At 58.6% G+C, this 55,118-nt stretch carries 55 protein-coding genes (2 of these 55 only partly in view); 30 read left to right on the forward strand and 25 right to left on the reverse strand.

The annotated features are described in order from the left end of the window. The 3 genes in view from sitB to ACOTXC_RS09640 are tightly spaced (each overlapping or abutting the next) and all read left to right on the forward strand, a layout consistent with a single transcriptional unit that may run on beyond the window. Window positions 1-569: the 3' portion of an iron/manganese ABC transporter ATP-binding protein SitB gene (sitB, locus tag ACOTXC_RS09630; protein WP_063150380.1), read on the forward strand. The gene continues 238 nt to the left of window position 1, outside the view; 569 of the gene's 807 nt are visible here — the last part of the coding sequence; its start codon lies off the left edge, out of view; the stop codon is at window positions 567-569. Beyond that, entirely contained in the window at window positions 566-1,414 is an 849-nt protein-coding gene (gene sitC, locus ACOTXC_RS09635) for an iron/manganese ABC transporter permease subunit SitC (RefSeq protein WP_032624704.1), read from the forward strand. The genes sitB and sitC overlap by 4 nt, the downstream gene beginning before the upstream one ends. Next, complete coding sequence (locus ACOTXC_RS09640) at window positions 1,411-2,250, forward strand: metal ABC transporter permease (RefSeq protein WP_058646737.1); 840 nt, start codon at window positions 1,411-1,413, stop codon at window positions 2,248-2,250. The genes sitC and ACOTXC_RS09640 overlap by 4 nt, the downstream gene beginning before the upstream one ends. Here the strand turns inward: ACOTXC_RS09640 and entD are convergent. Then, the gene (gene entD / locus ACOTXC_RS09645; RefSeq protein WP_317578860.1) at window positions 2,186-2,875 is read right to left on the reverse strand and encodes an enterobactin synthase subunit EntD; all 690 of its coding nucleotides are present in this window, start codon (window positions 2,873-2,875) and stop codon (window positions 2,186-2,188) included. The genes ACOTXC_RS09640 and entD overlap by 65 nt on opposite strands. A 519-nt stretch (window positions 2,876-3,394) precedes the next feature. Then, window positions 3,395-5,635, reverse strand: coding sequence for a TonB-dependent siderophore receptor (locus tag ACOTXC_RS09650; RefSeq protein ID WP_046618946.1), 2,241 nt, complete (start codon window positions 5,633-5,635; stop codon window positions 3,395-3,397). Between the two features lie 146 nt (window positions 5,636-5,781). Here ACOTXC_RS09650 and fes point away from each other — a divergent pair, with 146 nt between their 5' ends. The 3 genes from fes to entF are packed head-to-tail and all read left to right on the forward strand — an operon-like array spanning window position 5,782 to window position 11,058. Continuing rightward, on the forward strand, window positions 5,782-6,981 hold the full coding sequence (gene fes / locus ACOTXC_RS09655) for an enterochelin esterase (protein WP_038415624.1): 1,200 nt from the start codon (window positions 5,782-5,784) through the stop codon (window positions 6,979-6,981). A gap of 10 nt (window positions 6,982-6,991) precedes the next feature. Continuing rightward, window positions 6,992-7,204: an MbtH family protein gene (locus ACOTXC_RS09660; RefSeq protein WP_032624700.1), complete on the forward strand. Its 213-nt coding sequence runs from the start codon at window positions 6,992-6,994 to the stop codon at window positions 7,202-7,204. Next, on the forward strand, window positions 7,201-11,058 hold the full coding sequence (entF, locus tag ACOTXC_RS09665) for an enterobactin non-ribosomal peptide synthetase EntF (protein WP_421767595.1): 3,858 nt from the start codon (window positions 7,201-7,203) through the stop codon (window positions 11,056-11,058). Before ACOTXC_RS09660 ends, entF begins: the two co-directional genes overlap by 4 nt. An 82-nt stretch (window positions 11,059-11,140) precedes the next feature. Here the strand turns inward: entF and fepC are convergent, their stop codons facing one another. From fepC to fepD, 3 genes are read right to left on the reverse strand one after another with little or no spacing between them, the layout of a single operon-like run. Further along, window positions 11,141-11,935, reverse strand: a complete 795-nt coding sequence (fepC, locus tag ACOTXC_RS09670; protein WP_421767596.1) for an iron-enterobactin ABC transporter ATP-binding protein — start codon at window positions 11,933-11,935, stop codon at window positions 11,141-11,143. Beyond that, window positions 11,932-12,921 carry an iron-enterobactin ABC transporter permease gene (fepG, locus tag ACOTXC_RS09675; protein WP_199159990.1) on the reverse strand — a complete coding sequence of 330 codons (990 nt, stop codon included), beginning with the start codon at window positions 12,919-12,921 and terminating at the stop codon, window positions 11,932-11,934. Before fepG ends, fepC begins: the two co-directional genes overlap by 4 nt. Next, window positions 12,921-13,925 carry a Fe(3+)-siderophore ABC transporter permease gene (gene fepD, locus ACOTXC_RS09680; protein ID WP_058677449.1) on the reverse strand — a complete coding sequence of 335 codons (1,005 nt, stop codon included), beginning with the start codon at window positions 13,923-13,925 and terminating at the stop codon, window positions 12,921-12,923. The genes fepG and fepD overlap by 1 nt, the downstream gene beginning before the upstream one ends. Window positions 13,926-14,033: 108 nt before the next feature. On the opposite strand from fepD, the gene entS reads away from it, so the two are divergent. Further along, window positions 14,034-15,260: an enterobactin transporter EntS gene (gene entS / locus ACOTXC_RS09685; RefSeq protein WP_421767597.1), complete on the forward strand. Its 1,227-nt coding sequence runs from the start codon at window positions 14,034-14,036 to the stop codon at window positions 15,258-15,260. 77 nt (window positions 15,261-15,337) lie between these two features. Here the strand turns inward: entS and fepB are convergent, their stop codons facing one another. Next, complete coding sequence (gene fepB / locus ACOTXC_RS09690; RefSeq protein WP_421767598.1) at window positions 15,338-16,297, reverse strand: Fe2+-enterobactin ABC transporter substrate-binding protein; 960 nt, start codon at window positions 16,295-16,297, stop codon at window positions 15,338-15,340. Between the two features lie 188 nt (window positions 16,298-16,485). Between fepB and entC the strand changes: the two genes are divergently transcribed. From entC to entH, 5 genes are read left to right on the forward strand one after another with little or no spacing between them, the layout of a single operon-like run. Then, window positions 16,486-17,661: an isochorismate synthase EntC gene (gene entC / locus ACOTXC_RS09695; RefSeq protein ID WP_023299559.1), complete on the forward strand. Its 1,176-nt coding sequence runs from the start codon at window positions 16,486-16,488 to the stop codon at window positions 17,659-17,661. A gap of 9 nt (window positions 17,662-17,670) precedes the next feature. Continuing rightward, the gene (gene entE, locus ACOTXC_RS09700) at window positions 17,671-19,281 is read left to right on the forward strand and encodes a (2,3-dihydroxybenzoyl)adenylate synthase EntE (RefSeq protein WP_421767599.1); all 1,611 of its coding nucleotides are present in this window, start codon (window positions 17,671-17,673) and stop codon (window positions 19,279-19,281) included. A 10-nt stretch (window positions 19,282-19,291) separates the two neighbouring features. Continuing rightward, the gene (locus ACOTXC_RS09705; protein WP_022647383.1) at window positions 19,292-20,146 is read left to right on the forward strand and encodes an isochorismatase; all 855 of its coding nucleotides are present in this window, start codon (window positions 19,292-19,294) and stop codon (window positions 20,144-20,146) included. After that, the gene (gene entA / locus ACOTXC_RS09710; protein ID WP_126490602.1) at window positions 20,146-20,898 is read left to right on the forward strand and encodes a 2,3-dihydro-2,3-dihydroxybenzoate dehydrogenase EntA; all 753 of its coding nucleotides are present in this window, start codon (window positions 20,146-20,148) and stop codon (window positions 20,896-20,898) included. Before ACOTXC_RS09705 ends, entA begins: the two co-directional genes overlap by 1 nt. Next, window positions 20,898-21,311, forward strand: coding sequence for a proofreading thioesterase EntH (gene entH / locus ACOTXC_RS09715; RefSeq protein ID WP_022647384.1), 414 nt, complete (start codon window positions 20,898-20,900; stop codon window positions 21,309-21,311). The genes entA and entH overlap by 1 nt, the downstream gene beginning before the upstream one ends. Window positions 21,312-21,401: 90 nt before the next feature. Here entH and ACOTXC_RS09720 read toward each other — a convergent pair whose 3' ends face one another. Genes ACOTXC_RS09720 through ACOTXC_RS09730 form a run of 3 tightly spaced genes read right to left on the reverse strand, consistent with a single transcriptional unit; the run spans window position 21,402 to window position 23,684 of the window. Beyond that, a complete protein-coding gene (locus ACOTXC_RS09720; RefSeq protein ID WP_058677444.1) occupies window positions 21,402-22,514 on the reverse strand; it encodes a M20 family metallopeptidase in 1,113 nt (370 codons plus the stop codon). Window positions 22,515-22,527: 13 nt separating this feature from the next. After that, window positions 22,528-22,992 carry a YjiG family protein gene (locus tag ACOTXC_RS09725; RefSeq protein WP_023305665.1) on the reverse strand — a complete coding sequence of 155 codons (465 nt, stop codon included), beginning with the start codon at window positions 22,990-22,992 and terminating at the stop codon, window positions 22,528-22,530. After that, the gene (locus ACOTXC_RS09730) at window positions 22,989-23,684 is read right to left on the reverse strand and encodes a nucleoside recognition domain-containing protein (protein ID WP_421767600.1); all 696 of its coding nucleotides are present in this window, start codon (window positions 23,682-23,684) and stop codon (window positions 22,989-22,991) included. The genes ACOTXC_RS09725 and ACOTXC_RS09730 overlap by 4 nt, the downstream gene beginning before the upstream one ends. A gap of 268 nt (window positions 23,685-23,952) precedes the next feature. Between ACOTXC_RS09730 and cstA the strand changes: the two genes are divergently transcribed. Beyond that, window positions 23,953-26,058: a pyruvate/proton symporter CstA gene (gene cstA, locus ACOTXC_RS09735; RefSeq protein ID WP_038415638.1), complete on the forward strand. Its 2,106-nt coding sequence runs from the start codon at window positions 23,953-23,955 to the stop codon at window positions 26,056-26,058. Between the two features lie 104 nt (window positions 26,059-26,162). Continuing rightward, window positions 26,163-26,360 carry a YbdD/YjiX family protein gene (locus ACOTXC_RS09740; protein ID WP_006809671.1) on the forward strand — a complete coding sequence of 66 codons (198 nt, stop codon included), beginning with the start codon at window positions 26,163-26,165 and terminating at the stop codon, window positions 26,358-26,360. Here ACOTXC_RS09740 and ACOTXC_RS09745 read toward each other — a convergent pair. The 4 genes from ACOTXC_RS09745 to ACOTXC_RS09760 all read right to left on the reverse strand — a co-directional run bounded on the left by ACOTXC_RS09745 (window position 26,357) and on the right by ACOTXC_RS09760 (window position 29,111). Continuing rightward, entirely contained in the window at window positions 26,357-26,761 is a 405-nt protein-coding gene (locus ACOTXC_RS09745) for a helix-turn-helix domain-containing protein (protein ID WP_022647392.1), read from the reverse strand. The two genes, ACOTXC_RS09740 and ACOTXC_RS09745, sit on opposite strands and share 4 nt — an antisense overlap. After that, the gene (locus ACOTXC_RS09750) at window positions 26,736-27,038 is read right to left on the reverse strand and encodes a type II toxin-antitoxin system RelE family toxin (protein ID WP_023299564.1); all 303 of its coding nucleotides are present in this window, start codon (window positions 27,036-27,038) and stop codon (window positions 26,736-26,738) included. The genes ACOTXC_RS09745 and ACOTXC_RS09750 overlap by 26 nt, the downstream gene beginning before the upstream one ends. Window positions 27,039-27,221: 183 nt before the next feature. Next, on the reverse strand, window positions 27,222-27,965 hold the full coding sequence (locus ACOTXC_RS09755) for an SDR family NAD(P)-dependent oxidoreductase (protein ID WP_038415642.1): 744 nt from the start codon (window positions 27,963-27,965) through the stop codon (window positions 27,222-27,224). A gap of 57 nt (window positions 27,966-28,022) precedes the next feature. Continuing rightward, window positions 28,023-29,111, reverse strand: a complete 1,089-nt coding sequence (locus ACOTXC_RS09760) for an oxidoreductase (RefSeq protein WP_063849567.1) — start codon at window positions 29,109-29,111, stop codon at window positions 28,023-28,025. A gap of 159 nt (window positions 29,112-29,270) precedes the next feature. Here ACOTXC_RS09760 and ACOTXC_RS09765 point away from each other — a divergent pair, with 159 nt between their 5' ends. From ACOTXC_RS09765 to ACOTXC_RS09780, 4 genes are all read left to right on the forward strand, one after another. After that, a complete protein-coding gene (locus tag ACOTXC_RS09765; RefSeq protein ID WP_046618927.1) occupies window positions 29,271-30,773 on the forward strand; it encodes a sugar ABC transporter ATP-binding protein in 1,503 nt (500 codons plus the stop codon). After that, window positions 30,770-31,765 carry an ABC transporter permease gene (locus ACOTXC_RS09770; protein ID WP_022647397.1) on the forward strand — a complete coding sequence of 332 codons (996 nt, stop codon included), beginning with the start codon at window positions 30,770-30,772 and terminating at the stop codon, window positions 31,763-31,765. The genes ACOTXC_RS09765 and ACOTXC_RS09770 overlap by 4 nt, the downstream gene beginning before the upstream one ends. Window positions 31,766-31,784: 19 nt before the next feature. Next, on the forward strand, window positions 31,785-32,849 hold the full coding sequence (locus ACOTXC_RS09775; RefSeq protein WP_180243547.1) for a sugar ABC transporter substrate-binding protein: 1,065 nt from the start codon (window positions 31,785-31,787) through the stop codon (window positions 32,847-32,849). A gap of 92 nt (window positions 32,850-32,941) precedes the next feature. Next, entirely contained in the window at window positions 32,942-34,183 is a 1,242-nt protein-coding gene (locus tag ACOTXC_RS09780; protein WP_022647399.1) for an LVIVD repeat-containing protein, read from the forward strand. An 87-nt stretch (window positions 34,184-34,270) separates the two neighbouring features. Here ACOTXC_RS09780 and mtnK read toward each other — a convergent pair whose 3' ends face one another. Beyond that, the gene (mtnK, locus tag ACOTXC_RS09785; RefSeq protein WP_421767601.1) at window positions 34,271-35,470 is read right to left on the reverse strand and encodes an S-methyl-5-thioribose kinase; all 1,200 of its coding nucleotides are present in this window, start codon (window positions 35,468-35,470) and stop codon (window positions 34,271-34,273) included. A 102-nt stretch (window positions 35,471-35,572) separates the two neighbouring features. On the opposite strand from mtnK, the gene mtnA reads away from it, so the two are divergent. Together mtnA and ACOTXC_RS09795 are read left to right on the forward strand one after the other, a co-directional pair. After that, window positions 35,573-36,589 carry an S-methyl-5-thioribose-1-phosphate isomerase gene (mtnA, locus tag ACOTXC_RS09790; protein WP_038415650.1) on the forward strand — a complete coding sequence of 339 codons (1,017 nt, stop codon included), beginning with the start codon at window positions 35,573-35,575 and terminating at the stop codon, window positions 36,587-36,589. 43 nt (window positions 36,590-36,632) lie between these two features. Beyond that, window positions 36,633-37,103 (forward strand): SRPBCC family protein, encoded by a 471-nt coding sequence (locus ACOTXC_RS09795; protein WP_045622238.1) that lies wholly within the window; start codon window positions 36,633-36,635, stop codon window positions 37,101-37,103. 61 nt (window positions 37,104-37,164) lie between these two features. Here ACOTXC_RS09795 and ACOTXC_RS09800 read toward each other — a convergent pair whose 3' ends face one another. Then, entirely contained in the window at window positions 37,165-37,437 is a 273-nt protein-coding gene (locus ACOTXC_RS09800) for a helix-turn-helix domain-containing protein (protein WP_126490608.1), read from the reverse strand. A gap of 106 nt (window positions 37,438-37,543) precedes the next feature. On the opposite strand from ACOTXC_RS09800, the gene ACOTXC_RS09805 reads away from it, so the two are divergent. After that, complete coding sequence (locus ACOTXC_RS09805) at window positions 37,544-37,768, forward strand: helix-turn-helix transcriptional regulator (RefSeq protein WP_069596343.1); 225 nt, start codon at window positions 37,544-37,546, stop codon at window positions 37,766-37,768. A 121-nt stretch (window positions 37,769-37,889) separates the two neighbouring features. Here ACOTXC_RS09805 and ACOTXC_RS09810 read toward each other — a convergent pair whose 3' ends face one another. From ACOTXC_RS09810 to ACOTXC_RS09820, 3 genes are read right to left on the reverse strand one after another with little or no spacing between them, the layout of a single operon-like run. Next, a complete protein-coding gene (locus ACOTXC_RS09810) occupies window positions 37,890-38,432 on the reverse strand; it encodes a 1,2-dihydroxy-3-keto-5-methylthiopentene dioxygenase (protein ID WP_126490609.1) in 543 nt (180 codons plus the stop codon). Then, window positions 38,429-39,118 (reverse strand): acireductone synthase, encoded by a 690-nt coding sequence (gene mtnC / locus ACOTXC_RS09815; RefSeq protein WP_023305674.1) that lies wholly within the window; start codon window positions 39,116-39,118, stop codon window positions 38,429-38,431. Before mtnC ends, ACOTXC_RS09810 begins: the two co-directional genes overlap by 4 nt. Further along, on the reverse strand, window positions 39,115-39,729 hold the full coding sequence (locus tag ACOTXC_RS09820; RefSeq protein WP_126490610.1) for a methylthioribulose 1-phosphate dehydratase: 615 nt from the start codon (window positions 39,727-39,729) through the stop codon (window positions 39,115-39,117). The genes mtnC and ACOTXC_RS09820 overlap by 4 nt, the downstream gene beginning before the upstream one ends. 122 nt (window positions 39,730-39,851) lie before the next feature. Here ACOTXC_RS09820 and ACOTXC_RS09825 point away from each other — a divergent pair, with 122 nt between their 5' ends. Next, window positions 39,852-41,012 carry a pyridoxal phosphate-dependent aminotransferase gene (locus ACOTXC_RS09825; RefSeq protein WP_421767602.1) on the forward strand — a complete coding sequence of 387 codons (1,161 nt, stop codon included), beginning with the start codon at window positions 39,852-39,854 and terminating at the stop codon, window positions 41,010-41,012. Here the strand turns inward: ACOTXC_RS09825 and ACOTXC_RS09830 are convergent, their stop codons facing one another. From ACOTXC_RS09830 to citR, 3 genes are all read right to left on the reverse strand, one after another. Then, entirely contained in the window at window positions 41,013-41,639 is a 627-nt protein-coding gene (locus ACOTXC_RS09830) for an IbrB-like domain-containing protein (protein WP_126490611.1), read from the reverse strand. Further along, window positions 41,624-42,847: a phosphoadenosine phosphosulfate reductase gene (locus tag ACOTXC_RS09835; RefSeq protein WP_063152773.1), complete on the reverse strand. Its 1,224-nt coding sequence runs from the start codon at window positions 42,845-42,847 to the stop codon at window positions 41,624-41,626. The genes ACOTXC_RS09830 and ACOTXC_RS09835 overlap by 16 nt, the downstream gene beginning before the upstream one ends. Window positions 42,848-42,975: 128 nt before the next feature. Continuing rightward, window positions 42,976-43,896 carry a DNA-binding transcriptional repressor CitR gene (gene citR, locus ACOTXC_RS09840; protein ID WP_022647411.1) on the reverse strand — a complete coding sequence of 307 codons (921 nt, stop codon included), beginning with the start codon at window positions 43,894-43,896 and terminating at the stop codon, window positions 42,976-42,978. Window positions 43,897-44,517: 621 nt separating this feature from the next. Between citR and ahpC the strand changes: the two genes are divergently transcribed. Beyond that, window positions 44,518-45,081 carry an alkyl hydroperoxide reductase subunit C gene (gene ahpC, locus ACOTXC_RS09845; RefSeq protein ID WP_014882974.1) on the forward strand — a complete coding sequence of 188 codons (564 nt, stop codon included), beginning with the start codon at window positions 44,518-44,520 and terminating at the stop codon, window positions 45,079-45,081. A gap of 241 nt (window positions 45,082-45,322) precedes the next feature. Continuing rightward, window positions 45,323-46,888, forward strand: a complete 1,566-nt coding sequence (gene ahpF / locus ACOTXC_RS09850) for an alkyl hydroperoxide reductase subunit F (RefSeq protein WP_063148022.1) — start codon at window positions 45,323-45,325, stop codon at window positions 46,886-46,888. Window positions 46,889-46,948: 60 nt separating this feature from the next. Here the strand turns inward: ahpF and uspG are convergent, their stop codons facing one another. Beyond that, window positions 46,949-47,377: a universal stress protein UspG gene (gene uspG, locus ACOTXC_RS09855; RefSeq protein WP_046618911.1), complete on the reverse strand. Its 429-nt coding sequence runs from the start codon at window positions 47,375-47,377 to the stop codon at window positions 46,949-46,951. A 179-nt stretch (window positions 47,378-47,556) separates the two neighbouring features. On the opposite strand from uspG, the gene ACOTXC_RS09860 reads away from it, so the two are divergent. Further along, a complete protein-coding gene (locus tag ACOTXC_RS09860) occupies window positions 47,557-48,795 on the forward strand; it encodes a zinc-dependent alcohol dehydrogenase (RefSeq protein ID WP_015571156.1) in 1,239 nt (412 codons plus the stop codon). Window positions 48,796-48,934: 139 nt separating this feature from the next. On the opposite strand, the gene rnk is transcribed toward ACOTXC_RS09860, so the two are convergent. Beyond that, window positions 48,935-49,345 (reverse strand): nucleoside diphosphate kinase regulator, encoded by a 411-nt coding sequence (rnk, locus tag ACOTXC_RS09865; protein WP_022647414.1) that lies wholly within the window; start codon window positions 49,343-49,345, stop codon window positions 48,935-48,937. Window positions 49,346-49,607: 262 nt separating this feature from the next. Between rnk and ACOTXC_RS09870 the strand changes: the two genes are divergently transcribed. Beyond that, window positions 49,608-50,234 carry a flavin reductase family protein gene (locus ACOTXC_RS09870; protein WP_023299579.1) on the forward strand — a complete coding sequence of 209 codons (627 nt, stop codon included), beginning with the start codon at window positions 49,608-49,610 and terminating at the stop codon, window positions 50,232-50,234. Here the strand turns inward: ACOTXC_RS09870 and rna are convergent. Both rna and dcuC read right to left on the reverse strand, forming a co-directional pair. Further along, on the reverse strand, window positions 50,228-51,037 hold the full coding sequence (gene rna, locus ACOTXC_RS09875) for a ribonuclease I (RefSeq protein WP_032624674.1): 810 nt from the start codon (window positions 51,035-51,037) through the stop codon (window positions 50,228-50,230). The two genes, ACOTXC_RS09870 and rna, sit on opposite strands and share 7 nt — an antisense overlap. A gap of 94 nt (window positions 51,038-51,131) precedes the next feature. Then, the gene (gene dcuC, locus ACOTXC_RS09880; RefSeq protein ID WP_017382481.1) at window positions 51,132-52,499 is read right to left on the reverse strand and encodes an anaerobic C4-dicarboxylate transporter DcuC; all 1,368 of its coding nucleotides are present in this window, start codon (window positions 52,497-52,499) and stop codon (window positions 51,132-51,134) included. Window positions 52,500-52,841: 342 nt separating this feature from the next. Here dcuC and ACOTXC_RS09885 point away from each other — a divergent pair, with 342 nt between their 5' ends. The 4 genes in view from ACOTXC_RS09885 to ACOTXC_RS09900 are tightly spaced (at most 53 nt apart) and all read left to right on the forward strand, a layout consistent with a single transcriptional unit that may run on beyond the window. Further along, window positions 52,842-53,243 carry a hypothetical protein gene (locus ACOTXC_RS09885; protein ID WP_063148018.1) on the forward strand — a complete coding sequence of 134 codons (402 nt, stop codon included), beginning with the start codon at window positions 52,842-52,844 and terminating at the stop codon, window positions 53,241-53,243. A gap of 53 nt (window positions 53,244-53,296) precedes the next feature. Next, window positions 53,297-53,590, forward strand: a complete 294-nt coding sequence (locus tag ACOTXC_RS09890) for a copper-binding protein (protein ID WP_046618907.1) — start codon at window positions 53,297-53,299, stop codon at window positions 53,588-53,590. A gap of 11 nt (window positions 53,591-53,601) precedes the next feature. Next, on the forward strand, window positions 53,602-54,858 hold the full coding sequence (locus ACOTXC_RS09895; protein WP_126292016.1) for a TolC family protein: 1,257 nt from the start codon (window positions 53,602-53,604) through the stop codon (window positions 54,856-54,858). Then, window positions 54,855-55,118, forward strand: partial view of an efflux RND transporter periplasmic adaptor subunit gene (locus ACOTXC_RS09900; protein WP_421767603.1) — the beginning only. 936 nt of this gene lie beyond the right edge of the window; 264 of the gene's 1,200 nt are visible here — the first part of the coding sequence; its start codon is at window positions 54,855-54,857; the stop codon falls past the right edge of the window. The genes ACOTXC_RS09895 and ACOTXC_RS09900 overlap by 4 nt, the downstream gene beginning before the upstream one ends.

Genomic DNA, 55,118 nt, shown 5'->3' on the forward strand with positions numbered 1-55,118 from the left:
ACGTGCCGCAGTCGGAAGAGGTCGACTGGTCATTTCCGGTGCTGGTCGAGGACGTGGTGATGATGGGCCGCTACGGGCATATGGGGTTTCTGCGTCGGCCTAAAGAGCGCGACAGGCAGATTGTAACCGACGCCCTGAAGCGCGTGGACATGCTTGAGCTGCGCCATCGGCAGATTGGCGAGCTCTCCGGCGGCCAAAAGAAGCGCGTGTTTCTGGCGCGGGCGATTGCCCAGCAGGGCGAGGTGATCCTGCTCGACGAGCCGTTTACCGGCGTGGACGTCAAAACCGAAGCCAGGATCATCAGCCTGCTGCAGGAGCTGCGCGACGAGGGTAAAACGATGCTGGTCTCGACCCACAATCTGGGCTCGGTCACGGAATTCTGCGATTACACGGTGATGGTCAAAGGCACCGTGCTGGCGAGCGGCCCGACGGATATCACTTTTACCGCTGAGAATCTTGAGCGCGCCTTCAGCGGCGTGCTGCGCCACGTGGTGCTCAGCGGCTCGGAAGATCGCATTATTACCGACGACGAACGCCCCTTCGTCACGCACCGACAGGAGGCCAAATGAACGTGCTTCTCGAACCCTTCGGCTACGAGTACATGCTCAACGCGATGTGGGTCTCGGCGATGGTGGGCGGGCTGTGCGCGTTTCTCTCCTGCTATCTGATGCTCAAAGGCTGGTCGCTGATCGGCGATGCGCTGTCGCACTCCATCGTGCCGGGCGTAGCGGGCGCTTACATGCTCGGGCTGCCGTTCTCGCTGGGGGCGTTTTTATCGGGCGGGCTGGCGGCGGGCAGCATGCTGTTTCTCAACCAGCGCAGCCGCCTGAAGGAGGACGCCATTATCGGGCTGATCTTCTCCTCGTTTTTCGGGCTGGGGCTGTTTATGGTCTCACTCAACCCGACCTCGGTGAACATTCAGACCATCGTCCTCGGCAATATTCTCGCCATCGCCCCGGAAGATATCGTCCAGCTGGCGATTATCGGCGTGGTGTCGATAGTTATCCTGCTGTTCAAATGGAAAGATCTGATGGTGACCTTTTTTGATGAGAACCACGCCCGCGCCATCGGTCTGCGCCCGGAACGTCTGAAAATTCTCTTCTTTACGCTACTGGCGGTCTCTACCGTGGCGGCGCTGCAAACCGTCGGCGCATTTCTGGTGATCTGTCTGGTGGTTACGCCCGGTGCGACCGCCTGGCTGCTGACCGATCGCTTCCCGCGCCTGTTGATGATTGCCGTCGCCATTGGCAGCATCACCAGCTTCCTCGGTGCGTGGGCCAGCTATTACCTGGACGGCGCCACCGGCGGCATTATCGTGGTCGCCCAGACGCTGCTGTTCCTGCTGGCGTTCGTCTTTGCGCCGAAGCACGGGCTGCTTGCCAGCCGCCGTCGGGCGCGGGAGGCACATCCATGATGACGCTGCTCCTCGAACCGTTCCAGTTTGCGTTTATGAACAACGCCCTGATGATTTCACTCCTGGTGGCCGTGCCCTGCGCGCTGCTGTCGGTTTTTCTGGTGCTGAAAGGCTGGGCGCTGATGGGCGACGCCATGAGCCACGCGGTGTTTCCCGGCGTCGTGCTGGCCTGGATGATGGGCCTGCCGCTGGCGCTGGGCGCATTCGTGGCCGGTCTGTTCTGCGCGGTCGCCACCGGATACCTGAAGGATAACAGCCGAATCAAGCAAGATACGGTTATGGGGATCGTCTTTTCCGGCATGTTCGGCGCCGGGCTGATCCTCTATATCGCCGTCAAACCTGAGGTGCATCTCGACCACATTCTGTTCGGCGATATGCTGGGCATTAACGGGATGGACATTCTGCAAAGCGGTCTCGTCGCGGGGTTAATTGCGCTGGTGATTGGCCTGAAGTGGCGCGATTTTCTGCTGTTCTGCTTTGACTATCAGCAGGCGCAGGCGAGCGGCTTGCGCACCCGCTGGCTGCACTACGGCTTACTGTGCATGGTTTCGCTGACCATCGTGGCGACGCTGAAAGCGGTAGGGATAATTCTGTCGATTTCGCTGCTGATTGCCCCCGGCGCGGTGGCGGTGCTGATCACCCGACGCTTTCACATGGCGCTGCTGGTGGCGGTCGCCGTTTCAGCGCTGGTGTCGGTAAGCGGCGTTTATGCCTCGTTTTATCTCGACAGCGCGCCCGCGCCGACCATTGTGGTCCTGTTCGCGTTGGTGTTTATCGTGACGTTTGTGTTGACCAGCGTGAAGGCACGTCGGCAGGAGCGTGTGACAGCAGGGTGATGACCTGTTCGCCGTGCTGCTGCCAGTGAAGGGTGAAGGCAGTGCCTTCCTCAAAGCCTGCAAGATGACGGGTCAATGCCAGCGTAAGCGTCCTGTCGTCGAGCAGGGTAACGCGGGCGCTGTCAAAACCCATCCAGGCCTGCACCTGCGGAAAGAGGGCCTTGAACAGGCTCTCTTTGGCGCTGAACGCCAGCGTCAGGGCGAGGGCGAACGGGTATCCCGAGCGGGAAAGCACAGGTTCTTCCTGCATATCAATAATGCCGTCTTTGATTTCCCAGGCTTCGTTTTCGGAAAGGATCGTTTCACAATCGATGCCGATAAGCGCAGGGTATTGCGTGACGACGGCCATCGCCTGCGTGCCGCTGTGGGTGATGCTGCCGGAAATACCTTGCGGCCAGAGCGGTTCGCCGCTGGGTCCGATGCCGGGGATTACGCGCTCGTTTAGCGCATGCGCCGCGGCGATGCGGCCTGCCAGGTGGTCGGATTTGCGCTTGCGTCCGGCGTCAGCCAGCTGTGCGTGATGGGGGAGCCAGAGGAGATCGGCGTCGGTGAAGGTGGTGGGGTCGAAAGTGATGCGGTGAAGGGTGTGGCCGGCGAGAGAAAATGTGCTGTGGGTTGTGTGCATGGTTTTCCCTTCAGTATTGTGCGGCCTGATGCCCTCACCCCGGCCCTCTCCCAAAGGGCTGAGGGTTCGCCACAAATTAATGCGAGCACTGAGCAATCCCCTCGCCCCTCCGGGGAGAGGGTTAGGGTGAGGGGAATATACGGCGGTGGTGGTCATTCCGTTCACTTTATGTTCCTTGCTACTCTGTAACGACATGACCGGTGAACGTGCCAGGGTGGCTCAGTCGCCACCACCCTGGCGACCCGGGCTCCCGGCGGTAAATCGCCGCTTCGCGGTGCCCTCGGCTTATTCCTTCCGGCTTATCGGGTACGGGCGGAGGCAACGTCCCTGTAAAGCCGCCCTCTCGGCGCATCCCTGCGCCTCGCCCCGGCCGGAAGGCAAACGCCTCAGCGATTTACAGCCGGACCAGGGCATCACTGACAGCCCTCAGTCATTTAGAAAGCAACTTTATTGCTTCTGCATAAAAAAATTACTGGGGATCCCTCAGCCCACAGGGAGAGGGGGAAGTCACTGCCTGTATCAGAACCTCGTATTCACGCTCATGTACCAGGTGCGACCCGGCTCATTATACGTATACGCACCCGCACCGTACATATACGCACCCGTCGTGGTATTACCCGTGGTCTGGGCGTTACCGGCGCGCCACTGGCGCTTGTCGAAGACGTTGTCCACGCCGCCGGTCAGGCTGACGTTTTTGGTCATGTCCCAGGTCGCGCTCAGGCCAACGATGCTGTACGGGCTGACTTCGTCTTTCTCAGACCCGGTCACCGGCTGACCTTTGTAGTTGTACTTCTTCGGCTGCTGCTTGCCGTACCAGGTGAAGGTCGACTGCAATGAGACATCCTGACGTACCTGCCAGCTCAGGGTAGAGTTCAGCGTATACTCCGGGATGATCGACAGACGATCGCCGGTCTCCTTGTTCTTGCTTTGCAGCATGTAAGTGATGTTGTTGGTCCAGTTGATGGTGTCGCTGACCGGCACGTTCAGGGAGCCTTCCAGACCTTCCACTACCGCCTTCGGTACGTTTTCCCACTGGTAGATATCGGTGGTGACTTTGCCGGTGGACGTCTGGCCAATCGGCGCGTAGCCCGCTTCAATCTTGTTGCGATAGTCGTTGCGGAACCAGGTCACGCCCGCCAGCCAGCCGTCGCGTTTCCACTCCAGGCCAATCTCTTTGTTGATGCTGGTTTCCGCTTTCAGATCGTCGTTACCCATCATGTAGCAGCCCACGCCGTCGGAGCTGGCGTAGCAGCCCTGGCCTTTACTGTACAGCAGGTAGTTCGGGTTGGTCTGATACAGGCTTGGCGCTTTATAGGCGCGCGCGATGCCCATCTTCAGGGTGAAGTCATCCCCCAGACCTTGCGACAGGTTCAGGGACGGGCTCCAGTTATTGCCGACAATAGTGTGGTGATCGAAGCGCAGGGCAGGGGTCAGCATGGTGCTGTCGGTCAGCTCCATGTTGTTTTCGGCGAACAGGGAGAAGATCTCCGCTGACGTGTAGGGGCTACGGTCTTCGCTCATGCCCGGGATGGTGCCGCCCTGCTGGGTTTGCGTGAAGGAAGTCGAGTCCTTCATGCGCTGCTGGTTCCACTCGGTGCCGAGCGTTAGGTTCTGGTTCACAATGAAATCAATCGGCAGGTTGATTTCGCTGTGCAGCATCACGTCGGACAGATCGGTGTCGGTGAATTTATTGCTGTTGAACAGACCTTCAGTACCGCCCGCCAGTCCTTCACCCAGACGGGAGTTGCGGGTGTGCTCGTACTGCGCCCAGTTGCTGGTGGTAATGCCGTTATCCCAGCCGCCGTTCCAGGTCACGGCGAAGTTCTGACGATAAATGCGGTTTGTCTCTTTACCGTAGTTCTTCTTCACCAGCGCGTTGTCGTTGTTGGTGTTCTGCGTATCGCCCGCATACAGGTTGTTCTGGCGGCTGTAGCCCGCTTCAAACTCCAGCGACTGCATTGGTGCGAAGTCCCAGCGCACCACGCCGTTGATGTCTTTGTTTTCCACACCTTCACGGCCTGCGGGCAGGGTGTTGGCGTAGGCACCGGTACGTTCAGACTGGTGACCCTGGTTGATGTCCCACGCATCGGCCTGGGTTTTGTCCAGGTTACCAAACATGCGGAAGCTGAAGTCGCCGCCCAGCGGGCCGCTCAGGCTGAAGTTGGTGCGTTTAGTCGAACCTTCGTCCTTATGTTCTGGCGCGTTCAGATAGGTGTTCCAGGAGCCGTGCCACTGGTCGTCGAATTTTTTGGTGATGATGTTCACCACCCCGCCCGCCGCGCCGTTACCGTAGCGTGCAGCGGCCGGGCCACGGATCACTTCGATGCGCTCGATCATCTCTGGCGGTACCCAGCCGGTATCGCCGCGGGTGTCACGCTCGCCGCGCCAGCCCAGACGGATGGAGTTGCGGCTGGTGACCGGCTTGCCGTCAATCAGGATCAGGGTGTTTTCCGGGCCCATGCCGCGAATGTCAATCTGGCGGTTGTTCCCGCGTTGGCCGCTGGTGGAGTTGCCGGTCAGGTTAACGCCCGGCATGGTGCGGATGATTTCCGCCACGTCGCGCGCGGGCGGGTTTTTGCGGATCTCGTCGGCGGTGATGGTCGACACGCCCGGCGCCTGCAAATTCTGCTCGGCGGCGGTGATCACCATGGTGTCTTCGTGCTGCGCGGAGGCGGTGTTGTCGTCTGCCATGGCGGGCAGCGCGACACCATAAATCCCTAAATTGACCAGCAAGGCCAGAGAGTGAATCTTCTTATTCATTGTACGTCCCGCTTTTATGGTTATTTAATGAGCGCGCTTCCCACAGCGCGGGCATTACGCTATTGCAAATGCAAATAGTTATCAATAATATTATCAATAAAATTTGCTCTGAAACAAAAAAGACTGTTAAACATGGGGTTATAAGGGTGACGGCGTTAACAACCGGAAGTGAAGCGTGGTGGCAGGCGAAAAACGGGCCGGAACGGGAACGTCATCAGGAAAACTATCGCGTGACATTCTGGTGGCGGGACCCGGCGGGAACGCAGAAAACGTCGACGATTAAACGCGTCTGGCTCTACGTCACCGGCGTGACCGATCACCATCAAAATGCCCGTCCGCAGTCCCTTGAACGTATCCCGGATACCGACGTCTGGCAGTGGCAGGGCGAGTTCAGCCCCGAATGGCGCGGCAGCTACTGTTTTATCCCCTCCGACAATGAAGATGATTTTGCCAGCGCAGTGTTTGAAGGCGAGCAGCCGGACCGCATGGCGCTGCGCGAAGGCTGGCGCAAACTGCTGCCGCACGCGGTTTCCGATCCGCTGAATGCCCAGAGCTGGCGCGGCGGACGCGGGCACGCCGTCTCGGCGCTGGAGATGCCGGAGGCGCCCGTACAGCCCGGCTGGAATCATCCCGATACGCCCTATAAAAAGCCTGTCTGCATTGAGTGGCACAGCGCGCGTCTGAAGAACCATCGCCGCGTGTGGATTTTTACCACCGGGGATGAAAGCCCCGAGCGCCCGCTGGCGGTGCTGCTTGATGGGCAATTCTGGGCCGAAAGCATGCCCGTCTGGCCTGCGCTGGCGTCGCTCACCCATGAAGGCAAACTGCCGCCTGCGGTTTATGTCTTAATCGACGTTATTGACACCGCACACCGCAGCCGCGAGCTGCCGTGCAACCCTGATTTCTGGCTGGCGGTGCAGGACGAACTCCTCCCGCAGGTGAAAAGCATGGCCCCGTTCAGCGACCGCGCCGACCATACCGTGGTGGCGGGCCAAAGCTTCGGCGGGCTCTCTTCCCTCTATGCGGGCCTCAACTGGCCGCAGCGTTTTGGCTGCATCCTCAGCCAGTCCGGATCCTACTGGTGGCCGCACCGCGGCGCGCAGCAGGACGGGCTGCTCATTGAACAACTCAAAGCGGGTGAAAAAACCGCTCGCGGGCTGCGCATCGTCCTTGAGGCCGGGCGCAACGAGCCGCTTATCTTACGCGCAAACCAGGCGATCCTCGCCGAACTACACACTCAGCAACCGGTTTTCTGGCGTCAGGTTGACGGCGGACACGATGCGCTTTGCTGGCGCGGTGGGCTGACACAGGGGCTGATGACCCTCTGGCAGCCGCTTATTCAATAACGGAGTCTGTATGGAATTCAGCAATCCTTTCGATAATCCGCAGGGACAGTTCGCCATTTTGCAAAATGACCAGGGGCAGTACAGCCTGTGGCCGCAGGAGTGCGAGTTGCCCGCGGGCTGGCGCGTGGTGTGCGAACCGCAATCTCAGGAGGCGTGCCAGCAGTGGCTGGCGGAACAGTGGCAGACGCTTGAGCCGTCTTACTTTGCGGGGGAGCGCGCATGAACCGTCTCCCTCTTGTCGCCGCCCAGCCGGGGATCTGGATGGCAGAGCAGCTTTCCTCCCTGCCAAACGCCTGGAGCGTGGCGCACTACACCGAACTGAAAGGCGCTATCGATGCGCCATTGCTGGCAAAAGCCATCGCTGAAGGCATGATGCAGGCCGACACCCTGCGCACGAGTTTCGCTGAGGATAACGGCGAGGTGTGGCAGTGGGTCGATGAGGCCATGATCCTGCCGGAGCCGTCCATTGTGCGCGTTAACTCCCACGACGCCGCCGTGGCGCTGATGGAGGCCGATCTCAACCAGAACCTGCGCGTCGACAGCGGTCAGCCGCTGGCGTTTCACCAGCTGATTCAGGTGGGAGAAAACCACTGGTACTGGTATCAGCGGTATCATCATCTGGTGGTAGATGGCTTCAGTTTCCCGGCCATTACCCGTCAAATCGCCGCCATTTACGCTGCGTGGCAGAAAGGTGAACCTGCGCCCGCCTCCCCGTTTACTCCGTTCGCCGAGGTGGTAGAGGAGTATCAGCGCTATCGCGACAGCGAGGCGTTTCAGCGCGACGGTGCTTTCTGGGCCGAACAGCGCAAACAGCTTCCTTCTCCGGTCTCGCTCTCTTCCGCGCCGCTGCCGGGACGTGCCGCCACCACCGACATCCTGCGCCTGAAAATGGCGATGGACGGCCGTGCGTTCAGCCAGCTTGCACAGAAGGCAGGCCAGGCGCAGCGTACCGATCTGGCGCTTGCGCTGGTGGCGCTGTGGCTGGGCCGCCTGACCGGACGGCTGGACTACGCCGCCGGGTTTATCTTTATGCGCCGCATGGGCTCCGCCGCGCTGACCGCGACCGGACCGGTGCTTAACGTCCTGCCGCTGGCGGTGAATATTCGCCCGCACGAGAGCTTGCCAGCGCTGGCGCTGCGCCTGGCGAACCAGCTGAAAAAGATGCGCCGCCATCAGCGCTACGACGCCGAGCAGATCGTGCGCGACAGCGGGCAGGCCGCAGGGGACGAACCCTTGTTTGGTCCGGTGCTGAACGTCAAGGTGTTCGATTATCAGCTGGATATCGACGGCGTGGAGGCCATTACCCACACGCTGGCGACCGGCCCGGTGAACGATCTGGAGCTGGCGCTGTTCCCGGACGAGCAGGGCGGACTAAGCATTGAGATCCTCGCCAACAGGCAGCGTTACGACGAGGCGACGCTGAAGGGGCACGCGGCGCGGCTGAACGCAATGCTGACGCAGTTTGCCGCCAACCCGGACCTGCGCTGTGGCGACGTGGAAACCGTATCAGAGCAGGAATACGCCCGGCTGGCGCGAATCAACGATACCGGGCTGGCGCTGCCGTCCACCACGCTGGCGGACCTTGTCGCGGAGCAGGCGAGCAAAACGCCGGACGCCCCGGCGCTGGCGGATGCCCATACTGAGCTGAACTACCGCCAGATGCGCGAGCAGGTGGTCGCGCTGGCAAATCTGCTGCGCGCGCGCGGCGTGAAGCCGGGCGACAGCGTGGCGGTGGCGCTCCCGCGCTCGGTGTTCCTGACCCTGGCGCTGCACGGGATTGTTGAAGCTGGCGCCGCCTGGCTGCCGCTGGATACCGGTTACCCGGACGACCGTCTGCGGATGATGCTGGAGGACGCGAAGCCGTCGCTGCTCATTACCACCGACGAGCAGCTTCCGCGCTTTAACGATCTGCCGATCGCCACCTTTAGTTACAACACACTATTACCGGCCACCGATGCTGAACCTCTGCGCCTGGCGAAGCCGGAGCAGACCGCGTACATCATCTTTACCTCCGGTTCGACGGGACGACCAAAAGGCGTGATGGTCGGCCATACCGCCATCGTTAACCGCCTGAAGTGGATGCAGGATCATTATCCACTGGCGGCGCATGACGTGGTGGCGCAGAAAACGCCGTGCAGCTTTGACGTGTCGGTGTGGGAGTTCTGGTGGCCGTTTATCGCCGGGGCGAAGCTGGTGATGGCCGAGCCGGACGCGCACCGCGATCCGCAGGCGATGCAGAGCTTCTTCGCACAATATGGCGTAACCACCACCCACTTCGTGCCGTCGATGCTGGCGGCGTTCGTCGCCTCGCTGACGCCGGAAAACGTCGACTGTTGCAGGACGCTGAAGCAGGTGTTCTGTAGCGGCGAGGCGTTGCCGACTGCGCTGTGCCGCGAGTGGGAACAGCTCACCCATGCGCCGCTGCACAACCTCTATGGCCCGACCGAAGCGGCGGTGGACGTCAGCTGGTATCCGGCGTACGGCTCCGAGCTGGCGGCGGTGGAAGGGAACAGCGTGCCGATCGGCTTCCCGGTGTGGAATACGGGGCTGCGCATTCTGGACGCGATGATGCGCCCGGTGCCGTTCAGCGTGGCGGGGGATCTGTATCTCACCGGCATCCAGCTGGCGCAGGGGTATCTGGGACGCCCCGACCTTACCGCCAGCCGCTTTATCGCCGATCCTTTTGCCCCCGGCGAGCGGATGTACCGCACCGGGGACGTTGCCCGCTGGCTGGACAACGGCGCGGTGGAATATCTGGGCCGCAGCGATGACCAGTTAAAAATCCGCGGACAGCGTATCGAACTGGGCGAAATCGATCGGGCGATGCTCGCGCTGCCGGATGTGGCCCAGGCCGTGGCGCACGCCTGCGTGTTCAACCAGGCAGCGGCGACGGGTGGCGATGCCCGCCAGCTGGTGGGGTACGTTGTCTCCGAATCCGGCTTACCGCTGGATCGCGACGCGCTGCTAGCATCACTCAAAGCCCAGCTGCCGCCACATATGGTGCCAGTGGTGCTGCTGCAAATCAGCGCGCTGCCGTTAAGCGCCAACGGCAAGCTGGATCGCAAGGCGTTGCCGCTGCCGGAGCTGACCAGCAAAACCTCTGGTCGCGCGCCTGAGACACAAACCGAAGTCGCCGTGGCGCAGGCGTTTTCTGCCCTGCTGGGCTGCGCAGTGAACGATATCGAATCCGATTTCTTTGCCCTCGGCGGCCACTCGCTGCTGGCGATGCGCCTCGCGGCTCAGCTCAGCCGTGCGTTCAGCCGTAAGGTCACGCCGGGCCAGATTATGGTCGCCTCGACGGTGAGTAAGCTTAGCGGCCTGCTGGACTCGCAGATGAGTGACGAGCAGGCGCAGCGTCTGGGGTATGAAACTGTTCTCCCGCTGCGTGAAAGCAACGGCCCGACGCTGTTCTGCTTCCATCCGGCGTCCGGCTTTGCCTGGCAGTTTAGCGTCCTGGCGCGCTACCTCAGCCCGCGCTGGTCAATCGTCGGCATTCAGTCTCCCCGGCCTGAGGGGCCGATGCAGCAGTGTGCGGATCTCGATGCGGTGATCGAACATCATCTGAACACGTTGCGTAAGCAACAGCCGCAGGGACCGTATTATCTGTTCGGCTATTCCCTCGGCGGCACGCTGGCGCAGGGCATTGCGGCGCGTCTGCGCGAGCAGGGTGAAAACGTAGCGTTCCTCGGCCTGCTGGATACCTGGCCGCCGGAAACCCAGAACTGGGCGGAGAAAGAGGCCAATGGCCTCGATCCGGAGGTGCTGGCGGAAATTGAGCGCGAGCGTCAGGCGTTTATCGCCGCCCAGCAGGGTCAAGGTTCCAGCGAGCTGTTTAACGCTATTGAAGGCAACTACGCCGATGCGGTGCGGCTGCTTACTACGGCGCACAGCGCGCGGTTTGACGGTAAAGCGACGCTGTTTGTCGCCGAACGCACGCGAACCATGGATCCGCAGGCCGCATGGGCGCCGTGGGTGAGTGCGCTGGAGGTGTACAGCCAGGACTGCGCCCACGTGGATATTATTTCACCGCAGGCGTTTGAAAAGATTGGGCCGGTACTGAAGGAAATTTTTGGATAGTGCAAATGCCCGGTGGCGCTGCGCTTACCGGGCCTACGGGAGCGAAATGTAGGCCGGGTAAGGCGTAGCCGCCACCCGGCAATTACTGCCGACCCAACGGCACCACCAACGGCGTACCCGCCACCGGATCGTCAATAATCATGCAGCGCATGCCGTAGATCCGCGCGATCAGATCCGGCGTCACAATCTCCTTCGGCGCGCCCTGCGCCACAATCTCGCCGTCGCGCAGCGCAATCAGATGCGTCGCGTAGCGGCACGCCTGATTTAAGTCGTGCAGCACTGCCGCCAGGGTGTACCCCTGCGTGCGGTTCAGTTCGCTCAGCAGCTCCAGCAGATCAATCTGATGGCTGATATCGAGCCAGGTTGTCGGCTCGTCCAGCAGCATAATCGAGGTTTCCTGCGCCAGTACCATTGCAATCCAGGCGCGCTGGCGCTGTCCGCCGGAGAGAGTATCGACGCTTTGTTGGGCCAGATCGGTGATGCCCGTCGCCTGCATCGCGCGCTTCACCGCCTCGTCGTCCTCTTTGCGCCAGCGGGTAAACAGCGGCTGGTGCGGGTAGCGCCCGCGGGAGACCAGCTCCTGCACGGTGATATCCCCCGGCGTGGTGGCGTTTTGCGCCAGCAGGCCAATTCGGCGCGCCACCTCTTTGCTGGCGAAGCGCTGGATCTGCTCCCCGTCGAGGAACACGCTACCCTCAACCGGCGACATCAGGCGGCTCAGCGTGCGCAGCAGGGTCGATTTGCCGCAACCGTTCGGGCCGATAATGGCGGTGAAGTGGCCGTCCGGAATGGACACGGATAAATCCCGGGCAATGATTTTTTTGCCGTAGCCGAGGGACAAGTTTTCGCCGCGCAAGCGGAATGTTGAATCTGTCATTTCTTGCGTGACTCCTGAACGAGCAAGACGATGAGGTAAATCCCGCCGAGGCTGACGGTCACCACGCCCACCGGCAGTTGATAAGGCATAAACAGCTGCTGAGCGCAGAGATCGGCGGCCAGCAGTAACAATGCGCCGCACAGCGCCGCCTGGGTTAATCCCCAGCGCGCGGTACCGCTAAGACGCCGCGCGATATGCGGGGCTACGAGGGCAATAAACGAGATCGGCCCGGCGATGGCGGTAGACGCTGCGGTCAGCAAGACCGCCACCAGCATCAGCATCAGGCGCGAGCGCTCTACGCTCACGCCCAGCGCGCAGGCGCTGTCGTCGCCCATCTCCAGCAGCCGCATGCGCCTGACCAGCAGCAACGCGCCAATAAACATCACCAAAATCAGCGGCGCGGCGGGCCAGGTTTTTCCCCACGTCAGACCGTTGAGGGAGCCGGCGTACCACAGCCCGGCGGAGAGCGCGGTTTCCAGCGATGCCTGTAGCAGAAGCCAGGTGTTGAACGCCATCAGCATCGCACGGATGCCGATCCCGATGATGATCAGACGGAAGGTGTCGATGCCGTTGCGCCAGGCCAGGGCCCAGATAAGCAGGGAGGTGAGAATGCCGCCCGCCATCGCCGTAAAGGTAATGGCCGTAAGATGCTGCCCGAACAGCACCATCGCCACCAGCACGCCGCTCCACGCGCCGGTATTCAGGCCCATCACGTCCGGGCTCCCGAGGGGGTTACGCATCAGCGACTGGAATATCGCGCCGCTGACGCCAAGCGCCGCGCCCACCAGGATCGCCATCGCCACGCGCGGCAGTCGCCATTCGGTGACCACCATGGTGATGTTACGCGGCGCGCTGCCGCTGAGAGCGTGAAAGACCTGCGCGAAATCAAGCGTTACGGCACCGCTTTGCAGGCTCCAGACCGCCAGCAGCAGACTGGCGACGACCAGCAGGGCGACGCTGGTAAGTAAACGACGGGACGGGGCCATCATGCGCCACCCCCGCGTCTGCGTCGAACCAGGAAGATCAGCACCGGCGCGCCGATAAAGGCGCTGACCACCGAGACGCGCAGTTCACCCGGCACCAGCAGGCGGCCCAGTACGTCGGCAAAGAGCAGCAGGGCAGGGGTCGCCAGCAGCGTGACCGGCAGCGACCAGCGGTGATCCGCCCCCACCAGCCAGCGCGCCATGTGCGGCATCATCAGGCCGATAAAGGCAATCGGCCCGACCACGGCGGTCGCGCTGCCGCAGAGCACGGTAATGGCGAGTAGCCCCGTCAGCTGCGTGCGCGCCACGCGGTTGCCGAGGGCGGTCGCGGTATCGCTGCCGAGGCTCAGGCTGTTCAGCGCCCGGCTTAAACAGAGCGCCACGGCGGCAGCGACGATCGTCGGGATCACCACCACCTTTAAGGTTTCAAGGGTACGAATATCCAGCGAACCCGCCTGCCAGAAGCGCAGCTGGTCATACACGTCCGGGTTGAGCAGGGCGATGCCGTTGGACAAGCCTTCCAGTACCGCCGCGAGCGCTACGCCCGCCAGCGTTAAGCGTACCGGGCTGAGCTGGCCGCCGCCCTGGCTGCCGGTAAACGCCACCACCAGCGAGGCCGCCAGCGCGCCGCAAAAAGCCATCATCAGCTGTTCAGAGGGGGACGTAAATCCAAACAGCGCTGCGCCGAGCACGATGGCAAAGCTGGCGCCGGAGTTAACGCCGAGAATGCCGGGGTCCGCCAGCGGGTTGCGGGTGAGGGTTTGCATCAGGGCACCGGCAAGGCCGAGCGCACCGCCAGCCAGCAATCCGGCAAGGGTGCGGGGCAGGCGAGCGTCGAGCACGATGGTGCAGTCGGCGCTCTGACAGGTACCGGATAGCGCATCGACAATAACGGACGCGGGCAGCGGTTTTGCGCCGACCAACAGGCTGAGTGCAATCGCAAGGATTAGCAGTAGCAATAAAACGGGCACGGTAAGGGCGCGCACCGCAGAAGAGGAAAACGACATAGCAACATCCATGATTTGATAATGATAGTGATTATCGTTATCTATCTTATTTGGCTATGTTAGCATGTGCGCCCATGGAATGGGTAGAAATAGACTCAAGGCTTTGTCATGAATCAAAAATCCTGGCTGCTTAACCTCAGCCTGCTCAAAACACACCCGGCGTATCGCGCCGTTTTTATCGCTCGCTTTATCTCCATTTTGTCCCTCGGTCTGCTTGGTGTGGCCGTACCGGTGCAAATCCAGACCATGACTCACTCCAGCTGGCTGGTGGGGTTATCCGTCACCTTAACTGGCGGGGCGATGTTTATCGGCCTGATGGTGGGCGGCGTGCTGGCGGACCGCTACGAGCGTAAAAAGCTGATCCTGCTGGCGCGCGGCACCTGCGGGGTGGGCTTTATCGGGCTGTGTCTGAACGCCATGCTGCCGGAGCCGTCGCTGGTGGCCATTTACGTGCTGGGATTGTGGGACGGCTTTTTTGCTTCGCTAGGCGTGACGGCGCTGCTGGCGGCCACGCCCGCGCTGGTCGGGCGCGAGAACCTGATGCAGGCGGGGGCGATCACCATGCTCACCGTACGTCTCGGCTCGGTGATTTCGCCGATGGTGGGCGGTCTGTTGCTGGCGACCGGCAACGTGGCGTGGAACTACGGCCTTGCCGCGGCGGGAACGTTTATTACCACCCTGACGCTACTGCGTCTGCCGCTCCTGCCACCCCCGCCGCAGCCGCGCGAGCATCCGCTGAAGTCCCTGATGGCCGCGATTCGTTTCCTGTTCAGCAACCCATTGATTGGCGGAATTGCGCTGCTCGGCGGCCTGCTGACGATGGCGAGCGCCGTGCGCGTGCTGTACCCGGCACTGGCGGGTGAGTGGCAGATGAGCGCCTCAGAGATTGGCGTGCTGTACGCCGCCATTCCGCTCGGTGCGGCCTTCGGGGCGCTGACCAGCGGCAACCTGGCGCAGAGCGCGAGACCGGGGTTGATCATGCTGGTGGCGACGCTGGCCTCGTTTATCGCCATTGGTTTCTTTAGCCTGATGCCGGTGTGGGCGCTGGGGGTGATGTGTCTGGTGATTTTCGGCTGGCTGAGCGCGGTCAGCTCTCTTTTACAGTACACCCTGATCCAGACCCAGACGCCGGAAGGGATGCTCGGGCGCATTAACGGCCTGTGGACGGCGCAGAACGTCACGGGCGATGCGATTGGCGCGGCGATCCTCGGCGGGCTGGGGGCGATAATGACACCGGTGGCGTCGGCGAGCAGCAGCGGGTTTTTGTTAGCCGTTGTTGGCGTGATTTTACTGGCGGTTCTGGTGGAGTTGCGTCGGTTCAGGCAAACCCTGTAGGTCGGGTAAGGCGTAGCCGCCACCCGACAAAACGCCCGGTGGCGCTGCGCTTACCGGGCCTACGGGGAACGTGCCACTTATTTAAAAATTGAATTCAAACGCTGCAACACCAACATCGCGCTGTAATAATCCAGGCGGAACGTCTCGGTTCCTAATGCCCAGACGCGCTTGTTCTTCACCGACGGCAGATGCGCCAGCAGCGGGTTGGCGTAAATCGCGTCCACGTCTTTCTGATCGCCGGCAAACACGAACAGCCCTTCGCCGTTCAGCCCCGTCGCCAGGTTTTCACCCCCTAACTGGATAATGTCGTGGCGTTTGCCCTGACTTTTTGAGGTGTGCAACTCGGCAGGCACGTCGGCCAGCGTAAAGCCCAACTGGTGCAAAAGCTTGCCCTGCGCGGAGTCTGTCGTCCACAGGTTCGCCGTGTGCGCCGCGGCGGTGTAGACGATGGCGTTCACCGGCTGTGGCGGCAGCTTCATCTGCTGTTTCACCTTGGCGAGCTGTTTGTCGAAGGCAGCGATGCGCTCTGCGGCCTGTGTCTCCTGCCCGGTGATCGTCCCCAGTTGGGTCAGCAGTTCCTGCCAGCTTTTGTCGTCGTAGTTAATGATAAGCGTCGGCGCGATGGCGGAAAGCTGATCGTAGAGCGCCAGCGCGGAATCCCCGCCGGTGGCGCTGATCAAAATCAGGTCCGGCATCTGGGCCGCGACGGCTTCGGCGCTCGGCTCGCCGATGTACAGCCGGGCAACCTTACGCTGTTTGGCGATATCGCCCCACTGACGCAGGAAGCCCTGCGCATCCGCCACGCGGTTGTTTGGCGTGGTCGCGCCGCTGGCAATGACCGGCGCGTCAATGGCCAGCAGGGAGCCGGTTAAGGTCACGCTGGTGGAGACAATGCGCGTCGGTTTGCTCTCAAGCGTGTGAACGCCGCGGCTGTCGGTGACCTGGCGCGGCCAGTCGGCGGCGAGGGCTGAGGTTAGTCCTAAAACAAAAAGTCCTGTTAAAAGAAGGGCATTGCGGCAAACGGCAGCGATTTTCACAGAGCGGCATCCTGATTTTATTGAAGATAATGCTTCTCATTTTCAGGGCTGTAGGGAAGGGATGCAAGCGTTTGTCGCACAAGTTATTTGCCCGACGGTTGACAGCGGGGCGATGTGGGATTAGGTTAGCCGACGAAAATATAAATGATAATCATTATTGCTTCTTTTATCATTTTAAGGAGGATGATATGGACACGTCCCTGGCTGAGGAAGTTCAGCACACCGCGACAACGCTGCAATCAGACAGCTTTTTCTTTATGTCGCCTTACCGCAGTTTTACCACGTCCGGCTGTTTTGCCCGTTTTTCTGAACCCGCCGTCGGCGGTGACGATCCGGCGGGTCCCTTTCAGCAGAAATTAGCTCAGGCTTTCCGGAATGCGAAAAACAGCGGCATTGCCCATCCGGTGATGGTAGGGGCGATCCCCTTCGATACCCGCAAACCGTCATCGCTGTTTATTCCGCAACGCTGGCAAACCTTCTCCCGCCCGGCGCGTCAGCAGTCCGCACGTTATGCCTCCGGCGCGCAGACGCTGAACGTGCAACAGCGCACCGAGATCCCGTCGCAGCCGGTTTTCGAGGAGATGGTTGCTCGCGCCGCGTCGCTCACCGCTACGCCGCAGGTGAATAAGGTGGTGCTGTCGCGCCTGATTGATATCGCTACCGACAAACAGATCGATAGCAGCGCGCTGATGGAGCGTCTTATCGCCCAGAACCCGGCGAGCTTTAACTTCCACGTACCGCTGGAAGACGGCGGCGTGCTGCTGGGCGCCAGCCCGGAACTGCTGCTGCGCAAAGAGGGCGCGCACTTTAGCTCGCTGCCGCTGGCAGGCTCTGCGCGCCGTCAGCCGGACGATGTGCTGGATCGCGAAGCGGGCACTAAGCTGCTGGCCTCCGAAAAAGACCGCCATGAGCACGATCTGGTCACGCAGGCGATGAAAACCATTCTGGAACCGCGTAGCCATCATCTGAGCATGCCGGCTTCCCCGCAGCTCATCACCACCCCGACGCTGTGGCATCTGGCCACGCCGGTAGAAGGTGAGGCACGTGAAAACGAGAACGCCCTGACGCTGGCTTGCCTGCTGCACCCGACGCCCGCGCTGAGCGGCTTCCCACATCAGGCGGCAAAAGAGCTGATTGCCGAGCTGGAGCCGTTCGACCGCGAGCTGTTCGGCGGCATCGTCGGCTGGTGCGACAGCGAAGGTAACGGCGAGTGGGTGGTAACTATCCGCTGCGCGCGGCTGCATCAGAATACCGTTCGCCTGTTTGCCGGCGCGGGCATTGTGCCTGCTTCCTCCCCGGTCGGCGAGTGGCGCGAGACGGGCGTGAAGCTCTCCACCATGCTCAACGTGTTTGGTTTGCACTAAGGAATACTCATGACCATCCCTTTTACCCGCTGGCCTGAGGATTTTGCCCGCCGCTACCGTGAAAAAGGCTACTGGCAGGATCTGCCGCTGACCCACATCCTGACGGACCATGCGGACAGCGATACGGTCGCGATAATTGACGGCGATCGCCGCATCACCTACCGCGCGTTTAATCAGGCGGTGACGAATCTGGCGTCCTCCCTTCAGGCGCAGGGGCTGCATCGCGGTGAGACCGCGCTGGTGCAGCTTGGCAACGTGGCCGAGTTCTACATCACCTTCTTCGCGCTACTGCAAATCGGCGTCGCGCCGGTCAACGCGCTCTTTAGCCATCAGCGCAGTGAACTCAACGCCTACGCGGAGCAGATCAAACCCGCCGTACTGATTGCCGATCGCGACCACGCGCTGTTCTCAGGCGATGATTTTCTCAACACCTTTGTGGATGCGCATCGCTCGGTACGCGTTGTGCTGCTGCGTGGCGATAAGGGCGAACATGCGCTGGAGGCGGCGATTGCGCGCCCGGCGGACAATTTCATCCCGAACCCGACGCCCGCCGACGAAGTGGCGTTCTTCCAGCTCTCCGGCGGCAGCACCGGCACGCCGAAGCTGATCCCGCGCACGCATAACGATTACGACTACAGCATCCGTCGCAGCAACGAAATCTGCGGTATCACTGCGCACACCCGCTATCTGAACGCCCTTCCCGCGGCGCATAACTACGCCATGAGCTCGCCAGGATCGTTAGGCGTTTTCACGGCGGGTGGCTGCGTGGTGCTGGCGAACGATCCGAGCGCCACGCTCTGCTTCCCGCTGATTGAGCAGCATCAGATAAACGTCACCTCGCTGGTGCCGCCCGCGGTCAGCCTGTGGTTGCAGGCGATTGCCGACGGCGCGGGGAACGCCCAGCTGAAATCCCTCAGGCTGCTCCAGGTGGGCGGCGCGCGCCTCTCCGCCACGCTTGCGGCGCGCATTCCGGCGGAAATTGGCTGCCAGCTTCAGCAGGTGTTTGGCATGGCGGAAGGGCTGGTGAACTATACCGCCCTCGACGATGCGCCGGAGCGCATCATCAATACCCAGGGCCGCCCGATGTGCCCGGACGATGAAGTGTGGGTGGCGGACGAGGACGGTAACCCGCTGCCGCGCGGGGAGGTCGGGCGTCTGATGACGCGCGGCCCTTACACCTTCCGCGGCTATTTCAACAGCCCGGACCACAACGCCAGCGCCTTCGATGCCAACGGCTTCTACTGCTCGGGCGATCTGATCGCCATCGACGAGCAGGGTTACATCACCGTGCAGGGGCGCGAGAAAGATCAGATCAACCGCGGTGGCGAGAAGATCGCCGCCGAAGAGATCGAAAACCTGCTGCTGCGCCACGAAGCAGTGATCCACGCCGCGCTGGTGAGCATGGAGGACAGCCTGCTGGGCGAAAAAAGCTGCGCGTACCTGGTGGTGAAACAGCCGCTGCGCGCGGTGGAGGTGCGCCGCTTCCTGCGCGAGCAGGGCGTTGCCGAATTTAAGCTGCCGGACCGCGTGGAGAGCGTGGATGCGCTTCCGCTCACGCCGGTCGGCAAAGTTGATAAGAAACAGTTGCGCCTGTGGCTTGCTGAACGCGCCCGGGGCTGAGGAACAGAGAATGGCTATTCCAAAATTAACCGCATATGCGCTGCCAACCGCCGCCGAACTGCCGACCAGTAAAGTAAGCTGGGCGTTTGAGCCGGAGCGCGCCGCACTGCTGATCCACGATATGCAGGAGTACTTCCTGAATTTCTGGGGCGAAAATAGCGACATGATGCAGCAGGTAGTGGCGAACATCGCTAAACTGCGCGCGTACTGCAAAGAGCACAATATTCCGGTGTACTACACCGCGCAGCCGAAAGATCAGAGCGATGAAGACCGCGCCCTGCTGAACGATATGTGGGGGCCGGGTCTGACTCGCTCACCGGAGCAGCAGCGCATCGTCGCTGAGCTGACCCCGGACGAAGCGGACACCGTGCTGGTGAAGTGGCGCTACAGCGCGTTTCACCGCTCCCCGCTGGAGCAGATGCTGAAAGAGACCGGCCGCAACCAGCTTTTGATCACCGGCGTGTACGCCCACATCGGCTGCATGACCACCGCCACCGACGCCTTTATGCGCGACATCAAACCGTTCTTTATCGCCGACGCGCTGGCGGATTTCACCCGCGACGAGCACCTGATGTCGCTGAAATACGTGGCCGGACGTTCGGGCCGCGTGGTGATGACCGACGAGTTGCTGCCGTCTGTTCCGGCAACGAAAGCCGCGCTGCGTGAGCTGATCCTGCCGCTGCTGGACGAGTCCGACGAGCCGATGGATGACGAAAACCTGATCGACTACGGTCTGGATTCAGTACGGATGATGGCGCTCGCCGCCCGCTGGCGCAAAGTGCACGGCGACATTGATTTCGTGATGCTGGCAAAAAATCCGACCCTCGATGCCTGGTGGGCGCTGCTCTCCCGCGAGGTGAAGTGATGGCTTTTGATTTTACCGGTAAAACCGTCTGGGTGACGGGCGCGGGTAAGGGCATTGGCTATGCGACCGCGCTGTCATTTGTGGAGGCCGGGGCGCAGGTGACCGGGTTCGATCTGGCTTTCCCTCACGGCGAATATCCGTTTGCCACCGAAACGCTGGACGTGGCGGATGCGGCGCAGGCGAGTGATGTCTGCGGGCGTTTGCTCAGCAGCCTTGAGCGGCTCGACGTGCTGGTTAACGCGGCGGGCATTCTGCGTATGGGCGCGACGGATCAGCTTTCGCAGGAGGACTGGCAGCAGACCTTTGCGGTCAACGTCGGCGGCGCGTTCAACCTGTTCCAGCAGACGATGGGCCAGTTCCGTCGTCAGCAGGGCGGGGCGATTGTGACGGTGGCCTCTGACGCGGCGCACACGCCGCGCATCGGCATGAGCGCCTACGGCGCGTCGAAAGCGGCGCTGAAAAGCCTGGCGCTGACCGTCGGGCTGGAGCTGGCGGGCAGCGGCGTACGCTGTAACCTGGTGTCGCCGGGTTCTACGGATACCGACATGCAGCGCACGTTGTGGACCAGCGATGATGCGGAACAGCGGCGCATTCGCGGCTTCGGCGAGCAGTTCAAACTCGGCATTCCGCTCGGTAAAATTGCCCGTCCGCAGGAGATTGCCGCGACCGTGCTGTTCCTGGCATCCGATGCCGCCAGCCATATCACCTTGCAGGATATCGTGGTGGACGGCGGCTCCACGCTGGGGGCGTAATGATCTGGAAACGTCATTTATCCCTCGACGAACTGAATGCCACTAGCCAGAACACGATGGTGGAACACCTTGGCATCGTCTATACCCGCCTCGGGGACGATACGCTGGAAGCGGAGATGCCGGTGGATGCGCGCACCCACCAGCCGTTTGGCCTGCTGCACGGCGGTGCGTCGGCGGCGCTGGCGGAAACGCTGGGGTCGATGGCCGGTTTTCTGATGACCCGCGACGGGCAGAATGTGGTGGGCACGGAACTGAACGCTACGCACCACCGCGCGGTCTCTCACGGTAAAGTGCGCGGCGTATGTCAGCCGCTGCATCTGGGCCGCTCCAGTCAGAGCTGGGAGATTGTGGTGTTCGACGAGCAGGGGCGGCGGTGCTGTACGTGTCGGTTGAGTACGATGGTGCTGGGTTAGATTGTGCGGCGGGAGTGCCGGGTGGCGGCTTCGCCTTACCCGGCCTACGAAACATGCAGGCCCGGTAAGCGAAGCGCCACCGGGCGGTTGTTACAACATCGATACCACCCGCTTCAACAGCCGAATTCGCGGCGCAATGGACGCTTTATCCAGCCATTCCGCCGGGCTGTGGAACCCGGCGCCAACCGGCCCGAAGCCGTCAAGCGTGGGGATGCCGAGCGCGGCGGTGTGGTTGGCGTCGCTGCCGCCGCCGACTGCCTGCCAGGTAATGTCGATGCCTTCCGCTTTACCCGCCGCTTCAACCTGCTGCATCAGCGCCTGCGTCGCGTCGCTCGCGGCCATCGCCGGTTTGTGATTAACCCGCGTCAGCGTGGTGGTCACGCCGTCTAAAAAGCCTTGTTCACATAACAACTCCAGCGCCTGGTTCACCCGGTCATACTCGTCGTTTTCCCAGAAGCGAACGTCCAGTTCTGCCACAGCGCTGTCCGCGACCACGTTCGCCGCGCTGCCGCCCTGAATTACGCCGACGTTAAGTGTAGTGCCGCGATCCCAGTCCGTCAGCGCATTGATGGCGATAACGCTCTTTGCCAGCGCGGTGATCGCCGAGCGGCCTTTTTCCGGGTCATTGCCCGCGTGTGCCGCCACGCCGCTAAAGGTGAGGTGATAGCCCGCCATCCCTTTACGCGCTTTCACCAGCGAACCGTCGGCGCGGGCGGCTTCGCACACCAGCACGCAGCGGGAACGCTTAGCCAGCTCGCCAATCCACTCATGGGAATGGACAGATCCGGTCTCTTCGTCCGGGTTCATCGCAACGGCAATCGCGAGACGATCGTTGTCTGCGGCGTCAAGCGCGCGCATTGCCCACAAAATATTCAGAAGTCCGCTCTTCATATCCGAGACGCCGGGGCCGTACAGGCGGGTTTCATCCTCGCTCAGCGGACGCGCGGCCACGGTGCCGGCGGGAAATACGGTATCCAGATGCCCGACCAGCAGCACGTCGAACCGTTCCGCCTGCGGCTTGTTACTGACGAAGACGCCGGGGCCCACCTTGTCGCCCAGGTTCACCTGCTCCGTATGCCAGCCTTCGCGCTGCCACAGTTGCTGCATGATGCCTGCAACAGCGGCGACGCCGTCAATCGTCTGGGTGCCGCAGTCTACGTTCACCAGGGTTTTCAGCTCTTCGATATAATGGTCAAGGTTCATGTTCACGTCCTGTTCAGAGAATAATGCGCATCAGCAGCATGGCTAAGAAAGCGTTGACCACCGAGAGGGCGATCATCAGCGGAATACGTTTGGCGCGGGTGCCAATCACCCCCAAAATGCGGCCCAGGTACTGCACCTGCGAGCCCATCAGGTAGATGGCGGGCGCCAGGATCGCCAGGTGCTCGCCGGTGAGGATGCCTTTATCAAACAGGCCGATGGCAACGCCGATCCCGCCGCCCATCGACATCCAGCCGCCAATCAGCACGGCGGCCGCTTCGCCCGGCAGGCCAAACAGGCCCATCAGCGGAGAGAAGATCGTGCCCAGCCCTTTCAGCGCGCCGGTAATTTCCAGCGCCTTGATGATGATAAAGGCCATCACCACGTTGGGCAGCGTGCTGCTGGTGGCAATGCTCCAGCCTTTGCGCGCGCCTTCGATAAACACATCGGTAATGACGGGATTGGACTGTGGGGCACTCATGCGGCGTCTCCTTTATGGGTAAACGTCAGGATCAGGCGCAGCAGATTGGCGCCGACAATTTTCATGATAAACATCACCGCGATACAGGCCCCGATGGAGGTGGGCACCGCCGCCGTGCCGTCAACGGCGAGCAGCGTGAAGAGGATCGCCCCGGAAGAGAAAAAGTTGGTGATCATCGCCCCGGCGGAGAACTGGAACATGGCGAAAACGTCTTTCTCTTTTTCGCTGATTTGCCCTTCATCAGAGAGATTACGGGTAAGCGACGCGCCCACGTCGGTACTTTGCAGGCTGCCAATCAGCGCCAGCCCGGTGGTGCCAGGGATCCCCAATAGCGGGCTCAGCAGAGGAGTTAAGAGTTTTCGCGCGGCACGCAGGGCGCCATAGTGCTCCAGCACGTTGATCATCCCCAGCGCGAACATCACCGCGGGAATTAAACCGAGCGCGAAGAGAAACCCGTCCATCGCGCCGCTGCCGCCGGTGCCGCGAAAGGCGCTGCTGGCTGTGGTTAACGTACCGTCATCCAGACTGGCTTTGCTGACCACTTTGCCAAATGCGCCGTTGAGGGTGGTGAAATCAAAGACGCCGTACCACTCTTTTCCGCCTAACAGACCCGAGAAGAAAACGGCTGCAAACGCCAGCGCGAAGTACGCGCCCGGCCCGACCTGACTATCCTGAGGTACTGAACTGTTCATATCCTTTTCCTTGTATGCACGCGATTGCGCAGGATCATTCTGGCGAGGTTATGGCCAAAAAAAATGATACAAATCATTCCGTAAGGCGGTGTCTGGCCGAAAAAGGTAAAAGTGTGAACGGTGACGCTACGAAAGTGATCGGCTTAACAATGTGGTGTAAATGTCTGGTTTGACCACGCATTATTGCGTTTCAAAGTTGTTAAATTTTATCCGTTGTTCTAGAAACAAAATGTAACATCTCACTGTTTCACAACAACGGATAACCATTATGAACAACTCAGGGAAATACCTTATATGGGCAGGGCTCTCCGTTGTGGGAGCCTTTGCCCTGGGCTACATCGCCCTCAACCGGGGGGAGCAGATCAATGCGCTCTGGATCGTGGTCGCCTCCGTCTGCATTTATCTGATCGCATACCGTTTTTATGGCCGTTATATCGCGAAGACGGTACTGGGCGTAGACGGCACGCGCATGACGCCGGCCGTGCGTCATAACGATGGTCTGGACTACGTGCCGACCGATAAAAAAGTGCTGTTCGGTCACCATTTCGCGGCGATTGCCGGGGCAGGCCCGCTGGTGGGGCCGGTACTGGCCGCGCAGATGGGCTACCTGCCGGGGATGATCTGGATCCTCGCGGGGGTGGTGCTGGCGGGCGCGGTGCAGGACTTCATGGTGCTGTTCGTCTCCACCCGTCGCGACGGTCGTTCGCTGGGTGAGCTGGTGAAAGAGGAGATGGGGGCAACTGCCGGGGTGATTGCGCTGGTGGCGACCTTTATGATCATGGTCATCATCCTCGCGGTACTGGCGATGATTGTGGTGAAAGCCTTGACCCACAGCCCGTGGGGAACCTATACCGTCGCCTTCACCATTCCGCTGGCGCTGTTCATGGGGATCTACATTCGCTATCTGCGTCCGGGACGCATTGGTGAAGTTTCAGTCATTGGCCTGGTGTTCCTGGTGTTTGCTATTATCTCCGGTGGCTGGGTGGCGGAAAGCCCGACCTGGGCACCGTTCTTCGACTTCACCGGCGTGCAGCTGACCTGGATGCTGGTGGGCTACGGCTTCGTGGCGGCGGTGCTGCCGGTATGGCTCCTGCTGGCCCCGCGTGACTACCTCTCTACGTTCCTGAAAATTGGTACCATCGTCGGGCTGGCGATCGGCATTCTGATTATGCGCCCGACCCTGACCATGCCTGCCCTGACCAAATTCATTGACGGCACCGGCCCGGTCTGGACCGGCAATCTGTTCCCGTTCCTGTTTATCACCATCGCCTGTGGGGCAGTGTCTGGCTTCCATGCGCTTATCGCCTCCGGGACCACGCCGAAGATGCTGGCGAATGAAAATCAGGCCTGCCTGATTGGCTATGGCGGCATGCTGATGGAATCCTTCGTGGCGATTATGGCGCTGGTCTCGGCCTGTATTATCGACCCGGGCGTGTACTTCGCGATGAACAGCCCGATGGCGGTACTGGCCCCGGCCGGCACTGTTGACGTGGTCGCCTCTGCCGCGCAGGTGGTGAGCGGCTGGGGCTTTGCGATTACCCCTGAAACGTTGACGCATATCGCTAACGAGGTCGGCGAGCAGTCGATTATCTCCCGTGCGGGCGGGGCGCCGACGCTGGCGGTGGGTATGGCCTACATCCTGCACGGTGCGCTGGGCGGGCTGATGGATGTCTCGTTCTGGTATCACTTCGCCATTCTGTTCGAGGCGCTGTTTATCCTGACGGCGGTGGATGCCGGTACGCGCGCGGCGCGCTTTATGTTGCAGGATCTGCTGGGGGTGATCTCCCCGAATCTGAAACGTACCGATTCACTCCCGGCTAACCTGCTGGCGACGGCACTGTGCGTGCTGGCGTGGGGCTACTTCCTGCATCAGGGCGTGGTAGATCCGCTGGGCGGCATTAACACCCTGTGGCCGCTGTTCGGAATCGCCAACCAGATGCTGGCGGGCATGGCGCTGATGCTTTGTGCCGTAGTCCTGTTCAAGATGAAGCGCCAGCGTTACGCATGGGTGGCGCTGGTGCCAACGGCGTGGCTGCTGATCTGTACCCTGACAGCAGGCTGGCAGAAAGCCTTCAGCCCGGACAACAAGGTGGGCTTCCTGGCCATTGCCAACAAGTTCCAGGCGATGATCGACAGCGGCAAGATCCCGGCGCAGTACACCGAATCTCAGCTGTCGCAGCTGGTGTTTAACAACCGTCTGGACGCCGGGCTGACCATCTTCTTTATGGTGGTGGTTGTGGTGCTGGCGTTGTATTCTCTGAAAACCGCGCTGGCGGCGTTGAAAGTCGACACGCCAACGGCGAAAGAGACGCCGTATGAGCCAATGCCTGAGAACCTGGACGAGATTGTCACCCAGGCGAAAGGGGCGCATTAACCCGTGTGCCGGGTGGCGGCTTCGCCTTACCCGGCCTACATTTCTTATCCTCCCTCTCCCTCCGGGAGAGGGCCGGGGTGAGGGAAACAAACGAGAAACTGATTATGTTCGACACCCTTTCCAAAGCAGGTAAATACCTGGGCCAGGCCGCTAAAATGATGATTGGCGTGCCGGATTACGACAACTACGTCGAGCATATGCGCGTCAACCACCCGGATCAGACGCCAATGACCTACGAAGAATTTTTCCGCGACCGTCAGGACGCCCGCTACGGCGGTAAGGGCGGGGCGAAGTGCTGTTAACCCTCTTTTGGTAAATAGAGGCTGATCTGCTCCTGTTTACAGCCGTAAATTGCCGCCAGCTTTTCGCGGGTGCGCTTTTGCGGTCGGGAGTCCAGCGCCTCCAGCTGTGACACGGCGGACTGACTGATGCCAAGCTTCTCCGCCACCTCCTGCTGGGACATACCGCGTAAAATGCGCCAGGCGGCCTGTAGGCTGACGTTCTCGTTATGCATGATGTCGCACACTTCACCCGGTAAACCTACGTTATCGTAGATGTCTGATTCGTAAGGGATGTCTTCCCAGTCGTTTTCATCATCGTCATCGTACTCAAGCATGGCTAAACGCATGCGAAAATATTCACCGTAGGGTATGACAACATACTGTTTTTTTCCTTCTTCATCCTTGATGAACTGAATAGTCATATTCCGTATGCTCCTCATGAAGGTAGGTAGTGGTTGTCCGGCGTTTTACTGCCACTACGTAGCAGATATCACCCGGCGGATCCCCGAAGGTGTAAATGACCCTGTAATCACCTAATCGCAACCTGTAGTGGTTTTCGGGAGAAGATAATTTCTTGATATCCGCGACAGGTGATGTTTTATCGTCCATCTTCTCCAGCCTGAATTTAATGCGGTTCTGATATCGCGTATCGATTTTAGAAAACTGCTTCTCTGCTGTTTTAGACCAGACAATCTTCATCCGTACCTCCACTGTACGCCCACACAAAACATAAGGAAATAATAAGACTATTAGATAAATTCCGAATTTCTTATGGGGTACTGTAGAGCGGAAAAAAACCGCGAGAAAGCGGCAAAACGCGAATCGTCGAGGCGACTCGAACAGGCCTCTGCCGGGCGACAGAGGCATACAGTAAATTTGCGATCAGGCGTTCAGACCGCCGTCGACATCCAGACCGGCGCCGGAAATTTGCCCCGCAGCCGGGCTGGCGAGGAAGGTGACCGCCGCTGCGATATCCTCCGGCTGGCCGTAATGACCAAGCGCGATCATCCGGCGCTGGGCTTCCGCCTGCTCGCCGTCTTCCGGGTTCATATCGCTGTTGGTCGGGCCGGGATGAACCAGGTTGACGGTAATGCCGCGCGGGCCTAAATCGCGGGCCAGACCCCGGGTAAGGGAGTTTAGGGCCGATTTGGTCATCGAGTAGACGGCGATCCCCGGCTGCGCCACGCGGTTCGCCAGACAGCTGCCGATGTTGATGATGCGTCCGCCGTCAGACATATGCACCAGCGCTTCCTGAATGGCGATCACCACGCCGCGGATATTGACGTTGATCAGAGCGTCGATGTCCGCCAGGGTCATGGACTCCAGCGGGCCGCCGCGTGCAATCCCGGCGTTATTGACCAGAATATCCAGCCCGCCGAGGGAGCGCGCCGCCTGCGTGACCGCATCCTGAATCGCCTGCGCGCTGGCGCTGTCGGCCTGAATCGCCTCGCCGTGTCGCCCCAGCGCGTTGATTTCATCGACGACCTGCTGGGCTTTATCGACGGATTTTTCGTAGGTGATAACCACATCGGCACCGGCGCGTGCCAGCGACAGCGCAATTGCCCGACCCAGCCCACGACTGGCGCCGGTGACCAGCGCCTTTTTACCTGTTAAATCGATCTGCATGATGACCTCGTTGCAAGAGTGGAGAGAATCATCATTAGGTATAGCCCGTCGGCGCGATTAACGGCTGAAGGATTCCACCTTCTCAAACGCGGCGCGCAGAACGTCAGGGCTTAACGTAATCGGTAAAAAGTGAATCGACTCCACCGGGCGCAGGGTGTGAGCAATGACCTTGTCCAGCTCGTCGCGGTTATGGATATCGACCTCCAGCGCGCGAAGCGTGGTCGGCAGGTTAAAACGCTGATATGCCGCCACCAGCTGCGCCAGCACGTCCTCCTGACCGAGCAGGGCGCTCTGCACCAGAATGCCGTAGGCCACCTTGGTGCCGTGGAGGTATTTTTCCGTCTGCGGCAGCACGGTTAAGCCGTTGTGCACCGCATGTGCCGCCGCCACGCGGGTATAGCGTTCGCCCAGACCGCCGACCATACCGCCACCGGCGATAACGGCGTCCACCACGTCCCGAAACGCCTGCGTCTGGTCGCCGCGCTGCTGGTCGGCCAGCGCCTCTTCGCTGCGCTCCAGCAACACGTCGCGGATCGCCAGCGCACCGTTCAGGCCAAGACGCACGGTCAGCGGCAGGTTTTCCGGTTCAGGGGCGAGTACCGCCGCTTCGTACCACTTCGCCAGCGTATCGCCGATGCCTGCCAACAGGTATTCCGCCGGGGCGTTAAGGATGATTTGCGGCTCCACCAGCACCAGATAGTTGGCGTCGTCAAAAATCTCAAACTGTAGCGCCTGCCCGGCATCGTTGTACCACACGGAGAGCGGGGTCCACGCCGCGCAGGTGGCGGCGATGGTGGGAATGCCCACGAACGGCACGCCCAGACGACGCGCCACGGCCTTGACGGTATCCATTACCGCACCGCCGCCCACGCCAATCACCACGCTGGCTTCACCACCCGACGCGTTCACCAGATGAGTGACGTCACGCTCGCTGCAATGGCCCTTAAACAGCAGATGTTTTGCCCCCGTTGCGTTAAAACTCTGCGGCAGATAAGGGCGTGCGCCCTCGATAGCCCGCTCGCCGTAGATCCACACCGCGCGGGAAAGCTGTTCCGGAGTAAAGAAATCATCCAGGTGCGCAAGGCTTCCCGGATGAGAGAAGTAGTTCGCCGGGCCGGGCACGACGCGGATATTGGTGTTGCTCATGAAGTTGTCCTTTTTTAGCAAGCGCTAACCCGATGTTATGTCTGGACATCCGGATGGCTAATAATATTTCGCTTTATCTTATGCCTTTTCCGTCGTTGTCAGTCAACCGGAGCTGTGAAAAATTCGCTAAATCAGAAGAGTAATGAAGGATTTACGCGGATGGTTTCCAGTCGCCTTGAGATGCGCGGTATCAGCCTGGCCTTTTCCGGCTTTCAGGCCCTGTCGCGCGTGGATTTCACCCTGAATGGCGGGTCGGTGCATGCGCTGACCGGCGCCAACGGCGCGGGAAAATCGACGTTGATGGCGGTGCTGTGTGGGACGCACGATCGTTATGAAGGCGAAATCTGCATTAACAACCAGCCGGTAAGCATCCGCGAGCCGCTGGACGCCAAACGGCTGGGTATCCACCTTGTGCAGCAGGAGGTGGACGTGGCGCTGATCCCCGGGCTGAGCATTGCGGAGAACATTATGCTCGACCAGCTGGCGCAGCCGGGACACCGCTACAGCTGGCGCGCGATTCGTCAGCAGGCGCGGCAGGCGCTGGCGCAGCTGGATGTTTCGCTGGACGTTCGCCGTTCCATCGACAGCTGCACGCTGGCTGAAAAGCAGCAGATTTTGCTGGCGCGGGCGCTCTCGCACCACTGCCGTTTTCTCATTCTTGATGAGCCCACTGCGCCGCTGGACGCGCACGAAAGCGAGCGTCTGTTTGCGGTAGTAAGACGTCTGCAACAGCAGGGTATTGGCGTGGTGTTTATTTCTCACCGCATTCACGAGCTGAAGGCCATCTGCGACACCCTGACGGTGCTGCGCGACGGCAGGCTGATTGAGTCCGGCCCGATGGCGGATCTGAGCGGAGAGGAGATCGTCGAGAAGATGCTCGGCCACGAGCTGAGCGATATCTATCCGCCCCCGCGACCGCCGCACGGTGAAGAGATGCTGCTGCGGGTGGAAGGCCTGCACGACGACGCGCTGCTGAAAGATATCTCCCTGCATCTGCGCAAAGGTGAAATCCTCGGCATTGCCGGGCTGGCGGGGGCGGGGAAAACGGAACTCTGCAAGGCGCTGTTTGGCGCCAGCAAAAGCCGCGTGGCGCGCGGCGAGCTGAACCATCAGGCCTGGAAACCGCGCGATCCGGCAGACTCGGTGCTACGCGGTCTGGCGCTGGTGCCGGAGGAGCGGCGCAAAGAGGGCATTTTTATCGACGAGCCGGTGAGCATGAACCTTGCCGTGTGCGCCGATAACAGCTTCTCGCGCTGGAGCCTGTTTGGTCATCGTCAGGCGTGGCGCTGGGCGGAAGAGGTGATTGCCCGCGTCGGCGTGCGCACGCGCGGGCCGGGGCAGGTGCTGCGTCGGCTTTCCGGCGGTAACCAGCAGAAGGTCGCCATCGGGAAATGGCTGCGCAATGACGCCAGCGTGCTGATATTCGACGAGCCGACCAAAGGCGTGGACGTGAAGGCCAAAACCGATCTGTTTCAACTGATCGACGGCCTGGCGCGCGAGGGCAAAGGGGTGATTTACGCCTCGGGTGAATTTGCCGAGCTGGTCGGTCTGTGCGACCGCATCTGCGTGCTGTGGGACGGTCGCATCGTGGCGGAAATCGCCGGGGCAGAGGCCCGGGAAGAAACACTACTTTATTATTCAACCGGAGGAACTGCGTCGTGAGCAAGGCCCTTTCAGTGACCACGGCGGCGTCTGGCCGTCAGCAGATTTTCGATTTTCTTTATAAGTGGGGCATGCTGCTGACCGTCGTCGCGCTGGTGGCGGTGTTTGGCCTGGCGTCGGACAGCTTCCTCGACCCGAACAACATCATCAACATTCTGCGCTCGATTGCCATCGTGACGGTGATTGCCGTTGGCGTCTCTATTTCGCTGACCGTCGGCGGGTTCGATCTCTCCGTGGGATCTACCGCGTCGCTGGCGAACGCGCTGGTGATTTCGCTTTTCGTCTGGCACGGCTTTGGCACCACCGAGTCGATTCTGCTGACCCTCGCGCTCTGTACGCTGGTCGGCCTGTTTAACGCCTTTCTGATCGTCATCCTGCGCATTCCGGACATGCTCGCGACCCTTGCCAGCCTGTTTGTCATTCAGGGTGTGGCGATGACCTACAGCTACGGCGGGTCGATTACCGAGAACATGGTACTGCCGAGCGGCGACATGGCGGAAGGGACCATTCCGGCGGCGTTTGGCCTGCTCGGGCAGGTGCCGACCATTGTGATCGTCATGCTGGTGGTGACGATTCTGGCACAGCTGGGCCTGTCGCTGACCACCCATGGACGCCGGATGTACGCCATTGGCGGCAACCCCGAAGCCGCGCGCCTCTCCGGCATTCGCACCACCCGCTACAAGGTGGCAGCCTACGTGATTGCCTCTCTGCTGGCGGGGCTGGGCGGCATTCTGCTGGCCTCGCGTATTGGTTCATCGCAGGTGAATGCGGGCGGCGGCTACCTGATGGACGCGGTGGCGGCGGCGTGGATCGGCTTCTCGCTGGCCGGATCCGGCAAGCCGAACGCGCTGGGTACGCTGGTGGGGGCGGTGATCCTCGGCGTGCTGTCGAACGGGCTGGTGATGCTCTCCGTGCCGTATTACGCCATGGACATTATAAAAGGGCTGGTGCTCGCGGTAGCGCTGGCGATTACCTACATACAAAAACGCTGACAACACAACGGGATAATAAATGAAAAAGATTGCGCTCTCTTTGGTAGCTCTTGGGTTACTCACTTCTCTGCCGGGCCTGGCGGCTACTCCCGCGCCGGTTCCGACCGCCATTGCCAGCCATGACGGCCCGATCCGCATCGCGGTGATCCGCAACCTGGGCTCGGACGACAACACCACGCAGTTTGTTGCCGGGGCGATTCAGGAAGGGAAAAAGCTCGGCTTTAAGGTCAGCACCTTTTTAAGTAACGGGGACGACGCCAAATTCCAGGATTTCGTTAACCAGGCCATCAGCCAGAAATACGACGGGATTATTCTCTCTCAGGGGCGCGATCCGTACTCCACCGCGCTGGTGAAGAAGGCGGTGGATGCCGGGATCAAAGTTTCGGTGTTTGATACCGCTGTGAACGGCGAGATCCCGGGCGTAACCGTTACCCAGCAGGACGATGCCTCCCTGACCAACCTCTCTTTCGGCCAGCTGGCGAAAGATTTCAACGGCAAGGCCAATATCGTCAAGCTATGGGTCGCGGGCTTCCCGCCGATGGAGCGCCGTCAGGCGGCCTACAAAGAACTGCAAAAGCAGTACCCGGAGATTAAAGAGCTGGAGTCCATCGGCGCGGTCTCCTCTGACGTGCAGGGCGACACTGCCAACAAGGTGGGCGCGATCCTCGCGAAATACCCGAAAGGTAAAATCGATGCCATCTGGGGTACCTGGGATGCCTTCAGCCAGGGCGCCTATAAGGCGCTGAAAGAGAACGGCCGAACCGAGATCAAACTCTACAGCATCGACATCTCCAACCAGGATTTACAGCTGATGCGCGAGCCGGGTAGCCCATGGGCAGTGAGCGTGGCGGTGGATCCGAAGCTGATTGGCGCGACCAACGTACGCCTGATTGCCAATAAGATTGCCGGAGAAGCGACGCCTGCCACTTACGATTTCAAGGCGGCGGCCATTCCGCAGGCGCTGCTGACCGCCCAGCCGGGCGCGGTGAACGTGGCGTCTCTGGGGAAAATCATTCCGGGCTGGGGCCAGACGGAAGATTTTGTTGCGCCGTGGTTTGCGACCCTTGCCGCTAAAAACAAGTAAACCAAGCCGGGTGGCGGCTGCGCCTTACCCGGCCTACATTTCGCACCCGTAGGCCCGGTAAGCGCAGCGCCACCGGGCGTAAGGAGCATAAGGTGTCTCAATTACCCCCTCCCGAATACAGCCGCAATATGCGGCTAATTGGCCATAGCGATCAGGGCGGTCGCCCGGACGGCGTGCAGCTGATGGTGCACCGCGGTTTCGCCTATATCGGCCATATGGTGTCGCAGGGCTTTTCGATAGTGGATGTGCGCGACCCGAAAAAACCAAAAGCCGCAGGATACGTGCCTGCGCCGCCGGGTACCTGGAATGTGCATCTCCAGGCGCATGACGACCTGCTGCTGGTGATCAACGCCCGGGATCTGTTTGCCGATGCGCGTTTTGCCGACGAGAAGGTCTACTACACCCGCCAGGTGGGGGAGACCGTCAGCGATGTGCAGGATAAAGGCTGGAGCGCAGGGCTTCGCGTCTTTGATATCTCCACACCGGACAGGCCACGCGAGATAGGCTTTTTATCGCTGAGCGGCATCGGCATTCACCGCATCTGGTACGTCGGTGGCCGCTGGGCGTATGTCTCAGCGCTGATAGACGGCTTTACCGACTACATCTTTCTGACCATCGATCTGGCGGACCCGCGCAAGCCTGAAGTGGCGGGACGCTGGTGGCTGCCGGGGATGAATCAGGCCGAAGGCGAACAGCCGAACTGGCCGGAAGGCAAACGCTACGCCCTGCACCATGCGATTATTGCAGGCGATACCGCGTACGGCAGCTGGCGCGACGGTGGCCTGACGCTGCTGGACGTTAAGGACCGCACCCGGCCTAAGCTCATTAGCCATCGTAACTGGAGCCCGCCGTTTGGCGGCGGGACGCACACCGCGCTTCCGCTGCCGGATCGCGACCTGCTGGTGGTGCTGGACGAGGCGGTGCTGGATAACCAGCAGGACGGCGAGAAGCTGATCTGGCTGTTTGATATCCGCGAGCCGTCGAACCCGGTGAGCATTTCTACCTTCCCGCAGCCGGATGAAACCGACTACGTGGCGAAAGGGGCGCATTTCGGCCCGCACAACCTGCACGAAAACCGGCCGGGGAGCTTTGTCAGCTCAACGTTGATCTTCGCGACGTACCAGAACGCGGGCGTGCGCGCGTATGACATTTCCAATCCGTATCGCCCGGTGGAAACGGGGGCGCTGGTGCCCGCGGCGCCGGAAAAGATGATGGATACGCGGCCCAATCGCCCGCAGGTGATCCAGTCGTGCGACGTGTTTGTGGATGCGCAGGGGATTATTTACAGCACGGATTATAACGGTGGGATGTCGGTGATTGAGTATTTAGGATGAGTTTTTGCCGGGTGGCGGCTTCGCCTTACCGGGCCTACATTTTGCACCCGTAGGCCCGGTAAGCGCAGCGCCACCGGGCAAACGTTCTCAACTGTACTGCCGTACTCGCGCTACCAGCTCTTCCGCGCTGTCGATGCGGTCAGCAATCACAATCAGCGCCTTGCCGAGGGATATCGCGTGGCGCAGGCATTCGTGACGCATCGCTTCATCCTGAATGGTGTCGATATCCGCCACATGGGAAAGCCCGACGCTGCGGCGAATCAGCTCGGTGCCGCAGAATCCGATGGCATCGTGCCAGACCTTTTTCAGGAACGCAGAGGCATAGCCCGGCGCGCTGAGCGCGGCGTCGCGCGTTTTCTCATTCGCCAGCGCCTGGAAGCGCTCCGCGAAGGTGTTCCACAGTTCCTGAATATCGGTCAGGCGCTGCTCGCGCGCGGCGGCGGCATCGCGAATGCCCAGATGCCCCGGCAGGCCGCAGAAGTTCAGCAGCAGGTTGCCGATGGCAGTGCCAACGTCAAAGCCAATCGGGCCAAAGTAGCCGAACTCGGCGTCGATGGCCTTCAGGCTGCCGTCGGCCACAAAAATTGAGCCGCTGTGAATGTCCCCGTGCAGCAGGGCTTCGGCATGCGAAAAGAAGCGGTGCTTCAGGGAGGCCACGGCGATTTTAAGCTGGGCGTCGTCGCGAAGGGTGGCAACATCGTTCTCCAGATCGGCCGGGTAGCTGTTGCGCGCGTGGATCTGGTACGGATCGTTGAAGAACAGATCTTCGGTGATCTCGCACATCTCCGGGTTGATGAATTTTGCAACCTGCGCTTTTTTCTCGTGCGGATGCAGATAAAAATCGCTGGTGTGGAACAGGGTGTGAGCCAGATATTCACCCAGCTGCCGCGCCGCCTGCGGGTAGTAAATGTTGTTAATCAGCTCGCCGCGCCAGATGCGATGGCTTGAGAGATCTTCCATCACCATCACCGCCAGTTTCGGGTCAAAGTGGTGGATTTTCACCGTGTGCTCAGGGCTGTGCTTGTAATGCTCGACCAGGGTTTGCGCCTCCAGGCGAGCGCGATCCAGCGTCAGCGGCCAGGACTCGCCGACGCAGCGCACATAGGGCAGCGCCTGCTTAACGACGATGCGGCTCACGCCCGCGCGGTCGAAAACTTTAAAGACCAGGTTGAGGTTACCGTCGCCGATTTCCTGCGCCTCCACCAGCGATGACGGATCGTCAAGTCCGCCAAACTGCCTGGCATACTCCACGGCGTCCTGAGCGGTAAAGGTACGGTATTGCGACATGGCCTGCTCCTCAGTTTTGCTAATTAAGACATGTAGACGTCTATACATCTGGATTTCATCCTGACACAATGTGCTACAACAACGCAACAGGGAATTAACGACATGCAGACATTACAGACGACCAGCCTGCGGGTGGCGAATAATCAGCTCTTTATTCTCGACCAGCAGGCGCTTCCGCAGGAGAAACGCTGGCTGGATGCCTCGACGGTGGAGGCGCTGGTTGGGCATATCCACGCTCTGCGCGTGCGTGGCGCGCCGTTGATTGGTCTCTCTGCAAGCCTGCTGCTGGCGCTGTTAGCGGAAAGCGGTAAAGGCCGCGACGAGCTGGCGGCGGCGCTGGAGACCCTGCGTGCCTCCCGCCCGACGGCGGTGAACCTGATGAACAATCTCGACCGCATGAAGATTGCGCTGTGGCAGGAAGCGTTCGTTCCGGCGCTGGTGGCTGAAGCGCTGCGCCTGATTAATGAAGACAAACGGCTTTGCGACGCGATTGCGAAAGCGGGTAGCGCGCTGGTGAAGCCCGGCAGCCGCCTGCTGACCCACTGCAATACCGGCGGGCTGGCAACGGCGGGCGTCGGTACGGCGCTGGGTGTGATTGCCCGCGCGCATCAGGCAGGCAACGTCAGCAACGTCTGGGTGGATGAAACCCGTCCGCTGTTGCAGGGCGGCAGGCTGACCGCATGGGAGCTGGGCGAGCTGGGCGTGCCGTATCAGCTGATTACTGACTCCATGGCCGCCAGCCTGATGGCAAAAGGGCAGGTGGATGCCGTGTGGGTGGGGGCAGACCGCATTGCCGCCAACGGCGACGTGGCGAACAAAATCGGCACCTATTCCCTGGCGGTGCTGGCGAAGTTCCACGGTATTCCGTTCTACGTCGCCGCCCCGCAAACGACCCTCGACCGGGACTGCCCGAACGGTGACGCGATCCCGATTGAGCAGCGCGCGGCCAGCGAAGTGACGGGCGTGGCGGGAAGCTTTGGCGCGGTGCAGTGGGCGCCGCAAGAGGCGCAGGTCTATAACCCGGCGTTTGACGTTACCCCCGCCTCGCTGATTAGCGGCTGGGTGCTGGATACGGGCGTGGTCACCCCTGAAGAGGTAGCGAAAGGGAAATTCGCCTGAGTGGGACTATCCTTGTAAGGGGTTCCCTTTAGAGGACGTTATCGTGACGCTCGATCCTGAAACAGACTTAAAACTGGAACGCGTGGTGGACGCACCGCGCGACCTGCTGTGGCTCTGCTGGACCACACCGGAGCACATCAAAAACTTCTTCATTCCTGCTCCCCATAAGGTAACTGAATGCGACCTCGATCTGCGCGTGGGTGGGCGGTTCAATACCGTGTTTGAGGTGGACGGGCAGCGGATGGATAACCGGGGCGTATTTCTTGAAATCGATCCGGGGAACAAGCTGGTCTTTACCGATGGCTATACTGAGGGCTGGAAGCCGGCTGAAAAGCCGTTTATGACGGCGATCCTGCTGCTGGAAGATGTGGGGGAGGGCAAGACCCGCTACACGGCAATTGCGCGTCACCCAACGAAGGAGATCCGCGAGCAGCATGAACAGATGGGCTTCCACGAAGGGTGGGGCGTGGTGTTGGATCAGCTGGTGGGGTATGTGAAAGGGCTGAAACGGTAGTGCCCTTAGACCCCCTCTCCCTTGAGGGAGAGGGCTGGGGTGAGGGGGGAGAATTCATTGATTATGTTGAAGACAGATTTCTCTTTTTGGTATCCCTCATCTGACGAAATACTCGCTCTCCCTTTTCATCAAAGTATCTTTCCGGCCATATCACATCGGGTGGAATGTCTGGCGCCTGAGCGATAAGCAATTCACCTTTAGGCCATGGTCGGGTAAGCGCATTTGCCAGTGTGGATGAGGAAAGGCCAGCCTTTCTGGACAACGCAGCCAGGCTTGTTCCATGTTTCTTTAGTGCAGCGATAATATCGGCCGGGTGCCAGTTCTGATGTTGCATTGTGTCCTCCTTACATGTGTTCGTTACGTGCTCAATTATCCTATTTTGGGATAAAAAGGCAACGGGAGGATATTCGATTTCAGGATATTTGTATGGAATCGGAACAATGGCTTCAGTTTACTCGGATGAATACCAGCGTGTTATCAATGCGTTGAAGAAAGCGCGTAAAGAGAAGGGGATGACTCAGGCGCAGCTTGCGGAGGCACTGGGAAAACCACAATCGTTTATTGCTAAAGTGGAAAACGGTGAGCGTAGGTTGGACGTGGTGGAGTTTGTGCATCTGGCGAGGCTGGTTGGCGGAGATGTGCAGAGGATTATCGCCAGTATTTAATTAATGCCTGAGTATGGAACTGACCACCTGAGCCGTATGTTCCCCTCACCCTAACCCTCTCCCCAGAGGGGCGAGGGGATAGCACGGTGCTCGCATTACTTTGCGGGGTAGGGAGAAAAGATCAGGCCAGGCGTGGATACGCATCCGCGATTGCATCGCCCGTAAACTGGGCAACCCAGCCTTCCGGATTGTCGAAAATACGAATGGCGGTAAAGTTCGGCTCTGAACCCATGTCAAACCAGTGCGGCGTGCCTGCGGGTACGGAAATCAGGTCGTTTTTCTCGCACAGCACCTGATACACCTCATCGCCGATGTGCAGGCAGAATAGTCCCGCCCCTTCCACGAAAAAGCGCACTTCGTCTTCGCCGTGGGTGTGCTCGTTGAGAAACTTCGCGCGCAGCGCCTCTTTCTGCGGATTGTCGGCGCGAAGGCTAATCACGTCCCAGCTCTGATAACCTTTCTCTGCCACCAGCTTGTCGATTGCATGCTGATACGCCTCAATCACGGCTTCAGGCGCGGGATCCTGCCCTAAATCACGGTCTGCCGCCCAGCGTTCAAACCGCACGCCTTTGGCGTTGAGCTGTTGGGCAATCTCGGGGGCGTCGGTGCTGTGCCACAGGTGCTTACTGGCGTCTTTATCGGAATAAATGGTCAATGCGCTCATGAAGGGATCTGCTCCGGGTTAATCTCGTCAAACTGGTGGATCTGATGGTGATGGCTTGCGCCGTCATCTTCACCGCGTATCAGTTGCAGGGTGCGAAAACCCGCCTGTTCAGCCGCGTCCAGCTCCTGATGAATATCCGACAGGAACAGGATCTGCGACGGGGCGATGCCCGTTTGCGCCGCAATATTTTGATAAGACTGCACCTCACGCTTGGCACCGATGCGGGTATCAAAATAGCCGCTGAACAGATGAGTAATATCACCTTCGTCGCTGTAGCCAAATAACAGTTTCTGCGCGGCGACGGAGCCAGAGGAATAAACATAGAGATCAATCCCTTGTGCCTTCCATTTTTCCAGCGCGGGCAGTACATCAGGGTAGAGATGGCCGGTAAAGTCACCGTTGATGTAACCGTCCTGCCAGATGATGCCTTGCAGGGCTTTGAGCGCCGTCGATTTGCGGTCTTCATCCATAAAGGTAAACAACACGTTGATGAGATCGCTGACGCTGGCATGCGGAGTGCTGATTTCATCGCGCAGGTTGTCCAGAATCGATTTGACCGGCTCGGCGTACTGCTGCGCGGTCACAAAGGCCGCCAGCCGCTCACGCGCGTAAGGGAACAAAACATCATGGACAAAACGGATATCGCTGGTGGTCCCTTCAATATCCGTCACAATCGCGCGAATCATACTCTCTCCCATTGTCGTAAACGCATTTCGCATTCAAATATGAATTCTAAACCTTCCAGATGACGGCGGGCTTCGGCCACGTCGCGTCCCCAGCAGGTTAAGCCATGACCGCGCAGAAGAAAACCATAATTAAGCGGGCGTTCCTGCGCATAATGGGCGATGCGAGAGGCGAGGGCGTCGATGTCCTGGTCGTTGTCAAACACCGGGATGGCCACCGTATCCCGATGCGTGGTCTGCCCGGTAAGGGATTTTTGCATCTCGAAGCCGGAGATCTTCAGCTCGGTCTCGTTGACCAGCCGCGACAGCACCGTGGCATTGACGGTGTGAACGTGCAGGACGGCGTTAGCCTCGGGGAACAGGCGGTAGATGAGGGTATGCAGCCCGGTCTCTGCCGACGGTTTACGGCCAGAAGGCGCACGGTTGGTGGCGATTTCAACCTGTAGAAAATCGGCGGTGGTCAGGCTGCCTTTGTCTTTTCCGGATTCGCTCAGCCAGCACAGATGTTCATCCTGACGCACGGACATATTGCCGCCGGTAGCGGGCGCCCAGCCTTTAGCGCCAATCCAGCGGCAGGCCTCGACCAGGTGTGTGAGTTGCAGGTTGTCTGTCATTTCCTTTTACCCTCTCGGTCAGGAATATTTATATCATTTAGACGTCTAAGCGTCTTGATTGCCAAAGACTAACATCGTGTTATAGTGTCAGCAACATAAGTATTACAGGCAGGCACACTACAATGAGCAATAACCCGTTGATCCCGCAGAGTAAACTTCCGAATCTCGGCACGACGATTTTTACGCAGATGAGCGCCCTGGCGCAGCAGCACAACGCCATTAACCTCTCACAAGGTTTCCCGGATTTTGACGGGCCGAAATATTTGCAGGAGCGTCTGGCGTACCACGTTGTGCAGGGAGCCAACCAGTATGCGCCGATGACCGGCGTGCAGGCGTTGCGTGAAGCCATTGCGGATAAAACGGCGGAGTTATACGGCCATAAGCCTGACGCGAACAGCGATATCACGGTAACCGCAGGGGCGACCGAAGCGCTGTATGCGGCGATAACCGCCCTGGTGCGTACGGGCGATGAGGTGATTTGTTTTGACCCGAGCTACGATAGCTACGCCCCGGCGATTGAACTGGCCGGTGGCGTGGTGAAACGCGTGGCGCTCCAGCCGCCGCATTTTCGTCCGGACTGGCAGGCGTTTGCCGCGCTGCTGAGCGATAAAACCCGGCTGGTGATCCTGAATACGCCACACAACCCATCGGCGACGGTGTGGCAGAAAAGCGATTTTGCCGCCCTGTGGCAGGCCATCGCCGAACGTGAAATCTATGTTCTGAGCGACGAGGTGTATGAGCACATCTGCTTTGCCGAAGAGGGTCATGCCAGCGTGCTGGCGCATCCGCAGCTTCGCGAGCGCGCAATCGCGGTATCATCATTTGGGAAAACCTACCATATGACCGGCTGGAAGGTAGGGTACTGCGTGGCGCCCGCCGCCATCAGCGCTGAGCTGCGTAAAGTGCACCAGTATTTGACGTTTGCCGTAAACACACCCGCCCAGCTGGCGCTGGCGGATATGCTGCGCGCTGAACCTGAACATTACCGGGACCTGCCAGCTTTTTACCGTGCGCGGCGGGATCGGTTTGTGACTGCCTTGAGCGAGAGTCGGCTGGAGATCCTGCCATGCGAAGGCACCTACTTCCTGCTGGCGGACTACAGCGCGATTTCCGATCTGGATGATGTCAGTTTTTGCCAGTGGCTGACGAAAGAGGTGGGCGTGGCGGCCATTCCGCTGTCGGTGTTCTGCGCCGATCCCTTCCCGCATAAACTGATTCGTCTTTGCTTTGCGAAGCAGGAGGCGACGCTGCTGGCAGCGGCTGCGCGCTTAAATTCGCTCTGACTATTTAACCGTCCAGGCTTCTGAAAAACGACGGTCCGCGAAGAGTTCCAGCAGACCGTTGATTTGCTTCAGTCGCAGCACTTCATCGCTGTCCATACCCAACTCCAGGCCAATTTTCTGCTCACTCCAGCCCATAAGCACCAGTTCTCGCACGATTTCTGACATGGCATTGATCTGGTGGCGTCCACGCGCGCGGTTGTGACGAATGGTTGTAGCCATGCGATCGAACTTTTCCTGGCGTGCTTTACGCAGGCAGGTAACAGGGAGGTAACCTTTAAGTTGACGCTTCAGAATAGCCCGATGACTGCCAAGCTCATGGCGATGGAATCCATCGACAATTTCATAGCTCTCAGGCGCATTTTCCGTCACAACGATAGGTTGTGTGAATCCATCCAGCTCCAGTGATTTGCTGAGCAACCGCTTCTCCGCCGGAGCGACATTATTTGGGTTGTAGTCATTGGCGGTGATGTCAGTCTGTTTTATCCACAATACGCAGTCGACGGGTTGATTATTAAAAGGGCTGATTTCGTGTAATGCCTGGCGAAAGGCATTTATAGCGCCGATTTTCTCTTCTTCAGAAAGGGCCTGCAGGTACGTCTGCATTTCTCTGATTATTTGCTGCTGCATAAAATCCCCCATTCCTTGCGTTTGGCTTTTACTCTTTCGCTGTAGCGTTGATAGTGTTTAGGTTTGTTTGGACTAAATGAGAGAGCCCGGCACCAGTAGTCATTGTTGAGTAAAACCTTGCAAATGCGTCGCCAGGAAGGGATATCTTTTGCGCCAATGTCACCCTCCTGCGTATCGGGAATATCGTCCAGGCCTCGCTTTTGATACCAGTGGAGATAAATTGCGATTTTATTTCGGTAATGTTCCGCCGTATTTTGCGGCATGCTGTCGAGTAGCAGCATGGCGTATTCGCGCCAGCCGAGATGGTCAGGTTTCAGGATCTTCCGGTGGCCATAAAAATGGTTATCGTGCCCGGCATAAATACCTCCACTTCGCACGCCGCAGGCGCGTTCACACATAGCCGCCCAGCGTTCGGGTTCAATGACATGATAGAGCCATAAGCCCTGACGCTGTTCCGGACCAAACGGTTCGCAGATGCGCATATAACGCGGCGGCACCCCCGCCTTGTACATCAGGTCGTATAACGGGTTATAGCAACATTTTGATTTCGCGAACCACGTCCAGATGTCGGCGGTTTTCCAGTCGTACAGTGGGTAGATATACCAGGCGTGCCCACCCGGGGCGACGGTCGTCCAGGGTTTATCGTCAGAAAAGCGCTGCTTACGCGCCGACGCGATAGCCAGAAAGCGGTTGTAAGATTCATCGGCGCGGATCCCCACCATGACTGCGGAAGGACGTCTTTGCGCATACCATTCGGCAAACTCGCGCACGAAGGCTTCAAACGTCATTCCCTGCTGATAAAAATCGAAATAGTGATAATCGGTAATGGCATCTTCTGGTGGCTGGCGAACCCAGTTTGTTCCGGGTTCCCAGCACTGCCATTCAGGTTGAAACTGTGACAGGGCGTTCTGGGTCGTGAGCGGAAGCGCTACCCACCAGAACTGGTGGATAACATCCCGATAGAGCGTTTTCATAGCGTCAACATGCTGAATGGTCGACGAGAATTGCGCTTCCCAGTCCAGAAAGATGACGTCTATTTTTCGCTTTAATTGCCGTGCTTTCTGGGCAACAAGATGCAGCATCACGGTAGAATCTTTTCCACCGGAAAAGGAAACGCATACCCTGGGGAAATTGTTAAGCGTCCAGTGTATGCGTTCCGCAGAAGCGTCTAAAACATTTTCCTGTAAAGGGATTTTATAGTTCGACATGATTAATCGCGTCCTGCGTGTTAAATGTCTTGGGAAAATCAAAACGATATTATGGAATTGTTTATCCTTAATTTCACGGAGTCATTTTTTTCGGTTCGCTTTAATTATATTCACCATGCAAATGTATTTTACGCAGACGGCGGAGAAACGCAGAGCTTATGCATTTTTTCAATGAATGTTGAAAAAACAGAGCTATTCAGTGATGAACGGCCGTAGAGCATATAGATCTTTAATTCAGGCAGCGCAAACGGTGGCTCAAGCCTTTTTAATTTCAAAGATTCTTTAAATGTTTCATAGATCGACACGGGGATATAGCCTAACAAATCAGATGAACTGACCATAGAGATGAGAGAGCTAAGGGAGTCGGTGCGAAAAGCAATATTTCTTTCCGGAAAAGCGTCATTGGCCCGACTCTGGAACTCTTTTACACCCGGATGAGCACTCTGGTAAAAAGTGAATTTCTCCTGGTATAGCGCGTCCACCGTAGCTGTGTCAGCGAGCCTTGGGTGGTCTGCTCTACAGATTAAGGCTATCGGCACCGTAGTGAAGTGGGTGCAGACCACAGAGCGATTGTGGATAGGTGCGATAGAGAAGATGAGATCGGCTTTACGATAGGCCAACAAATCTTCCGCTGATTCGGAGGAAATAAGCATATCTCTTTGTTCTATCTCATAATTCTCCTCAGATATTAAAAGCTTCAACGGTTCCAGCATCGAACCAGGAGACACCATTTGAGTGCAATAGATAACGAACTTTTTCTTGATGTCCGAGTGATGCATCATGTTGATCGTCTGCTCAAGCTGATTGAGATTTTTTTCCAGATGATGATGCAAGTTGGTACCTACCGTGGTGGGCGTAATTCCCTTCCCTGAACGGATAAACAGGGGGTCATCAAGCTGACCGCGCAGGCGTTGCAGCGACTGGCTGACGGCGGATGGTGTGATATAAAGCGTCTCGGCAGCCCTACTGATACTGAGATGTTGGTAAATGCATTCGAAGATAACTAACAGATTGAGATCGAATTTTTTTAGGTCGTAGAGGTTTGCCATGTTTCGTCCTGAGTGAGTTGAGTTTGCTGTCGTTATCACACCATGGAGTACGACAGAGTGTAGTTACCCTTTACAATCCGTGTGAATAACTCGCTTAATTTAGAATTTAAGTGATCTTAATATATCACGGCTTTGGATTATTGAAACATATCTTCAAGAGTTATTAAGATAATTTTATCTTTAAAGTGTGATTGAATTATTTGAATGACAAATGGCGTTTATATATAGCGTGAAACCCATAATGAAATTAAATTTATAATGTTTCAATGACCTGTTCGAATCTGCCTATCACAGCCATAGGCAGGACTATCCCTCTTATGCATTGCTCATTGCGCGCAGGGGTGCTGTAATCAAACCGCTGTTACGGCCTTGATACAAGGTATGTAGAGCGCAACGCAACGCCAGCTTCGGCTGGCACTGAATGTACCTGCGGGGAATTCAGGTATCAGGGCCGCCCGTTGAGGCGGCCTTTTTACTTTCAGGCTTTCCTGTAAAAGGTTCACCTTGCTGTCTTGTTGCTGTTGTAAGGTTTGGCTGATTGATTTGATAAAGCATACGCATTAGCCCCGATGAACAAAGTTGGTTACCTTACACCTCAACGAAAACACGGAGGAAGTACAGATGTCCTTGATTAACACCAAAATTAAACCTTTCAAAAACCAGGCGTTCAAAAACGGTGAGTTCATCGAAGTTACTGAGAAAGATACCGAAGGCCGCTGGAGCGTGTTCTTCTTCTATCCGGCTGACTTCACCTTCGTTTGCCCGACCGAACTGGGCGACGTTGCAGACCACTACGAAGAACTGCAAAAGCTGGGCGTAGACGTTTACTCTGTTTCTACCGATACCCACTTCACCCACAAAGCGTGGCACAGCAGCTCTGAAACTATCGCGAAAATCAAATACGCGATGATCGGCGACCCGACTGGCGCCCTGACCCGTAACTTCGACAACATGCGTGAAGATGAAGGCCTGGCTGACCGTGCGACCTTCGTTGTTGACCCGCAGGGCATTATCCAGGCTATCGAAGTTACCGCTGAAGGTATCGGCCGTGATGCATCTGACCTGCTGCGCAAAGTGAAGGCGGCTCAGTACGTTGCTTCTCACCCAGGCGAAGTGTGCCCGGCGAAATGGAAAGAAGGCGAAGCAACGCTGGCGCCATCTCTGGACCTGGTCGGCAAGATCTAAATTTCCGTCGTCTTTCACGCCATAGCTGCGTTGGCGTCGCCTGCTCACCCCGGTCACTTACTTCAGTAAGCTCCCGGGGATTCTCAGGCTAGCCGCCTTGCTCTGACGCGAAATACTCTGGAAATTGTTTCAGTCATGGGCGCACCCGCGCCCATTTCATTCCAGCACCATGATGCAAGTTGCATTCAGGCAGCCCGTATAAGGCGGCTTGCATGATGACGTTTTAAGAGAGGGAAGAATAATGCTCGACACTAACATGAAAACCCAGCTCAAGGCCTACCTTGAGAAACTGACCAAACCTGTTGAGCTGATTGCCACGCTGGACGACAGCGCGAAATCGGCAGAAATCAAAGCGCTGCTGACAGAGATTGCTGAGCTGTCGCCGAAAGTGACCTTCAAAGAAGACAACGCGCTGGCAGTCCGTAAGCCTTCTTTCCTGATCGCCAACCCAGGGTCTGACCAGGGGCCGCGTTTCGCGGGTTCTCCGTTGGGGCACGAATTTACGTCCCTGGTGCTGGCGCTGCTGTGGACCGGTGGTCATCCGTCAAAAGAAGCGCAGGCGCTGCTGGAGCAGATCCGCGATATCGACGGTGATTTTGAGTTTGAAACCTATTACTCGCTCTCCTGCCACAACTGCCCGGACGTGGTGCAGGCGCTGAACCTGATGTCAGTGCTCAACCCACGCATTAAGCACACGGCGATTGACGGCGGTACGTTCCAGAACGAAATCACCGAGCGCAACGTGATGGGCGTTCCGGCGGTTTACCTGAATGGTCAGGAGTTCGGCCAGGGGCGTATGACGCTGACCGAAATCGTCGCCAAAGTGGATACCGGCGCAGAAAAACGTGCGGCGGAAGAGTTGAACCAACGTGATGCGTACGACGTGCTGATTGTTGGCTCCGGCCCGGCGGGCGCGGCGGCAGCGGTTTACTCCGCACGTAAAGGGATCCGTACCGGTCTGATGGGCGAGCGTTTCGGTGGTCAGGTTCTGGATACCGTAGACATTGAAAACTACATTTCCGTGCCGAAAACCGAAGGCCAGAAGCTGGCCGGGGCGTTGAAAGCGCACGTCAGCGACTACGACGTGGATGTCATTGACAGCCAGAGCGCCAGCAAACTGGTTCCGGCCGCGGTCGAGGGTGGTTTGCACCAGATTGAAACGGCGTCCGGCGCGGTGCTGAAGGCGCGCAGCGTGATCATTGCCACTGGCGCGAAATGGCGCAACATGAACGTGCCGGGCGAAGATCAGTATCGCACCAAAGGCGTGACCTATTGCCCGCACTGTGACGGCCCGCTGTTCAAAGGTAAACGCGTAGCGGTGATCGGCGGCGGTAACTCCGGTGTGGAAGCGGCTATCGATCTGGCGGGAATTGTTGAACACGTTACCCTGCTGGAGTTCGCCCCTGAGATGAAAGCGGACCAGGTGCTGCAGGATAAAGTGCGTAGCCTGAATAACGTCGACATTGTGCTCAATGCCCAGACGACAGAAGTGAAAGGCGACGGCAGCAAAGTGACCGGTCTGGAATACCGTGACCGCGTGAGTGGCGATATCCACAGCGTAGCGCTGGCGGGGATCTTCGTTCAGATTGGCCTGCTGCCAAACACCACCTGGCTGGAAGGCGCAATCGAGCGCAACCGCATGGGCGAGATCATCATCGATGCGAAATGCGAAACCAGCGTGAAGGGCGTATTTGCGGCAGGCGACTGCACCACCGTGCCGTACAAGCAGATCATCATCGCCACTGGCGAAGGGGCGAAAGCGTCGCTGAGCTCGTTTGATTACCTGATCCGCACCAAAACTGCATAATAAAAGAAAGCAAGACGGCACCTGCAATGCAAGAGGCCACCAAAAGGTGGCCTCTTTTTTTTATCTGACGACCATCACCGGAATGTGGGTGTGGCGGATCACGCTGGAGGCGTTCGACCCCAGCAGGTGAGTGGTGATAGACGGGTTGCGCGAACCAATCACCACCACGTCTGCGTTCAGCTCCGCGGCCAGTTCATTAACGGCGTCACGCACGCTACCGAACCGGACGTGGGTTTTTATGCGGGAAGGATCGATGCTGAAGTGCCCGACCATGGTTTGCAGGCGCGTCTCGGCTTCATGCTGTAAATGCTCTTCAAAACGACGCACATCAGCAGCGAAACGATGCAGGCTCAGGCTGGCAGTGCCCGGTAAAACATGCAGAAGATGAATAACTCCGTCCTGCTGCGCGAGAAATTCCGCATGACGTACAGCCTTATCACTCAGTTCCATTTCGAAAACATCAACCGGCATAATGATTGTTTGATACATACCCGTTTCTCCTTGTTTATAAACGCTGCAATCATTCAACCACAAAATATAAATGGTTTCTGTAATCCCGACAGCACTTTTATCTCGCCAGGATAAATCTCAAAACAGCCGGATTCCGGGGCAGATCCCGAGAGGTAGCTACCCTTTTATAAGCTTACCCACACCCTTTCGGAGGTTGCATGAAAGCTCTCACCTATCACGGTCCACATCATGTTCGGGTCGATAATGTCCCCGATCCGGGCATCGAACAGCCTGACGATATCATCCTGCGCGTAACAGCCACGGCGATCTGTGGTTCCGATTTGCATCTTTATCGCGGAAAAATTCCCAAGGTCCAGCACGGCGATATCTTTGGTCATGAATTTATGGGCGAGGTGGTGGAGTGCGGGAGCGAAGTGAAGAACGTGCAGAAAGGTGACCGGGTGGTGATCCCGTTTGTGATTGCCTGCGGTGACTGTTTCTTTTGCCAGATGCAACAGTACGCGGCCTGCGAAAACACGAACCGCGGGCAGGGCGCGGCGCTGAACAAAAAGCAAATTCCCGCCCCTGCCGCGCTGTTTGGCTACAGCCATCTTTACGGCGGCGTGCCGGGCGGACAGGCGGAGTATGTGCGCGTGCCGAAAGGCAACGTAGGGCCGTTTAAAGTGCCTCAGCTGCTGTCAGACGACAAAGCGCTTTTCCTGTCAGATATTCTGCCTACCGCCTGGCAGGCGGCGAAAAATGCGCAGATCCAGAAAGGCTCCAGCGTCGCCGTATTCGGGGCCGGGCCGGTGGGGTTACTGACCATTGCCTGCGCGCGGCTTCTCGGCGCAGAGCAGATTTTTGTGGTTGACCATCATCCCTATCGACTGCGGTTTGCCCAGGAGCGCTACGGCGCGATCCCGATTAACTTTGATGACGATAACGACGCGGCGGAAAAAATCATTGAGCAAACGGCCGGGCAGCGCGGGGTGGATGCGGTGATTGATGCCGTCGGGTTTGAGGCCAAAGGCAGCACGACGGAAACGATCCTCAGTAACCTGAAAATTGAAGGCAGCAGCGGCAAAGCCCTGCGCCAGTGCATTGCTGCGGTGCGACGCGGCGGCGTGGTCAGCGTGCCGGGCGTGTACGCCGGTTTCATCCATGGCTTCCTGTTTGGCGATGCCTTCGATAAAGGGCTGAGCTTTAAGATGGGGCAGACGCACGTCCACGCCTGGCTGGGAGAGCTGCTGCCGCTTATCGAAAAAGGGTTGCTTACACCGGAAGATATTGTGACCCACTATCTTCCGCTGGCTGATGCGGAGCGAGCCTATAAGATCTTCGAAAAACGGGAGGAGGAGTGCCGCAAGGTGATCCTGGTGCCTGGCGCAGACACCCCGGAGGCAGCGCAGCAGAAAGTGAAGGGACTGGTGAATGCCTTCCCCGGCGGCGTTGTGTGAGGTTTCGTCCCCACGGCACTACGACAGAGTAAGCGTGGATTAAGCGGTTTTTGTCCGATATAACACAATCGGGTGAATTTGCGGAAAGAGGATGCAGGTGCATCCTCTGTGCAAAGCGGGGTCGCTTGTTCAGAAGGGATTAACGCAGGTAATCGCCAGCGGCTTCGGGCTGGTAGAGCAGCTCAAGTACTTCCAGATGGGCTGAGGCGCCGCCCGGGAGTTCCCAGTGGATAGTATCGCCCGTGCGCAGTCCAAGCAGCGCCGCGCCCACGGGTGCCAGCACCGAAAGCTGCATGCTGCTGTCGGTCATCTGCGCCGGATAGACCAGCGTACGGGTGAGTTCCTCCCCGGTGGTCAGGTTGCGGAACTTCACCTGGCTGTTCATGGTGACCACATCATGCGGCATGGTCTCAGGCGTACACATTTGCGCCCGGTCTAGCTCTTCGTTCAGCGCATCGGCAACCGGCAGCGAGGCGAATTCTGGTTTCTCCAACAGTCGGTCAATACGTTCTGCGTCGAGTTCATTGATGATAATCGTAGGTCTGGACATTTTTACTCCATGTCGTTAATGCTGCGTGTAACGCAGAAACCAATCCAAAAGAAAACCCTCGCCGTCTGGCAGCGAGGGTTTAACTTATCTGATGATACTGTCTGAAACCCTAAGTTTGAAGTGATGAAGGTCACATTCGTGCGCCATATGAATTTTTGGCAATAAACCCGGCATCCCGATTCACGCTGAACGGAAATTTCGTTACGCTGGTAAAACTTAAACCGGGCAATGCGCGTTGCAGCCCCAGCGTAGAGAGAGCGATATGTACTTTTACCAACCGTCTCAGGGGCACGGCCTGCCGCACGACCCGCTGAACGCCATTATCGGTCCACGTCCGATTGGCTGGATTTCATCCTGTGATAAGGCCGGTCAACTGAACCTTGCCCCGTACAGCTTCTTTAACTGCTTTAACTATCGCCCACCGATCATTGGTTTTTCCAGCAACGGCTGGAAGGATAGCGTGCGGAATATTACCGAAACGGAAGAGTTTGTCTGGAACCTCGCAACGCGCGATCTGGCTGAGGCGATGAATGAAACCTCCGCCACACTCCCTCATGGCGAGGATGAATTTACCTTTGCCGGCCTGACGCCCGTAGCCAGCCAGCTTGTGAGCTCGCCGCGCGTGGCGGAAAGCCCGGTGAATTTCGAGTGTCGATTGTCACAGTGCATTCAGTTGACCGGCGCGGATGGGACACCGATTGATACCTGGCTGGTGCTCGGCGAAGTGGTGGGCGTCCATATCGCTGAGAGTTTGCTGGAAGAGGGGATTTACCAGACCGCGAAAGCGCAGCCCATTCTGCGTGCGGGTGGACCGTCAGCCTACTACGGCATCAGCGACAGCCATCGCTTCGATCTGGTACGCCCGGATGCGCGCAGGAACAATCAGTAACCAGCTTTATCGATAACAAACTGTTTGCCGCAGTTGCCCGGATGCGGCTGTGGCGCAAAGGTGCTGGCTGAGAGCGAGTTGTTAATGGTGCTGGATTTTAGCGAGATCTGCATCTCGGTCAGATAAGCCGGATTGCCATGGCAGGTAAGCTTGAACGCTTTTACGTTCTGTTTCCCCCAGCTTTTGGCCACGGCTGCATCAAAATCGCTACGGCGGACGGTCTTGCCATAGTTTTCCGCCAGAAATTCCCCAACCGCACTATTTTTCACTTCCTGGTTCATGCGCACCATGGTGCCGAAGTAAGCGTCGGGATCAAAACCAAAGCAGACGCCGTGTTTCGCGTATTCATAACGTTCAAGGCAGGAGTTGCCGCCCGCGCCGGGCATCACGCTGTTCAGCTTCGCCGCGCCCGTTAGCGATAGTCCGGTCTCTGCGGCGTCACATTTGCGGCTGGCTTTTGCTTCCGGCATATTCGGAACCGGACGAGTGGCACAGCCGAAGCGCATCCAGCGGCGTTCATCCACTCCGCGAGCGGCAATAGATTTCGGCAGCGCTGGCCATAAGCCGTGGACGGTCAGAAAATCGGTTTTGTTGCTGCTCTCTTTTTGCAGGCGACACTCTTCCGGTTCGTCACGGTTGCGTTCGACCATACTCTGGCAAAATCCCGTTTGCCAGGAAAGAGCCAGAACGTAGCGATCGAAATCGCCATACTGGGTTGGCTTAAGCGGATCTGCCTGAATTGAGAAGACACAGAGTGCAAGCGCTACTGCGCCAGACGGGATAACGATATCCTTCCTGAACATTTGCTTTCCTGATTGGTTGGGCGCGATTAATTTCTGGGGGTTATTAAAGCACAAAAAGCGCCCGCAGGCGCTTTTTGGAAAGCAGGAATTTCGCTTAGGCAGCGCCGGGAACCAGCACTTCGGTGGCGATAATAACGATAATCAGGCCAACCAGCACCGGCACTGACGTGCGTTTTACCACTTCAAACGGAGAGATTTTTGCCATCCCCGCCACCGCAACCACCACGCCCGATACCGGAGAAATGGTACGACCCAGGTTGGAGGCCTGGAGCATCGGAATGGACAGGTAAGCCGGGTTGATGCCGGAGGAGTGTGCCAGCTTAGGGATCATCTCAACAAACGCATAGAACGGCGCGTTACCGGAGCCGGTAGTCATCGCCGCCAGCATGGTCAGTACCACCAGCACCAGCATCAGGATAATGCTGGCCGAGCCGAAAGAGGTGGCGATAGAGATCAGGCTCTGGATAAAGCCGATGGTGCTCAGCCCCTGAGCAAACACCCCTGCGGCAACCAGCAGCATCACCACGCCCGCGAAGGCATCCGCCATGCCGCGGAAGGCGACTTCAAGACCCGTGAACACCTTCTGGGTATTAAAGCCACGAACAAATTCCAGGATGGCCGCCAGCAGCATACAGATCACCAGGATAGTGATGATGTGCAGCTGAGGGCCCCATTTGCCGTCAAAAATAAGCACGCCAATAATCGGCGTGAAGGGCAGGATGGAATAAAACGCCGGGGCGGTAGTGGTGATTTCACTGACGTCCATCATCTCATGGCTGACGTTCTCTTTCTTATCGAGGTAGCGTTGCCAGAAGAAATGCGCCACGCCCATGCCGAGAATAGCGGTGATGGAGATTGGCAGTGTGGTTTTGAAGGCGAAGTCAATCAGCGACATTTCCGCGGCTTTCGCGGCCAGCACCACGTCACCGGAAGTAGGGGAGAGAATAATCGCCGCCGGAGAGGCGCAAATAGCCGCCGCTGCGCCACGGCTGATCCCGACGTTAACCATTACCGGGAATAACGTCGCCATTAACAGCACGCCAAGGCCCGTTGCTGAGGAAACGGCTAATGACATCAGACAGGCCAGGAAATAAGCCGCGACCATCAGAAGATAGGGGGAGTTAATATATTGCAGCGGCTTAGAAGCCAGCTTCACCACCATATCATTCGCACCGATATGGGTCATATAGGCAGCAAATCCGCAGAGCATCATGATCATCATGCCCAGGTCGCCGCCGCGGCTCATCAGCAGAATTTTTATATATTCCACAATATCGGTAGCGGTATATCCGGTGCTGGCTTCGCTGGCGGGTAAAACCTGATGACCCATTAGCGCGCTAATGATCAGCAGCGTCAGGCCGCCGACAAATAGCACACCGGTGGCTGAGTAACCTTTAATGATGTAGCGTGCTACACCGACAATGACCACGACTCCAATGAGGAGTTCGAGAAAAGTAAGCATGATTTCCCCTGTATCCTTGCTGCCCGAGAGACAAATAATCAATAAAAAAGAAGCCTGAAATGTGCCGAATAAATGGCCAGTCCTTGCTGATTAAAATCAAGAAAGAGACTACTAAAGGCAATGATGACGATATTTTTGCTAACCCTGCGTCATTTATATTAAGACGTTATTGACCTGATGAATAGATATTATATGTCATTAAATTGATGGTGAAGTGTTAAGGTTTTGAGTATTACTTGCCGACAATCGATTTAAAAACGTAAATCTCTTTAAAACTACTTCTCTTTCATTCTTTTGCCTGCTTATACTCGGTTCACTTTTACCCTATCCGACGATCTGAATATGCACGCCAGCTGGACGTATCGCCTGCGCTTTATCAAAAAACATCTGCTGATGTTTTTGCTGGCGTTTGGCTGGCTGTTAATCCAGAGTCAGGTGGCCGTCGCCTCCCATCAATGTTCAATGGATTTGCGCGGTGAGGTGGCCACCATCCAGCATATGGATATGATGGCGGGACCGGGGCCGCATTATGCTGCCGGTGCTTCACCGCTGTGTGAAAAACATTGTGTGCCGGATCAGGTACAAAAAGAACCTGCCCAGCCGCATCTGGTGGCGCTGCCTGCCGCCATGACGCTGACCTTAACGACGCCAGAGTGTTCATCTGCAAGCCATTCTGCGTGGTCTGTTACCCCTCCTGCTGTGGGGCCGCCGGCAACGATCCGCTATTGCCGGTTTCGGGAGTAAAAACCTGTTAATTCGTTGATTTTATTTACTTAACGTTTAACAGGAGTTTTATCATGCGTACCCTATTCCTTTCCGCGCTGGTTGGCGCGTCCATCTCTTTCGCTTCTTATACCGTTCAGGCAAACCAGACCTGGCAGGGCCGCGGCGTGGTTCAGTCGATCTCTGACAATGCCGTCATGCTCCGTCACGAGGCCATACCGGAACTAAAATGGCCAGCGATGACCATGCCGTTTACTTTATCTTCGGGTGCCACGCTGAATGGCGCCAAACCGGGGGATGAGGTGACCTTCACGCTTGAGCGTGCGGGTGACGGTTTCCAGATTATCTCGCTGACGCCAGCGCGCTAAGCGAGGTCACCATGAAACAACACACACTGAGCCTGTGGCTCGGTGGGGTGTTGTTCGGCCTGTTAACCTCCGCCGCGCAGGCGGAGCCGTGGACGCTCGAACACACCCTGACCGAAGCCCAGCGCTACTCGGCAGAACTCTCCGCCAGCCGTAACGAAGCGCAGGCGCTGGATGCGATGGCGGATTCCGCCACGCAATTACCTGATCCAAAACTGAAATTCGGTATTGAAAACGTGCCGGTACAGGGCAGCAACGATCGGCGGCTTACGCGCGAAGGGATGACCATGCAGAAGGTTGGCATCATGCAAAGCTACGTCAGCTCAGAGAAGCGGGAACGTAAAGCACAGACTTTTCAGGCGCAGGCGCGAAGCGTGCTGGCAAAATCCGAGGCCGTACGTGCCGCGCTTCAGCGTGATACCGCCCAGGCCTGGCTGGATCTGGCGCTGGCACAGCAGGCGCTGAAAACGGCCAGAACGCTGGTCCGTGAAACGGAACGCCAGCGGGGCGTGCAGAAGGCGAGCGTCGGGGCGGGAGGCGCAACGCCGGACAGCGTACTGGCCCTGCAAATGATCCTCAGCGCCATGCGCGACAAAGAGACGCTGGCGCAGCGGGATGTGCAGCTGGCGCAAAGCCGTCTGCTGGAGCTAACAGGGCACGCTATTACGGCGGTTCGCGGTCCGCTGCCGCGCTATCAGCGCCTTCCTGCCGATGAAAAAACGTTGCAGGAGGGGATTGCCAGACACCCGGAAGTGGAGGCCGCGCGACGTGAAGCAGAGACCGCGAAAGCGCGTTCAGCGCAATCTGCCGTGGCAGCGCTACCCGATGTGGATGTGGAGGTCTATTACGCCCACCGCGCCGAAGGCTATGACGATATGGCTGGCGTGATGTTCAGCGTGGATCTGCCTCTGTTCCAGTCAAAACGTCAGGACAAGGATTACGCCGCCGATGTTTCCCGCTCAATGCAGGCGGTGGATCAACTGACGCTGCTCAAACGCGAACACATTGCCCAGGTGCAAACGCTGGTGGCGCAGTATCAGGCTGCGCAAACGGTGTGGCAGCGACAGCGAGACGAGGTACTACCGTTGCAGCGTCAACGGCTGACAGTGCTGACGGCGCAATATCGCTCTGGACAGTCGGCGCTTCCGGCCCTGCTGGAGGCGCGTCGTGGCGTACTGGATACGGAACTGGCGGTGAACCAGGCGGAGCGCGAAATGGCGCGAACCTGGGCTGCCGTGAACTGGCTGATCCCGCAGGAGCTGGCGCAATGAAAAAAACAACGTTAATGGCGATTGCCATCGCGATAGCTGCCGTTGGCGGCTATTTTGTCGGACAGAAGCAGACGCATCAGCCGGATGCGGCTTCACAACCGTCTGAACGCAAGGTGCTTTACTGGTACGACCCCATGGTACCCGGTCAGCGCTTCGATAAGCCGGGTAAATCCCCCTTTATGGATATGGATCTGGTCCCACGCTACGCCGATGAAGCGCAGACGGCGTCAGGCGTGGCCATCAGCACTCAACAGCAGCAA

Origin of the sequence: Enterobacter cloacae complex sp. IR5428, from assembly GCF_049238585.1 — a bacterium.
GTDB classification, from domain to species: Bacteria; Pseudomonadota; Gammaproteobacteria; order Enterobacterales; family Enterobacteriaceae; genus Enterobacter; species Enterobacter intestinihominis.

What these genes read in the sequence shown, in the direction of transcription:
- sitC (WP_032624704.1), top strand. Translation starts at nt 566, where the DNA reads ATGAACGTGCTTCTCGAACCCTTCGGCTACGAGTACATGCTCAACGCG.
- ACOTXC_RS09640 (WP_058646737.1), top strand. Translation starts at nt 1,411, where the DNA reads ATGATGACGCTGCTCCTCGAACCGTTCCAGTTTGCGTTTATGAACAAC.
- entD (WP_317578860.1), bottom strand. Translation starts at nt 2,875, where the DNA reads ATGCACACAACCCACAGCACATTTTCTCTCGCCGGCCACACCCTTCAC.
- ACOTXC_RS09650 (WP_046618946.1), bottom strand. Translation starts at nt 5,635, where the DNA reads ATGAATAAGAAGATTCACTCTCTGGCCTTGCTGGTCAATTTAGGGATT.
- ACOTXC_RS09660 (WP_032624700.1), top strand. Translation starts at nt 6,992, where the DNA reads ATGGAATTCAGCAATCCTTTCGATAATCCGCAGGGACAGTTCGCCATT.
- entF (WP_421767595.1), top strand. Translation starts at nt 7,201, where the DNA reads ATGAACCGTCTCCCTCTTGTCGCCGCCCAGCCGGGGATCTGGATGGCA.
- fepC (WP_421767596.1), bottom strand. Translation starts at nt 11,935, where the DNA reads ATGACAGATTCAACATTCCGCTTGCGCGGCGAAAACTTGTCCCTCGGC.
- fepG (WP_199159990.1), bottom strand. Translation starts at nt 12,921, where the DNA reads ATGGCCCCGTCCCGTCGTTTACTTACCAGCGTCGCCCTGCTGGTCGTC.
- fepD (WP_058677449.1), bottom strand. Translation starts at nt 13,925, where the DNA reads ATGTCGTTTTCCTCTTCTGCGGTGCGCGCCCTTACCGTGCCCGTTTTA.
- entS (WP_421767597.1), top strand. Translation starts at nt 14,034, where the DNA reads ATGAATCAAAAATCCTGGCTGCTTAACCTCAGCCTGCTCAAAACACAC.
- entC (WP_023299559.1), top strand. Translation starts at nt 16,486, where the DNA reads ATGGACACGTCCCTGGCTGAGGAAGTTCAGCACACCGCGACAACGCTG.
- entE (WP_421767599.1), top strand. Translation starts at nt 17,671, where the DNA reads ATGACCATCCCTTTTACCCGCTGGCCTGAGGATTTTGCCCGCCGCTAC.
- ACOTXC_RS09705 (WP_022647383.1), top strand. Translation starts at nt 19,292, where the DNA reads ATGGCTATTCCAAAATTAACCGCATATGCGCTGCCAACCGCCGCCGAA.
- entA (WP_126490602.1), top strand. Translation starts at nt 20,146, where the DNA reads ATGGCTTTTGATTTTACCGGTAAAACCGTCTGGGTGACGGGCGCGGGT.
- entH (WP_022647384.1), top strand. Translation starts at nt 20,898, where the DNA reads ATGATCTGGAAACGTCATTTATCCCTCGACGAACTGAATGCCACTAGC.
- ACOTXC_RS09720 (WP_058677444.1), bottom strand. Translation starts at nt 22,514, where the DNA reads ATGAACCTTGACCATTATATCGAAGAGCTGAAAACCCTGGTGAACGTA.
- ACOTXC_RS09725 (WP_023305665.1), bottom strand. Translation starts at nt 22,992, where the DNA reads ATGAGTGCCCCACAGTCCAATCCCGTCATTACCGATGTGTTTATCGAA.
- ACOTXC_RS09730 (WP_421767600.1), bottom strand. Translation starts at nt 23,684, where the DNA reads ATGAACAGTTCAGTACCTCAGGATAGTCAGGTCGGGCCGGGCGCGTAC.
- cstA (WP_038415638.1), top strand. Translation starts at nt 23,953, where the DNA reads ATGAACAACTCAGGGAAATACCTTATATGGGCAGGGCTCTCCGTTGTG.
- ACOTXC_RS09740 (WP_006809671.1), top strand. Translation starts at nt 26,163, where the DNA reads ATGTTCGACACCCTTTCCAAAGCAGGTAAATACCTGGGCCAGGCCGCT.
- ACOTXC_RS09745 (WP_022647392.1), bottom strand. Translation starts at nt 26,761, where the DNA reads ATGACTATTCAGTTCATCAAGGATGAAGAAGGAAAAAAACAGTATGTT.
- ACOTXC_RS09750 (WP_023299564.1), bottom strand. Translation starts at nt 27,038, where the DNA reads ATGAAGATTGTCTGGTCTAAAACAGCAGAGAAGCAGTTTTCTAAAATC.
- ACOTXC_RS09755 (WP_038415642.1), bottom strand. Translation starts at nt 27,965, where the DNA reads ATGCAGATCGATTTAACAGGTAAAAAGGCGCTGGTCACCGGCGCCAGT.
- ACOTXC_RS09760 (WP_063849567.1), bottom strand. Translation starts at nt 29,111, where the DNA reads ATGAGCAACACCAATATCCGCGTCGTGCCCGGCCCGGCGAACTACTTC.
- ACOTXC_RS09765 (WP_046618927.1), top strand. Translation starts at nt 29,271, where the DNA reads ATGGTTTCCAGTCGCCTTGAGATGCGCGGTATCAGCCTGGCCTTTTCC.
- ACOTXC_RS09775 (WP_180243547.1), top strand. Translation starts at nt 31,785, where the DNA reads ATGAAAAAGATTGCGCTCTCTTTGGTAGCTCTTGGGTTACTCACTTCT.
- mtnK (WP_421767601.1), bottom strand. Translation starts at nt 35,470, where the DNA reads ATGTCGCAATACCGTACCTTTACCGCTCAGGACGCCGTGGAGTATGCC.
- mtnA (WP_038415650.1), top strand. Translation starts at nt 35,573, where the DNA reads ATGCAGACATTACAGACGACCAGCCTGCGGGTGGCGAATAATCAGCTC.
- ACOTXC_RS09800 (WP_126490608.1), bottom strand. Translation starts at nt 37,437, where the DNA reads ATGCAACATCAGAACTGGCACCCGGCCGATATTATCGCTGCACTAAAG.
- ACOTXC_RS09805 (WP_069596343.1), top strand. Translation starts at nt 37,544, where the DNA reads ATGGCTTCAGTTTACTCGGATGAATACCAGCGTGTTATCAATGCGTTG.
- ACOTXC_RS09810 (WP_126490609.1), bottom strand. Translation starts at nt 38,432, where the DNA reads ATGAGCGCATTGACCATTTATTCCGATAAAGACGCCAGTAAGCACCTG.
- mtnC (WP_023305674.1), bottom strand. Translation starts at nt 39,118, where the DNA reads ATGATTCGCGCGATTGTGACGGATATTGAAGGGACCACCAGCGATATC.
- ACOTXC_RS09820 (WP_126490610.1), bottom strand. Translation starts at nt 39,729, where the DNA reads ATGACAGACAACCTGCAACTCACACACCTGGTCGAGGCCTGCCGCTGG.
- ACOTXC_RS09825 (WP_421767602.1), top strand. Translation starts at nt 39,852, where the DNA reads ATGAGCAATAACCCGTTGATCCCGCAGAGTAAACTTCCGAATCTCGGC.
- ACOTXC_RS09830 (WP_126490611.1), bottom strand. Translation starts at nt 41,639, where the DNA reads ATGCAGCAGCAAATAATCAGAGAAATGCAGACGTACCTGCAGGCCCTT.
- ACOTXC_RS09835 (WP_063152773.1), bottom strand. Translation starts at nt 42,847, where the DNA reads ATGTCGAACTATAAAATCCCTTTACAGGAAAATGTTTTAGACGCTTCT.
- citR (WP_022647411.1), bottom strand. Translation starts at nt 43,896, where the DNA reads ATGGCAAACCTCTACGACCTAAAAAAATTCGATCTCAATCTGTTAGTT.
- ahpC (WP_014882974.1), top strand. Translation starts at nt 44,518, where the DNA reads ATGTCCTTGATTAACACCAAAATTAAACCTTTCAAAAACCAGGCGTTC.
- ahpF (WP_063148022.1), top strand. Translation starts at nt 45,323, where the DNA reads ATGCTCGACACTAACATGAAAACCCAGCTCAAGGCCTACCTTGAGAAA.
- uspG (WP_046618911.1), bottom strand. Translation starts at nt 47,377, where the DNA reads ATGTATCAAACAATCATTATGCCGGTTGATGTTTTCGAAATGGAACTG.
- ACOTXC_RS09860 (WP_015571156.1), top strand. Translation starts at nt 47,557, where the DNA reads ATGAAAGCTCTCACCTATCACGGTCCACATCATGTTCGGGTCGATAAT.
- rnk (WP_022647414.1), bottom strand. Translation starts at nt 49,345, where the DNA reads ATGTCCAGACCTACGATTATCATCAATGAACTCGACGCAGAACGTATT.
- ACOTXC_RS09870 (WP_023299579.1), top strand. Translation starts at nt 49,608, where the DNA reads ATGTACTTTTACCAACCGTCTCAGGGGCACGGCCTGCCGCACGACCCG.
- rna (WP_032624674.1), bottom strand. Translation starts at nt 51,037, where the DNA reads ATGTTCAGGAAGGATATCGTTATCCCGTCTGGCGCAGTAGCGCTTGCA.
- dcuC (WP_017382481.1), bottom strand. Translation starts at nt 52,499, where the DNA reads ATGCTTACTTTTCTCGAACTCCTCATTGGAGTCGTGGTCATTGTCGGT.
- ACOTXC_RS09885 (WP_063148018.1), top strand. Translation starts at nt 52,842, where the DNA reads ATGCACGCCAGCTGGACGTATCGCCTGCGCTTTATCAAAAAACATCTG.
- ACOTXC_RS09890 (WP_046618907.1), top strand. Translation starts at nt 53,297, where the DNA reads ATGCGTACCCTATTCCTTTCCGCGCTGGTTGGCGCGTCCATCTCTTTC.
- ACOTXC_RS09895 (WP_126292016.1), top strand. Translation starts at nt 53,602, where the DNA reads ATGAAACAACACACACTGAGCCTGTGGCTCGGTGGGGTGTTGTTCGGC.